Genomic DNA, 57,671 nt, shown 5'->3' on the forward strand with positions numbered 1-57,671 from the left:
GATCTTGACGGCAGCCGTAGCGAGTGGCTCGTAACTGCTCGACTTCAAAGCATCAATCCGGATCTTTTTCGCGACCGTGTAGCAATAGTTCCGTACGACGGCGAATGCCCAGTCATATTCAGGCTCCTCCATGTAGTAGCCAGGTCCATTGACACGTTCGACGAGAATCGAATTTTTCCGTTCATGCGCTAGTCGGACATGAGCTAATGCATCAGCATTTCCTTCGCCGAGTTCTTCGAGGAGTTGGTAATACATCGCCGCGTGTCCCATTGAATCTTGCGCAATCGAAGACGAAGCGACGTCCTCTTCGATATGCGGTGCGAGTCCGAGCCATTCCGAACCACGATACGCGTAAAGGAAATCATCATCCGCGAGTTGATAGAGTAAGGAGGCGAGTGCCGTCCGTTCGTGTTCCGTCATTTGGAATCGCCTCCTTGCCAAGACATGATCTCTTTTTCATCGAGCATCTGTTGCTCGTAATGACGCCATTTTTTCTTCAAGTAGCCGTACCCTTTCGTCGTCCGGTAGTCCTTATTATCAAGGCGTTGTAACATCTGCTTCTCATCGGGTGATAAACCACGGATATCTTCGCGTTTGACGACCCAGATGTCGACGACCGGTTCCCGGCGCATGAAGTTTTCTTGCGCCATCAACAGTGCCATCTCCTTATTCGGAGCGAGCAAGCTGAATTGATGGGTGAACGCCGCGTTCGGCGTCCGTTTGCTAAAGACTTCGAATTCGTGATAGAACGTCTCGTTCATCGTACCTTCCCCTCTCATGCCTTCGTTTCAGCGAGTGCATCCCGTACCCAAGCATTATTCTCATAAGATGTCCGGCGCAAGTCCAGTCGCTCTTTCGAACGTGGTCCTCCCCCTTGGATGATCGTCTTGAATTTCGTCCAGTCTGGCTGTGCATATTCCCACTGCCCTGTCTCTTCATCAAAACGTAACGTCGGATCCGGAATGACGAGTCCGAGTGAACGAATCCGTGGTACGTACTTCGTAAAGAAGTTTTGTCGGAGCTCTTCATTCGTTTTCGTCCGAATCTTATAGGCGATCGTCACGTCCTGTTTTGATGTCCCGGTCGTCTCTTTCGAGGCTGGTCCAAAGAACATCAACAAGGATTCCCACCACTCATCCAGTGATTCCTGAATCATCGCCCGCTGTTCCGGTGTCCCTTCCGCGAGTGCCATGATGATCGACTCTCCGTGTTGCGCATGGAAGACCTCTTCCGCACAGATCCGTTGTAAAGCCCGTGCGTAAGGTCCATATGAAGCACCGAGCATGTTCGTCTGCGTGATGATCGCCGCCCCATCGACGAGCCAACCGATCATCCCGGCATCGGCCCATGACCGCGTCGGCATGTGGAAGACGTTGTGGAACTTCAATCGTCCTGTGAACAAATCATCCATCAAATCCCCACGTGTCTTGCCATACGGTTTCATCAAATCCTCGACGACACGAAGCAACAGTTGTCCATGCCCCATCTCATCCTGGACCTTCGCCATGATGCCGAGCTTCCGGCGAAGTGATGGTGCTTTTGGAACCCATTCTTTTTCCGGAAGTGCACCCATGATTTCACTGATACCGTGCATCGAAATCAATTTAATCAGCGTGTCCCGGTAAAAAGCAGGCATCCAGTCATCGGCTTCGATCTTTTCACCTCGCTCGATCCGCTCCTTGAAGCGTGCTAATTTTTCCTCTTCCGTCAGTTGGACGAGTTCGAACAGTTGTGTTGCATCATACATGCTAGTTCCTCCTTTGAATCAGACGAGTGATGTCGAGCGTCGATCAACGATCCGAACGGCTTTCCCTTCCGATCGTGGTAACCCTTGGTGCGGGTGACAGACGAGATCAATGGAAATGAGGCATTCCGACTTGATGGCGTCACATATCGAACGCCTTTGTCGCTCCGAGATATTTTCGAATTCGATATGTAGCTCAACGGCATCGAGTCCCGCTTTACGCACGAGATGGATTTGATAATGTGGCGTCACGTCCGGTTGTTGGAGCAAGACTCGCTCGATTTCTGACGGAAAGACGTTGACCCCTCGGATGATCAGCATGTCGTCTGTCCGCCCTTTGACACGTGACATCCGTGTCGTCGTCCGACCACAAGCACACGCTTCATGCGTGATCGATGCTAAGTCACCTGTCCGGTAACGAATGATTGGAAGCGCTTTCTTTTTCAAGCTTGTAAAAACGAGTTCCCCGACCATGCCATCTGGTACCGGTTCCCCCGTAACGGGATCGACGACTTCCGTAATGAATAAGTCATCCATGATATGCAGACCTGCCTGCTCCTGACATTCCATCGCGACACCTGGTCCCATGATTTCACTGAGTCCATAAATATCGAATGCCTGTAGATCAAAGGTCTGTTCGAGTGTCTGACGCATCTCTTCCGACCAGGGTTCAGCTCCGAAGATGCCGTAACGCATGCTTGTCTTTCGTGGATCGATGCCCCGTTCGATCATGCGTTCTGCTAATCGCAAAATATACGAAGGTGTCCCACAGATGCCATCCGGTCGGAAATCCTCGATCAATGTGATTTGGCGATCCGTATTGCCGCCGGAAATCGGCAAGATTGTCATACCTAGTTTTTCAGCACCTGCATGAAGACCGAGTCCACCTGTGAACAGTCCGTAGCCGTATGCATTGTGCAACAAGTCGGCTGATGATCCACCGGCTAAGACTAAGCTACGTGCCACGGCACCTGCCCAGTCGTCTAAATCTTCTTGCGTATACCCGACGACGGTCGGTTTACTACTCGTACCAGACGAGGCGTGAATTCGAGTGACCTGTTCTCGTTCGACGGCAAATAGCCCGAACGGATAATGATCGCGTAAATCTTGCTTGCGTGTGAAGGGAAATTTTCGTAGATCTTCGATCGTTTGAAAATCATGTGCCGTCATCTGCAATGTCTGCAGACGTTCTTGATAGAACGGGACGCGCGTGACGTGTTCCATCGTTTGACGTAATTGCTCCATCTGCAGCTGCTCCCGCGTTTGCGCATTCATCGTTTCGTGATGTTGATCGTACATACCTGCACCTCCTCATCATGTATACAATAATTAAACGGTCGTTTATTTTTAGTTATATGTTTAACGTACGATACGTTCACAATGTTGTCAATCTTGTTTTGTTAAATGCTCCCAAACGATTCTCGCTTTATCACTTCAACGCACCTTAACAGTAAATCAATCGGCTTATAAAGCTATTTTCTCATAATCGAGAGTCTTTTTTGGAAAATATTTCTGAAATGATTTGCTCATTTTGTAACGTGTTGATAAAATATCGTGTGACAAGTGTTATACTATTTTTGGTAAGACCACTTGATTGAATGAGGATTTGTTGTAGTGAAGGGGGATCACGATGAAGCCAGGTTTAGCTGTCGGGGATACAGCAGAGATTCAAGCGGTCGTCTCGCAAGATATGTTTGCACAATTTGAAGGTCAATTGGTTCATCCCGCATACTCGACTGTTTCGATGGTCTACCATATGGAATGGGCAGCACGTCAACTTATCCTGCCTTACTTAGAGGCAGACGAAGAAGGTGTCGGGGGTGCGGTTTCGTTGAAGCATCTTGGCATGGCAGCTGAAGGCGCACGATTGATCGTGACCGCTACAGTAACACGCGTCACAGCACGTCGCGTTGACGCTGACATCGAAGTTCGAGACGGACAAGCGGTCATTGGAACAGGAGAAGTAACACAATTCATTTTAGAAAAAAGCCGGATTCAAGAAAAATTGCAAGTGAATGCTCCAACAAAATGAAAGCGCTTACTTATATTTGATAGAGGAGGACTCTACTATGAACATGTTAAACCCATCTACGAATCCAACGCTCTCGATCATGGAAAAAATCGCGGGTCACGAGCAAGTCGTCTTTTGCAACGATCCTGTCTCAGGGTTACAAGCAATCATCGCCATCCACGATACGACGCTCGGTCCCGCTCTCGGTGGTTGCCGCATGGCGCCTTACGCTTCTGTCGATGAAGCACTTGACGATGTCCTCCGCCTGTCACGTGGCATGACGTATAAATGCGCTGCCGCTGATGTTGATTTTGGTGGTGGTAAAGCCGTCATCATCGGTAATCCGGCAACAGATAAATCACCAGAGCTTTTTCGTGCCTTCGGTCGCTTCGTCGATTCGCTCGGCGGACGTTTTTACACCGGAACCGACATGGGTACGACGATGGATGACTTCGTTCATGCTAGTCGGGAGACGTCACGCATCGTCGGCATTCCGGAAGCCTTTGGCGGAAGTGGCGATTCATCGATCCCGACGGCTGAAGGTGTCGTCTATGGACTCCGGGCGACGATCGAGACGTTATTTGGTTCAAACGACTTAAGTCGCGCGACTTACGCGATCCAAGGACTTGGCAAAGTCGGCTTCAAGGTTGCCGAACAACTGTTACTCGCCGGTGCGACGATTTATGTTTCAGACGTCAATGAAGCCGCGCTCGCAGCAATCGTAACTCAAGCCGAAATGGCACCCGGGACAGTTCGCGTCGTCTCACCTCACGAAATCCATCTAACAGACGCTGATATTTTCGTTCCATGTGCATATGGCGGTGTTATTCACGCCCAAAATATCGCCCTCTTACCGTGCAAAGCCATCTGCGGTTCGGCGAACAATCAGCTTGCAGATGAACAGCTCGCGCACGTCTTGATGGATCGCGGCATCTTGTATGCACCAGACTATATCGTCAACGGTGGTGGATTGATCCAAGTCGCTGACGAACTGTACGGAGCAAATCACGAACGGGTTCTCCTGAAGACGCGTCACATCTATGACGCCGTGCTCGAAGTCTTCAAGGAGTCGCAAGCAGAGAACATCACGACGGTCGAAGCCGCGAACCGGATGTGTGAAAAACGGATGCAGATCCGGGCAAAACACAACAACATCTTCACGAATACGACAAAGCCAAAATGGGATATCCGTAACCACTGAAGGAGGGACTGACATGGAGCAACATTTTCCGATTCAACGCATCATCGATGAAGAAGGTCGTATCATCGACGCCTCAAAAGAACACGATCTGACGAAAGAGCTCGCCCTCACCCTATATGAACAGATGCATCGGATCCGGACGTTCGACCGGAAGGCGATCAACTTACAACGCCAAGGGCGCCTCGGCACTTATGCACCGTTCGAAGGACAAGAGGCGGCGCAAGTCGGTAGTGCACTGGCGTTGTCAGAGCAGGACTGGTTATTCCCAACGTACCGAGATCACGGTGCGACGTTGACGTTCGGTGCCGACATGGTGCGGACGCTTCTCTACTGGAACGGTCGTGTCGAAGGTTGCGTGCCGTCTGAGAAACACATCTTCCCTCCTGCCGTACCGATTGCGACGCAAATTCCGCATGCCGTCGGCGCCGCGTGGGCAGAAAAACGAAAAGGTACGACGAACGTCGCGGTCGCCTACTTTGGTGACGGGGCGACGTCTGAAGGCGACTTCCACGAAGGAATGAACTTCGCGAGTGTCTTCCAAGCACCAGTCATTCTGTTCAACCAAAACAATCAATTCGCAATCTCTGTTCCAATCGAAAAACAGATGCATTCCGAAACGATCGCACAAAAAGCGATCGCCTACGGGATGCCAAGCGTCCGGATCGATGGGAACGATGCCTTTGCCGTCTATTTCACGATGCAAGCAGCCGTTGCGCGTGCCCGTTCTGGCGGTGGACCAACATTGATTGAAGCCGTCACATGGCGATTTGGTGCGCATACGACAGCAGACGATCCAACGAAATACCGTGATCAAGCTCGCTCGCGTGACCGGGTCGATCCGCTCGATCGACTTGAACAATTCTTACAACATCAAGGCTACTTTGACGAAACCTGGATGCAACAGCTACAGGAACGGCACCAGGCAGAAGTCGAAGCGGCAGTAACTGCGATGGAGCAATTCAAGGCACCAGACGTCAATGATCTGTTCGACCATACGTACGCGACCTTACCGGTTGATGTCCAGCAACAAAAAGAAGCGTATCTGCTAGCAAGGGGGAAATGAGATGGCAACACCAATCAATCGTCAAACAGAGATGACACTCGTTCAAGCTGTCACGGATGCCCTGCGGACAAAATTGTCGGAGGATGAGACAACCCTCGTCCTTGGAGAAGACGTCGGAAAAAACGGTGGTGTCTTCCGAGCGACGGACGGCTTACAGGAAGAATTCGGGGAAGACCGAATCGTCGATACACCGCTCAGTGAAGCCGGCATCGTCGGTACGTCGATCGGTCTTGCCATCAATGGCTTTAAACCGATCGTCGAGATTCAATTTCTCGGCTTCATCTACCCTGCCTATGAACAAATCATGACGCACGTCTCCCGGATCCGGATGCGAACGATGGGACGGTACAGTGTGCCGATGGTCATCCGTGCCCCTTATGGTGCCGGCATCCGGGCCCCGGAAATCCATTCCGACAGCACAGAAGCGCTCTTTACATCGATGCCTGGTCTCAAGGTCGTCTGCCCGGCAACACCATACGATGCAAAAGGGTTATTGATTGCTGCGATTGAAGATCCAGATCCCGTGTTGTTCCTTGAGTCGATGCGCAGTTATCGCTCATTCAAAGAAGTCGTACCGAGCGAATCGTATACCGTTGAGATTGGAAAAGCACGCTGCGTCAGCGAAGGAACAGACGTGACGTTAATTGCCTGGGGGGCAATGGTTCAAGTAGCTCAAAAGGCAGCAACGGCTGCACAGGAACGCGGCATCTCTTGCGAAGTACTCGACTTACGGACGCTCTATCCGCTCGACCGGGAAACGATCGCTGCTTCCGTTCAAAAGACAGGTCGTGCCGTCATCGTGCATGAAGCCGCAGCAATGGGTGGTCTCGGTAATGATCTCGTGACTTTGATTAATGATACGGCGTTTCTTTATTTACGGGCACCGATTGCCCGCGTGACCGGTTTTGATGTTCCCGTTCCGCTGTTCGCCCTCGAAGACCATTACATTCCGACGCCAGAACGTGTCCTTGCGACGATTCAGCGTACGGTCGAGTTTTAAGGAGCTGAATGCCATGATCGAAGTTAAATTACACGATGTTGGTGAAGGAATGACAGAAGGTGAAATCGCCCATTACCTCGTTCAAGTCGGAGACCATGTCACGACGGATCAACCAGTCGTCGAGGTTGCGACCGATAAGATGGTCGCTGAACTACCGGCTCCCGTTTCCGGGATCGTCAAGGAAATCATCATTCCGGTCGGTCAGACGGTGCAAGTCGGTACGACGTTATTGCACATCGAAGCAAGTAACGTTTCCGACATGCCGGTCGCGGTAACACCTAAAGCGTCGTCCGCTCCTGAACCAGCATCGGTTGCTGTCACCGCCCCACCTGTTCAAGTTTCTCCAGCAAAACGTGTCCTTGCGACACCGTATACGCGAAAAATCGCCCGTGATCACGGGATTGATATCGAAGCTGTCACGGCTTCCGATCCATCGGGTCGTGTCTCCGAGGACGATGTGCTCCGCTTCGTCCAGGCTGCTACTTCTCCGCAAGAGACAGCTGCGCCGATTATTGAAGAGGTCACGTACCAAGAAACAACAGCGGAAACGATTCCGTTCCGCGGCATTCGCAAGCAAATCGCGAAAAAGATGACCCAGTCGCTGTACACGATTCCCCATGTCACTCACTTCGAGGAAGTCGACATGACGCGTTTACTCGCACTACGTGCCGAATGGAAAGCAGCTGGACGAAACATCAACGTCAACGCCTTCTTCATTAAAGCCTTGATTGTTGCCTTAAAAGAGTATCCTGTCTTTCATGCCAAACTCGATGAAGCAAATGCATGTATTCGATTAGAGCAGGATTTCCACTTTGGCATGGCAACCGAAACACCGGACGGGTTGATGGTTCCGGTCATCCGTCATGCCGATCAGCTCTCACTGACGGAACTGCATGAACAATTGGTCGCGTTGCAACAACGTGCTCAAAACGGTGCCTTGCGCGCAGCGGACTTAAAACCAAGCACTTTTACGATGAGTAATGTCGGTCCGCTCGGCAGTACGGGAGCAACACCAATCATCAACTATCCGGAGACAGCACTGATTGCCTTCCATAAGACGAAAAAACGAGCCTGTGTCGATGAGAATGATCAAATCGTCGTTCGCTCGATGATGAATTTGTCGATGTCGTTCGATCATCGTGTCGCAGACGGGGCAACGGCTGTTGCCTTTACGAACCGATTCGTGTCACTGATTGAACATCCGACTACCCTACTTCTGGAGTTGATCTAACATGGTTGTTGGCGAACTTACACAAGAACGGGATCTTCTGATCATCGGTGGAGGTCCCGCAGGTTATACGGCAGCGATCCGTGCTGCACAAGGCGGTCGAAACGTTACATTGATTGAACAAGCTGAACTCGGTGGACTTTGTCTGAACCGAGGCTGTATCCCGTCCAAGGTCTATGCGCATGCGGCAGAAGAGATGTTACGCTTGCCGCATCTTGAAGACCTTGGATTCACCGCCCCTGCTGTCCATGATTTCAGTAAACTGAGTGCTTACCGGAATCGTGTCGTGCAACAATTACGTCAAGGCGTGGTCGCCCTCTGTCAGGCGAACCAGATTGAGCATATCACTGGTGCAGCCTCCTTCCTGTCAGAGGACCGGATCGGCGTCGAGTCGGGACATCAGTTCGATACGTACCGGTTCCAGGACGTCATCATTGCGACCGGCAGTCACAGCATCCAGCACGAGGAATCGTGCCGCTTGAATGCCGAACAGCTTTATCAACTCGAGCAACTACCAGAGAGCTTATTGATCATTGGATCTGACACGCTAGCACTCGAAGCGGCCGCCTGTTTCCATGCACTTGGGACAGAGGTGACGTTGTTCGCGGATCAATTGCCACTCGAACCAAGCCTTGAAAAGGAACTGAAGCGGACATTCAAAAAACAAAAAATCCGTCTCGTGTCGGATGTCGTGACACGTATCGAGGCTTCATCGGACGCGACCGTCACCGTCATGAAAAACGGAGAAGAAGTCGCCTATCAGGGTGCCTATCTGTTCCAGTCCCTTTCCCGGATCCCGAACAGTTTGACACTCGGTCTCGAACGGATTGGTGTGACGCTTGCAGAAGACGGGACGATTCCAGTTGACGCAACTGGACGAACGAATCAACCTCACATTTACGCAATCGGTGATGTCACACCGGGTCCACAGCTCGCCATCCGTGCGATTCATGAAGCGAAGCGAACGGCAGCCCACTTGTCTGGTCAAGACGTCGATCCGACGACACCGTATTATCCGACGGTTCTACGAACCTTCCCACCGATTGCTTCGATCGGGATGACGGAACAAGAAGCGGTCGAAGCCGGACATGCTGTTCAGAGCGGACAGTTCCCGCTGAATGCAAACGGAGCGACGACGATCGAAGGTGGTAGTGGATTCGTCAAGGTCATCGCTGACGAGCAAACATCACTGATCCTTGGTATTCACATGATTGGGGACGATGCCCATCGTCTCGTCGGACAATTCACCCAAGCACTGGAACTGACAGCAAAACGGGAAGATCTCCTCTTCCCTGTCATGGCACATCCGAGTCGAAGCGAAGCCTTGACGGAATCGATGGAAGCCTTATTTGGTCAATCGATCCATCTTCCACCACGTCAACAGGTCGGATCGCGCGCGTAATCCAAAAAAGGTGCCTCTGCGTCAGAAGCACCTCTTTTGGATTCATCACTTCATTTCGCGTAGAAAGGAAAACATGTCATGGAACTGTACTTCACTCGTTTGCACTGGAATACGCATACGTTTCCGGTCGCTGCTACAGCAGATGGTCTCTGTTATGTTGGCGCTTGGGATGAACCGGAGGATTTATTCGACGACTGGTCGCGGAAACACTTCCCCCGAGCCGATCGGATTGCTTCTGATACCGCGCTTGCCCCGTATACGGAACAGCTACTGGCTTATCTGAATCAACAGTCGACGACACTGTCCTTTCCAATCGCACCAGTCGGTACCCCGTTCCAACTTGAAGTCTGGCATGCTCTACGCGCGGTACCGTACGGTCAAACCGCCACCTACTCCGATATCGCGGAACGTCTCTTTCGACCGAACGCGACTCGCGCGATTGGCACGGCAATCGGGAAAAATCGATTACTGCTCGCGATTCCGTGTCACCGGATCATTGGCAAAAAAGGCGATCTGCTCGGCTATCATGGCGGTCTGAATATGAAGCGGACACTACTCGCGCTCGAGCAACGTCTCTGATTCTCGTCCCTCTTCGCTGAACGATAGAGCGAACAGAATCCCGAACGGATCGCGGACTTGCTCATACCAGCCTCCAAAGTCTGCTACCGCAAGGGGGGTGACGATTTGACCGTCTGTCGTTAATCGCAGATACACTTGTTCAAGCTCCTCAAGCGACGTAAAAGTTCAACAACAGATGGAGCGAAGAAGAGGTATTCGGTGCGTCACCCTCGTCCCAGAGCATCAATTCAAACGCCCCATTGGATAAATGTGCGTGATAGACGGTATCTTCTGCTTCATCAAGTAAGAGACGACGACGTGTCATCGTAAATACGTTTTCGTAGTACACGATCGCCTGCTTGGCTTGTCCCGAAAAAACGAGACAAGGAGTAGCGGCATACTGCATGAAAAGTCCTCCTTTCATTATGCTTTAGTATTACCTTTCGCACTTTTCTTCCGATTTCCTTCTATACACAAAAAGCCCCACTTTCCTGTCTAACCGGACACGGAAAGTGGGGCTTCTTCTTCAAATCCATTAAGACACTACACCAAAGCGATAAGCTGTTTTCCAGTGATAGGTCTCACCGGGTGACAACAAGATTGATGGAAAATCAGATTCATGGACTGCATTCGGATGCACTTGTGCTTCAAGGCATAAACCAAGTGATGGTCGAGCCGGAACACCGTGAACCGTATAATCGGTCAGTAGTTGCGTTCCCGTATAGAGCACGACCGCCGGCTGATTCGTTGTCACGTCGACGAAACGACCGGACACCGGATCTTCAAGTCGAAGTGTGTCATCCCGCAATACAAAGGGATGATCATAGCCGTTTCCAACAGCAATCGTCTCGGGATGCTCCGGCGTAATCCCGTCACGAATCGACTGACCGTTACGGAAATCAAACGGGGTTCCGGAGACATCCCGCTGTTCCCCTGTCGGTAAGCCGTCTGGCTGGACCGGTAAGTAGCAGTCGCTTGGTAACGTCAAAACGTGATCTAACACATCCCGCTTCGCATTTCCCGATAAGTTGAAGTACGTATGATTCGTTAGATTGAGTGGTGTCGTCTGATCCGTCACGGCCGTCATCTCAAGCGTCAATGTTGTTCCCTCTAATCGATAATATACGTCGAGTGTGACCGTTCCCGGATACCCTTCTTCTCCATCCGGACTGTTCAAACGCAAATGAAACAACGTATCCGTCGCTTCGATGACATCGAACCATGCTTGATCGAATCCGTGAATCCCACCATGCAGATGATTCGCACCGTCGTTTGCGACGAGCGGATAGACCTCTTCCGCTACTTCGAAGCGTGCCTGTTCGATTCGACCAGCGACGCGTCCGACGATTGCCCCGAAGTAAGGCGAGTGCTGTTGATACTCTTCTACCGTCTCAAGACCTAAGACGACGCTTTCCAAATGACCTTCCCGATCGGTCGTCCGGATATCTTGGATGATGCCGCCGTAGTTCCAGAGTGTCACTTCGATGCCTTCCTGACGTAACGTATGTCGGATCAACTCTTTCTCAAGTAGTCGTGTCATCGTTGTTCCTCCACCGGTTGGCGCGTCACGAGTTGAACAAATCGCCCGAACGCCGCCTGACCTTCTTCCGTCTGTTTAAAGACGCCACAGTCCTCGAGACCACGTACGAATTTCGCAGCGACCGCTTGCTCGACGTACATCGTGACATCTTGACGGTCATACGCTTGTTTTAGTTCCTCTGCCCAGTCAGCATGCGCGACAGCTACTTCGTCGACTTCACCTGTGATGAACTGTTCGACCTGTTGCAACTCTTGGAGCAAACGTGCAGGCAAGACCGCCAGTCCCATCACTTCGATCAAACCGATATTTTCCCGTTTGATGTGATGAATATCGGCATGCGTATGGAAAATACCGTCCGGATGTTCTGCTGACGTCCGGTTGTTCCGTAAGACGAGATCGAGCTCGAATTGTCCATCACGTCGACGGGCGATCGGCGTCACCGTATTGTGTCGCGTCTCACCGGTATGTGAACGGATCTCTTGACTCTCATCCGTATACGTCAACCACGTCTCATAGACGGTCGTCGCAGCATCGAGTAGTGCCGACGCATCTTCACTCTTCAGACGCAACACACTCAGTGGCCAGTGTAAGGTTTCGCCAGTGACTGTCGGGTGATCCGGGAACGTAAAGGATGTTAAAGCGTTTGCCCGGTCCATCGCAAACGTATAACGACCGCCCTGATAATGATCATGCGTCAGAATCGATCCGCCGACGATCGGCAGGTCCGCATTCGAACCAGCAAAGTAATGTGGGAATTGCTCGACGAAGGCGAGCAGACGTGCAAAGGCATCCCGATTGATGACCATATCACGATGTTCCTGCGACAAAATGATGCTATGTTCGTTGTAATAGACGTACGGTGAGTATTGTAATGCCCACGGTTCTTCCATCAGCGTCAGCGGAACGATTCGATGATTCGCACGGGCTGGATGATTCGCACGACCCGCGTAGCCGACGTTTTCGACGCACAACAGACAGGTTGGATAGTTCGACGTCGTCGGTACCTCCGTCCGGGCTGCCGCGATTTCACGCGGATCTTTTTCCGGCTTCGATAAGTTGATCGTGACATCGATCGTTCCGTAAGCCGTCTCCGCTTGATAACGTTTATTTTTAGCAATCCGTTTCGTTTGAATGTAGTTACTTGCTTGGCTCAGTTGGTAAAAATAATCCGTCGCCGCTATCGGTGATTCATCGTATAGACGACGGAATGCCGCCGTCACGTCAGACGGACGCGCGACGAAGATATCCATCACATCTGCTACGAACTGTTCTTTGTCTTCGAGACGCGCTGGCAACTGCCCACTTGCAATCAACACTTCAATCATCTCATCCAAGATATCTGGAATCGGGCGAGATGATACGTCGGTCATTTCTTCAAAGTCAGCTTGACCCACTCGTGCTAGAATCCGGTTTCGAGCGTAGATCGCATCTTCCGGTTCAATCAAGCGCTCCTGGATTGCTTGCGCTACTAACTGTTGGATGAGTTCATTCATCGCCGTCACTCTCCTCATTCTATCTCTCTTTAACGAACGCTCGTCCGGTACCCTTCTGGATGATGTGCATGCCAGTTCCAAGCATCACGAATGATTGTTTCGATGTCGGTGCGTTGTGGCGTCCAGCCGAGGACGTCTTTTGCTTTGGCAGATCCGGCGATCAAGATACTCGGATCCCCTGCACGACGTTCAATGATGCGTTCCGGAATCGGATGTCCCGTTACGCGACGAGCTGCTTCGATGATTTCTCGCACGGAAAACCCTTGGCTTGAACCGAGGTTAAAGACTGTGCTGTCGTTGCCGTCCGCTAAATAATCGAGTGCGCGTACATGAGCATCGATCAAGTCTTCAACATGGATGTAATCACGAATGCACGTGCCATCCGGCGTTGGATAATCATCGCCATAGATCGAAATTTCTGCCCGTTGTCGGTTGGCGACTTCAAGGACGAGCGGAATCAAATGTGTTTCTGGTGTATGGTCTTCTCCGATCTCACCTGTTGCTCGTGCACCGGCGACATTGAAGTAACGTAACGCGACGTAACGTAAACCATACGCTTGTTCAGACCATCGCATCATCTTCTCCATCATCAACTTCGTCTCGCCATATGCATTCGTCGGACGCGTTTCCGCTGTCTCGAGAATCGGCATCTGTTCCTGTTCACCGTATGTCGCTGCCGTCGAAGAGAAGACGATCTGTTTGATGTCGTGCGCGATCATCGCTTCAAGCAACACTTGTGTCCCGTAAACGTTGTTATCAAAGTAACGTAATGGCTCCGTCATCGACTCGCCGACGAGTGAAAAAGCAGCGAAATGAACGACTTGTTCAATCGTCTCTTCCGTAAAGACGCGATCGAGAAAAGCACGATCGCGTATGTCTCCTTCATATAGACGCGCTTGCGGATGAACCGCTTCACGGTGTCCGGATTGCAGATGGTCGATGACGACGACATCCTTTCCGGCATCAATCAATTGATAGACGGCATGGGAGCCGATATAACCAGCTCCACCTACGACTAACGTTGCCATTTAGATGACCTCCCGTTCGATTTCACGTGCTCCGTCACCGACCGTCGCCGTATAGAACGTCGCCGGGTATCCGATCCGTGCTTCATAATGTTCGCCGACAGCTTGTTTGAAGGCGTCGACTGCCTCGTCTTCAACGATCGCAATCGCACAGCCACCAAAACCAGCACCTGTCATCCGTGCGCCGAGCACGCCCGGTTGTTCCCAAGCCGCTTCGACGAGTGTATCGAGTTCAACCCCTGTCACTTCATAATCTTCCCGTAACGAGACGTGTGACGCGTTCATCAACTGACCGAACGTCGTCAGTTCTCCCGCTTCAAGTGCTGCTAGTGCCTGAAGCGTTCGTTCATTCTCTGAAATCGCATGGCGTGCGCGACGCATCAAACGTTCGTCTTCCCATGCGACTTTTGCAAATTCTGAAGTCGTCCATTGTCCGAGTGCTTCCCGTGGCGTGAATTGATTGAGATAAGCGAGTGCTGCCTCACATTCCGCCCGGCGTTCATTGTATTTCGAATCCGCCAGTTCACGGCGTTTGTTCGTATTCATGATGATGATCGTATACCCCGTCAAATCGAGTGGGGCATACGTATAATCGAGCGTCTCACAATCGAGCAACAATCCCGCTCCCGCTTTTCCCATGCCGATCGCAAACTGATCCATGATACCACTGTTGACGCCAATATAACGGTTTTCGACTTGTTGACCGAACCGGACGAGATCAAGACGTGGAATCTCTAATCCGTATAATCGGTCGAGCAAGACACCGATGACGAGTTCAAGCGAAGCCGATGATGAAAGACCAGCTCCATTCGGGATGTCACCTTGAATCAGGATGTCACATCCTGAGTCGATTCGATACCCTGCTTCCTGTAAGACTGTAATCATACCCTTCGCATAGTTCGCCCAACCGTGCTTCGCATCATACGCAAGTTCGTCGAGCGCGACTTCGATGATGCCGTCTTGCTCAAAATTCAGTGAGTAAAAGCGGAAACGTTGATCGTCTCGTTTTCGTGCGATCGCATGCGTGCCGAACGTCAACGCACATGGAAAGACGTGACCGCCATTGTAATCCGTATGTTCGCCGATTAAGTTGATCCGTCCTGGTGCAAAGAAGCGATGCGTCGACGGTGAGCCAAACCGCTGTTCAAATTGTTCTTCTAACGTCTGGTCTGTCATACGATCGTCTCCTTTGATTCGAGTAGTGAGAGCGCACGGTGGACTGGCTGAATCCGCAAGCAGCGGGCTTCATAGTCCGTCGTGTAAGAGAATGTTAAGCCTTGTTGCATCAAATAAGCGCCGCTTAACGTCCGGTCCTCGACTTGATAACGCATTGCTGGGTCGAGTCCTTTTAGCTTGAAGTGATACTGATGTGTTCCGTATTGTCGAAGTGGTGCGATCGCAAGTAGGACCGTTTCTTCTTCTGATGTATACTGCATGACGCTTGGCGTCTGTTGTGTAAAAGCAGATAAGCGATACTGGATACCGCGTTGAATCGTCGGACGAATCGCTTGATATGTCTCGATCCAACCTTTTGCTTCCGCAAGTTCATCCGTTGACCATTCGCTCAAGTTACCACCAATGCCGAGTGTGCCTTGCATCGAGGAGACGAAGCGTGTTGCAAGCGGTACGTTGCGTCCATTTAACCAGTTCGGTCCGTCCGTCACCCAGCAACTCATCATCTTCGCATTGTAGGCATACGAGAAGTCATGCTGAATTTGTAAGCGATCGAGTGGATCGGTGTTATCACTCGTCCAGACTTGTTCTGTCCGTGAGAGGATTCCAAGGTCGATCCGTCCGCCACCACCGGCACAGGCTTCGAAGTCGACCGTCGGATGCAAGCGACGTAATTCGTCAAAGATCCGGTACAATGCATCGACGTGACGTTTCCATAGTTCTTGCTGTCGATCCGTCTGGTCTTTTGGAACGCCTGGTTCCGAGAAGGCACGGTTCATGTCCCATTTGATGTAGTCGATCGCGTGACGTGTCAGCAAGTCGTCCATCATCTCGAGAATGAATTGCTCGACTTCTGGTAATCCGAGGTTTAAGACGTATTGATTCCGAGACGTCGTCCGGACTGCATCGCGCGCATGATAAATCCAGTCTGGATGCGCCCGGTATAGATCAGAATCCGGATTGACCATCTCCGGTTCGACCCAAAGACCGAATTGTAACCCTTGTTGTTTCACATACGAGATCAAAGGCTCTAGACCGTTCGGAAATTTTTCCCGATTAACGTGCCAGTCCCCGAGTCCCGCTTGATCGGTATGGCGTTCACCGAACCACCCGTCATCGACGACGAACAGCTCACAACCGATTCCTGCTGCCAGATCAACGAGTTCACGTTGACCAGATTCCATGACATCGAAATACGTCGCTTCCCATGAGTTATAAAGAACCGGACGATCGGTCGCACGTGGCATGATGACGTCACGCTGAAAGGCATGCGCATTGGCGCTCATATCCGCGAAACCGTCCGCATAGCCGATGTAGAACGTTGGTGTCGTCAACTGTTGTTGATGTGATAGTTTCCAACTGAAGTCAAACGGATTCATGCCACCTGATAGTTGGACAAAACCGAACGCATCTTGTTCGACGTGAATCGCCCAGTTGCCGGAATAAGCAAAATGTCCGTAGACGACTTCACCGCTGTCTTCTGTCGCATCCTGTTCAAGTGCGAACCAAGGATTCGCTTGGTGACTTGTCACTCCACGTCGACTTTCAATCGTCTGGCGCCCTGGTGTCACTGGTGTGATCTGTTTCTTGAACTCACCTGTCCACATCCCAGCGAAGTGATGCAGTTTTAAATGCGGTTGATGCCATCGTCCCATCGCAAAGGACTGAGCTGCTGTCAAACGAACAGGTAATCGTCCCGTGTTTTCGACGACGATCGAACGACCGATGATGTCATAATCAGCGAACACTTCGTACTGCACTCCGACACGCATCTCCTGCAAGGGATCAAACAGCCAGAGCGTCAATTTCGTTTCGGTCTGCTCGGAGCGTTCAAACTGGAACTGGTGAATCCGCTGTCCGTCCTCTCGTTCCGATTTCAAAGTCGGCTCCGTGTACAACATCTCGCCGAATGGTACGAAATCGTACGTCGCGACGCCATCTGGTGATTCAAATGAACTGTGTGCGACGATCGGACTCGGTAATGCTTCATAATCATCTCGATATGGTAACTTGGCACCGAAATACGTGTGAATCAGCTTACCGTTCGCACCAATCGTGACGACGTGAGCGACCCGTTTCCCTTCGATGACGAAACGACGTCCTGCTACTTCAAAGATTGCCATGGTTCTCTTCCTCCTTACGTCGTCAGAATCAGTGTCTCAAGTGGTGCGAGCTGGACCGTTCCACGATATGTCTCATCTTTTGTCAATGCTTTGTATGTTCCGTCTAACGTGACGTCCCGCGTTTCTTTCGTGTCATGGTTCATCAAGAAGAGGAAATCACGTTTTTCGCCGTGACGACGCACGATTTCGACTTGATCCGGCGCCTCGATCATCTCGATGCCGGCCTCAGTGAACGCTTGACGGTAAATCGTATCAATCATCGCGTCATCAATCGATGAGCCGATGTAGGTAATCATTCCTTTATAGGCATTGCGCGTCACAGCCGCTACACCCTCGTAGAACGTATCTTTATAAACAGCAAGCGTCTCTGCTGTCGTTGGTGTAATGAGGTCACACCAGAGGCGGGCTGTTGAAGATTGTCCTGCCATCTCGCCGATGCCTGCCACCTGATGTTGCTGAACGGATTGGAGTGACTCATATTCGTCGATCTCGATGCCCGCGTACGGCGCGAACTTACCCGGTAACGTCGTCGGTACGACATGATTCCGTGCATCCTTGACGCCTGTTCGGTACGTGAAGATGACGTGACCGCCTTGTTCCATGTACGCAATCAAGGCGTCATCGAACGTTGGATTCGTTAAGAAATAGAGCGGAACGATGATCAGTTTATAACGAGATAGATCATCACCTGGGAAGACGATGTCGGTTGCGACTTGTTGACGAATCGCTCCACCATAGAAGCGGACGAACTCCGTCCGGAAATCAAACGCATCACTGTGTGGCTGGTGTGTCCACGCCCAGACGTTTTCTTGATCGAAATAGACACCGACTTTCGCGTCGTAACGGCTCGCGTTGATCTCATCACCATACGTATTCAGTTCCGTCATGATTTGTTTGACTTCTTCGAATTTCCGTTTCGGTTTGCCATCATGATCGATGATGCCGTGACAGAACTCCTCTGTTCCGAAATGAGCAGCCCGGAAGCGGAAGTAGACGATTGCTTCTGCTCCCCGCGCGACCGCTTGGTATGTCCAGAGGCGAATATGTCCTGGTCGTGGCAAGTAACCGATTTTGCTCCAGCCTTGTGCGCCACTCAACTGTTCCATGACCCAGAACCCTTTTCCTTGCTTCGAAGAGCGGCAAAGATCGTGATCACTCGCCATCTTCTCGAACCGGTTCGGCTCCGGTAGTCCACCCCAGACTGGGTAGTTATCGAACGCCACGTAATCGAGGTCTTGCGCCATTTGTTGCTGATTGACCGCCATGTCACTGTAGACCAGATTGTGCGTGATGAAGACGTTCTCTGGAATGTAGCGACGTAAGACATCGACTTGTAATTTGTTGTAGTACGTATAGCCGTCGGCACAGAAGCGATCGAAGTCGACGAGCAAGGATGGGTTGTGTTCCTGATAGACTTTACGCGGTACCGGAATTTGCTCCCACGCCGTGTACGTCTGACTCCAGAAGACGGTTCCCCATGCTTCGTTCAAGGCATCGAGCGTTCCGTAACGGTTCGCTAGCCAACGCTGAAAAGCAGCGCGGTCGACATCGCCATAAGAACGATCCGATTTCTCATGCCCGTATTCATTATCCGTTTGCCACCCGATGACACGAGGATGTTGACCGTAGCGTTTCGCCATCTCTTCCGTGATCTTGACGGATAGACGCTAGTACGTTTCGCTGTGGACCGTATAATGGCGACGAGCACCAAAGCTGATCGTCACACCGTTCTCATCGACCGGTAAGATTTCTGGATACTTCGTACATATCCAAGCCGGTGGTGTCGCAGTTGGTGTCCCGAGTACGATATCGAATCCTTCCGCACTCAAGCGTTCGATGACGTCATCCCAAAAGCTGAAGTCATAGACGCCTTCTTCCGGCTCCATCATCGACCAAGCGAATTCCGCGAGACGAACGACGTTGACGCCAAGTTCCTTCATCAGTCGGAAGTCTTCCTCCCATAGTGCTCGTGGTGTTTGTTCTGGATAATAATCGACTCCTAAATACATTGTGCTCCCCCTTACGCAAAAACAATTATTTTACTGCACCCGCCGTCATTCCTTTTTGGAAGAAACGTTGGAAGAAGATATAGAAGATCATCGTCGGTAAACTGATCAAAACAAGTGACGCGTAGATTTTTCCTGGATCCCCACCGAGCGCATCTTTGAAGAAACTTGGTGCCATCGTCACTGTCTGATAGGCGGGATCCGTCATGAACGTAAGAACCATCAAGTATTCGTTCCATGAGTTAAGGAACGCATAGATTAAAGCTGTTGCGAGCGCTGGTTTTGCGAGTGGTAGCATGACTTTGAAGAAGACTTCAAGAATCGTCGCTCCATCGATATACGCCGCTTCCATCAGTTCGTTTGGTAGTTCATCAAAGTACCCTTTGATGAGCATCAGACCGAATGGTAAGAAGAATGCGACTTCCGCTCCAATCAGTCCCCAGTGGTTGTTCAGTCCGTCAAACGAACGGAGCGTGAAGAACAATGGAACGATCATCGAAGCGACGGGTAACATCAGACCCGCTAAGACCATGTTGAACAAAAGGCGTTTTCCAGCAAACTCAAGTTTCGAGAAGGCGAACGCCGCGAATGCCAGAATCGTGATCGAGATGATGATCATGAAGAAGGCAACGAAGAAACTGTTGAAGACGAACGTTGGGAAGTTCGGGTTTTGCAGTGTCGCGATATAGTTGTCGAATCCATTGATTCGGAGACTCTCTTTGAACATGACGAAAATCGGGAATAGCCAGACGATTGATGCCAGCACCAATACAAGGTTGATCATCCAGCGGCTTTTTTTAGATTCTACATCCATGGGTCGTTCCTCCTTAGTTATCCATTTTCTTTTGTACGCGCAATTGGAAGTACGTGATGAGTAAGGCAATCGTCAACAGGATGATGGCAACAGCACTCGAGTAACCGACTTCCTGTTGCAACATCGATTTCCGGAATAGATAAGTCGAAATGAACTCCGTCGACGATCCCGGTCCGCCGGCTGTCGTGATCCAGACTAAGTCAAACGTCTTCAGACCACCGATGACACCGAGGATCGAAAGTGTGAACGTCGTTCCTTTCAAGTTCGGGAAGACGATGCTCCACAGTGTCCGGAAGAATCCAGCTCCATCGATTTTTGCTGCTTCGAAGATTTCCTTCTCAATCGTCAACATCGCCATGTAATACATGACCATTGAAGAACCCGTCCACTGGAAGATGTTGATTGCAATGACGGAATAAAGCGCGATATCCGGGTCACCGAGCCAGTTCTGTTCGAGGCTACCGAGACCAATTGCACGGAGGAACTCATTGATGTAACCAAACTGGAAATCATAGATTTGTGAGAATGCCGCACCGAGTACGACAGGGCTCAAGACGACCGGGAAGAAGAAGACCGACTTCATCGCCGTCCGCATTGGTCCCGGTGTATGCAGGAAGTACGCCAAGACAAGACCGATACCGGCTTGGATCGTGACTGTTAAAATCGTGAAGATGAACGTATTCTTCAGCGAGAGATAGAAGTCTGGATCTTGGAACATCTCAGCATAGTTGTCGAGTCCGACGAACGCTTTGTCAAACGAGATTCCGTCCCACGAGAAGAACGAGTTATAGGCGTTATAGAAGATCCCATAATAGATGAAGCTGACAACGAACAAGACGATCGGGGCAACGAACGCCCATCCGACCATGTTCCGCTTCATGTTCTTTTTCTTCTTTGGCGCAGGCGTACGTGTCGCTACCGGCTGGAGCGGTTCTGCTTTTGGTTTAATCGGCAATTCCTGTCGCTCTGTCTGCATATGGATTCCCCACTTTCCTCAAGTCCAAAAATCAGGAAGTGGCACGCAGGCGTACCACTTCACTGTCGAGTCTTATTTCGCTGATTGATCCGCTGCGTCTTGAACGCGTTGTAATGCTTCTTTCGGATCTTGTCCTGTCGCGATGTTTTGAAGTTCCTTACCGAGGATATCGTTTAATTTCGTATCCCGGATACCACGGCTAGCAACCGCTTTTGCTAATGTGTCGTTCAACATCTTGTACGACTCTTTTTCACCTTCCGTTGTGAAGGCAGCATCCGAATCGACTTTGACGTCCTTGATGCCAGGTGCCATCTCGAACTCACCCATGTAGACTTCTTGTCCTTTTCCTTGGCTCATGAAGGCGATGAACTCCGCTGCACCTTCTTGTTGTTTTGACTCTTTGTTGACACCAAGTGCCATGTCGATCGATGCGATGACGGGTTGCTCTGTTCCGCCTGCTAAGTTCGGGAGTGGAACGAATCCGAGCTCATCATCGATTTTCCATTTTTCTTTTTTCTCTTTCGTCGTCATCGAGTGTGCTTCCCATGAACCGATAACCCACATCGCTGCTTTTTTATCGAAGAATTGGTTCATCCCGTCATTGTACGTCGCTAAACCAAGTGCACCTTCTTGGAAGACTTTATCCTTGAAGAGGTCTTGCCAGATTTGCGCTGTTTTGACCATCTCGTCGTCTGTCCACTTCGCTTCACCCGAAAGAACTTTTTGGATGTAGCCTGGTGCCACTTGGTGACTGAGGACGTTGTAGACGTCGATATCGATCCACGCATCTTTTGCTCCGAGCATGAGTGGGATGACTTTATCGCCTGAGTCTTTGATCTTCTTGACTGCACTGACTGTTTCTTTGTAGTTCTTCGGTGGTGTCACGCCGTATTTGTCGAGCATCGTCTTGTTGTACATCAAGTAAGCTTGACCTGTGAACCCGATTGGCACTGCATATTGTTTACCGTCGAGTGTCGTTTGTTCGATTCCAAGCTCGACGAACTTGTCTTTCCAGCCTTTGCCTGCTGCTTTATCCATGTACGAATCAACGGGTACGACACGATCCTTGTACTGCTGGATCATCGGTTCTTTTAGACCGATGATGTCTGGACCCTTACCTGACAACATCGCGACTTGTAATTGTTTTTCGTAGTCTTCACTGTAGCGTTTGAATTGAACGACGTATTTGTCTTGCGATTCGTTGAACGCATCAACGACTGCTTTCCCCGCTTCTGGTTGTGGCGCCCAGCCCCACCATGTGACGATCGTCTTGCCGTCTTTCGTTTTCGTTTGTTGCTCGTCTTCGCCACCACAAGCAGCAAGGAATGCGGATAATGTTAGGACTGATGCTGCAGCAACGAGTTTCGTTTTTTTGAATTTCATGTAAGAGCTCCCCTTTTATGTTTAAGTAGTCAAGCGTATCGTCTAGCGTGTTCCCCTTCAATTTGTGCTTGTTTGCACCATTCTTCGATCACCTTCGTCTGAATCGGCATTCCCTGGAGCTGAATCAATACGCGGGCAATCAATCGAAGACGGTACGCCAGCGTATCGACGTCCGGTCGGACGAAGAGATATAACTCCCCACCGAGGGTCAAACAACCGGCAGAGCGCATGTGTTGCATGAGTGCGCGTAATTCAATGTATCCGCTCTCATTTTTTCGAATGTGTAGCTCGGATGAACGGATTGTCAGGACCCCTTGTACCGATGACATCCGGAATTGAAACACACCGTCACGTCGTGGTCGGACGAGCACGATATCCTGCTCGTCTGTCGGGACATCGCCTGGACCCTGTTCTGTCATCTGTTGCGTCGACCGATGAAAATAAAAACCGCGGATTGCTCCGTAACGCCCGAAAGCTTCACGGTACGAAACCCATGGATCGTGTGGTTCCATTGCGCGATGCCTCCCTTTCCTGCTTCAGCTTGATTAGCCCCTGCTAACCTGCATCCACCTCCACTTAGTTGACCATGAACTTAGTAAATTAAATTTATTATCTAACTTTACATCGACTATAGCACATCACTTTTTAATTTGTAAACGGTTTCATTAAATTATTTTTGAATAACAAAACCGATTCCATCTCTTGCTGGTTCGCAAGACACGGAATCGGCTCATTAAATCGTTTGAAATAAACTGTTCGTTGCAAGGGCCGCAGCACTGAGCGCTCCCTGTTTTTCACCCCACGGGACCATCTTGACATCGGTTTCACGTGAAGCAGCGGTCAACGCCGTGTGCTCGACCCGTTCCTTGATTTGATCAACGATCGTAGGTGCGAGCTCGAACATCGGTCCCCCAAGTAAGATCCGGCGCGGATTCAAAAGATGAATCGTATTCAAGACACCGATTCCGATATATTCCCCCGCCCGTTCATACGCACGAACCGCCTGCTCGTCTCCCTCGTTCAACCGCTTGCGTAAATCAGCAAGCGTCGAGACTTGTGAATCAACGACAGCATAATCCCGTAGCAACGCTTTTTCGCCTGCCAACGCTTCAAGACATCCTCGGTTTCCACACGAGCAAATCGGACCATCGAGATCAAGGCGCATATGCCCGACCTCCCCCGTAATATGATGTTGTCCGTCGACAAGCTGTCCGTCGAGCACATAAGCACCCCCGATGCCTTCCCCAGCATAGAGATAGAAGAATTGTTCAACCCCGACGCCTTCACCGAACAATAACTCAAACGAAGCGAGTGCCCGGACATCATTTTCGATGAAGACAGGATAGTCAAAACGTGCTTCGAGTTGTACCTTCAACTCAACATCATGCAGATGGAATCGTGGAGCAAAAAGAATGACACCTGTCTCCGGATTGACCATCCCGTGGACGGAGATGCCGATTCCGTGAATCGTTCCTCGTCCTTGTGTCTGTGCAATCAAGTTCTCGCATAAGCGACCGATTGCTTCAATCAGTTCTTCATTCGTCTCAAAGCGTCCCACGGCTTCGGACTCATGAATCGTGTTCCCACTTAAATCCGCAACGACACCGATGAATTGGTGACTTGTTGCATCGATACCAATGACATACTGTTCTGTTGCGACGAGTTCGAGCATGATTGGTTTTCGTCCCCCATTTGATACCCCAAGTTCTCGCTCCGTCACGAGTTGTTCTGCAATCAATTCACTGACGATGTTCGATACCGTCGGCTTCGTCAAGTTCGTCCGTTGTGCTAACTCGACCCGCGAAATCGGTTGATGCATCCGGATCAGCCGCAAGACGAGTGCTCGATTATAAGAACGCATCCATTTAGAATTACGCGGTGTTTCTTTCGCCATGTCCCCCTCAACCCCTTTGGTCTGTCTCTTTACTATCTTCGCATATTTTGTAAGGGATTTCACGGTCTCACACAAAAACCGTTCATCTGCTGAACGGTTTTTGTGCACTTTCATGCTTCATCGTATGGTTGTTCCAAGATCAAGACACGTGAACCGTCCGGATTTTCGGTCAGTTCGATTTCGACGATGGCCTGACCGACCAACAAGACGATCGGTTGAGACGGATCATTCTCGCGAAAGAAACCGATTTTTCCGTGGTGTGCATCCATATAGTCCGCATATAAAAATGTGCCGTTGACATGTAACTCATCCTTCATGCGATTAAACGTCAGACGTGGCACACCGTACCAGGCTTCCCCATTCAAATAAAGCAACGGACGCTCGCCGACCGATTCATTCATCGCCCGTCGGACCTCGATTGCTCCCGTCGTATCGTAATACAATCGATCCTGACCACGTGTCGCGATGACGATCGGATGTTTCTGATACAAGACGACTTCTAAAATTTCATCTGCTTGTTCGACGAAATAACCAGTCTCATCCGACTGGGCAAAACTAATCGTATACAGTTGCATCCAGGACACAATATCCGTCACTTGAACCGGTTTATGAAAAAGCGCAGAAACAAGCAGTGTTTCTTGCGGAGTCACAATCAGATTGACGGAGATATCCGCTAAGCGGATCGTCCGGATTTGTGTCGAAGGATACGTATGGTCATAACTCGGAACAAGCATCGCTTCATAGTGATCATCCTTTTCGACCAGTTCAATCGATGGCATGCGTCGATCAAAATCCGCAATTTGAATTCGTTTCATCCGACATCTCCTCTCACCTTCTCGAACAGCCTCACGCAAGTTATTACCCAATATCTGGTTTTTGTGCACTCCCCTGAATTCAAAAAACCGGAACGCATGCGTCCCGGTCATTGTAGATATAGATCATATAGTAGATATAGATCATATAGTAGATATAGAATGCCTCCGACGATGATTATAAATGAGAAGATGCCTGCCTTCCCAAAAAAGACGCGATCGACGGTTTCATCCCGTTCGAATCTTGGCTTCGTCATGTAGTACCGCTCCCTTTAATAAGCTTGTAGTACTACATTTATTTCGACATCCACCATCCTATCCCTTGTTATGATCTGTCATTTCGTTCCATTTGCGAAATAAATCAATGTTTCGGTCTCATCTTCTGTCAACGGTCGTCCTGTCTCTTCGGCATACAAAGTCCGCATATCTTTCAGTCGTCCTCCGGTCGCTTTCGTTACGCGAATGGCTCGACGCAATATCTGAACCTCTTTTTCAAATTCTGACTTCGGCATCGCTTCTCCATGCGACCAGATATAATAGTCGACCTCTAGACGATCGAGCGCCGCTAATAAACGCGTCGTCCGCTTGACCGTATAATTCCACTTCGGTGAAAAGATATCGGCATACATCGCGTCACCTAAGAACACGACGCGTTCTTCCGGAATGTAGACGAGCAGGCTGCCGGGAGAATGATCATTATCGACCTCGATCAGTTGGCACTGCACGCCGCCCAAATCAAGCTCCAGTTGTCCTTCAAAGCTGATTGTCGGTAAAACGACTTCGATATCACGTGTCGCTCCGAACTCGAGCTTGATCGCGTCCGCACAAAACGGAATCTCGATGCCTTGATCCATTCGTTCTTGTAACGCTTCATCCGTCCAAGCGTAAGGTTGCATCTCCTTCATATGCGTGATCGTTTGCTTAGTCGCGATTGATGGCAGACCGAGATGTTTCATGCCAAAAATATGATCCCAGTGCCAGTGGGTCAATGCCAATAAGTCAGGTGATCCAAGATTGTGTGTCTTCATTTCTTCTAAGAATAGTGCTGCATGGGCTGACGAGTTTCCAGCATCGATCATCAATTGATGCTTTTCCCCACGCACGACGGCGAGAATCGGGCGGTCCGTCTCGCTGACCGGTGTCTGATACCAAATCCGTGAAGTCAGTTGTTTGAAGTGTTGCATGCTCTACCTCCTTATCATCTGCTCTTAGTATACGTCATGACAAAACCGGGTTCATCTAGAAGACGAACCCGGTTTGGTTAGTTCTTAATTTTTAGCGTTTGGTCGAAACGGCCACCAGACCCCTTTACCAAACGATACCGTGATCGCTGGAATCAAGAGCGGTAAGACGATCAAACCATACAAGAGTAGACCTGTGATGACGATCGTCGCGATTTGAACGAGACTCAAGACACCAGACGGCATCATCGCTCCGAACGTTCCTGCGAGGATGATCGCTGCCGTGATGATAACAGATCCCATCTTTTTCATCGACAGGAACATCGCTTCCTTCGTATCGAGTCCCTTGATCGTCTCTTCCCGGAAACGGTCGAGGAGGAAAATCGAGTAGTCGATACCTAGGGCAATCAACATGACGAATCCGAAGAACGGAACGGCCCAACTGATACCGTCATATCCAAGTCCATTGACGAAGATCAGCTCTGCGATCGACATCGACGTATAATACGTCAGCAATAACGAACCGATCATGAACAACGGCATGATCAACGAACGGAACATGATTGCTAGAATCACGAAGAGACTGATCAGCATGACCGTCACTGTTCGTTTGAAATCGGCTTTCGACGTATCATTTAAATCACTGTTGACGCTTGAGATACCACCGTATGCAACGGTGCTGTCTTCAAACGGTGTCCCTTTGATTGTCTTCGCTGTCGTCTCTTTGATGGCAGCGACGGTTTGAATCGCTTCCGGTGAATACGGATCATCTTCGAGAATGACTTCGAACTTCAATCCCGTCTGTTGATCGATGGCGTAACGATCAATCGCTGGTTTAAAGGCTTTATCCGACAGCGTATCTTTTGGTACGAACACACCTGTCCCCCGAATCGATGTCGCTTGTCCCATCTCGGTCAGAAGATCTGAGATTTCCTCAAGACCACTTTCAATTTTCGTCAGTCCTTCATTCGCTTGACCGACACCATCCGCAAGTTGCGTCAACCCACTTCCAAGTTGACCCGCTTGCGCACCTTGAGATGCGATACCACTTGCGGCTTGACTAATGCCGGCTTGAACTTGGCTCAATTGACCAGACAAAGCATTCAACGTTCCGACGGTTTGCGGGATGTTTTGGGTCGATTGTAGACCTTGACCGACGAGCGTCAACTGTTGGTTGATTTGCCCAAGCCCGTCTGCTGCTTGTTGCAACTGACTCGCACCTGCTGAAGCCGCATCTCCTGCCGGTAGCTGTCCTGTGATACCGTTGAGATTATCTTCAACGGTCGTCAGACCAGACTGAACATCCGTAAGACCAGCGGTAGCTTTCTTCATGCCATCAGCAACTTGTTTTAATTGACGATCGACGTAGAAATCGTTGATGACTTCGCCTGTCGGACGAGAAATCGAACGAACAGATTTGACCCCATCAATCTTCACCAGTTCACGACTGAGTTGTTCTGCATAAGGAACTGTTTTTTCAGTAATCAAATCATCATCACTCTTCAGGATGACGTTGACCGGGAGCGACTCACCTGCCCCAAATCCATCCGAGATCGCATTGAGTCCTTTGACCGTCTCATACTTCGCACCAATCTCATCGACGGTATTGAACGAGAGGTCGTCATCATACGTAAAGAGTGTCGGAACCGTGACGATCGCAACGATGATCATCGCGAGCAACGGACGACGAATCGACAAGCCACCATAATGTGCCCAGAGCTTGCTATCCTGGTGACTCGCTGCCTTCTTCGATGGCCAAAATAGCTTTTCTTTTAATGTGGCCATGAAGAATGGGACAAGTGTGAACAAGACAAGTAAGAGTACGGCAATCCCAACCGCAACGGCGACCGATGACTTAAAGATCGGGAAGTCCGCAAAACCGATCGCTGAGAAACCGACAAGCACAGCGAGACCACTGATGAGTAATGTACGCCCTGCTGTCTTATACGTATTGACGATTGCTGTCTCAACGTCATGTCCTGCCGTCAACTCTTCCTTGTACCGGCTCAGGAGCAAAATACAATAGTCCGTCCCAATCCCGAACAGGATGGCGACGAGGAATATTTGCGTATAGTTCGATACCGGGAAGCCGAACCAATCGACGAAAAAGGCGACAAGTGATTGGCTGATCAGGTACGTAAACCCAACCGCAACGAGTGGAACGAACGGTGTGACGACTGAACGGAAGACGAGCAGAAGTAGTCCGAAAATCAATCCGACGGTAATCAGTTCCGTCCGCTTCAGTCCCTCTTGCGAGCTCGTATTAACGTCATCGTTGATTAACGCTTCACCCGTTAGATAAATCGTTTGATCCTTTGGTAAAAGATCCGTCCGGATTTGTTGTGCCAGTTTGACGATCTCTTCTTGCGAACCGTCGACCGTGATCGGCACAAGCACCGTTTTTTTGTCTTTTGAGACGAGCTGTCCTTCCGTCTCTTTGTTTTCAAACGGATCGAGCACATCCGTGACGGGACGATCGAGTGCTTCTAAATCCTGGACGATTTTCCCGATCGATGTGCGATCGGCATTGCTGACTTTGTCTTTGAGTGGAATGACAAGCGAGATCGTTTCTTCACTTGCCCCCGCTTTTTCTAAAATGTCAGCTGCCCGTTGTGAATCGGCATCATTTGCAAGCTGAATCGCACCTGCTTCTTCTGCTTGTTTAGCCAAGTTTGGTGACGTAAATAGTAACCCTACTGTGACGATGAGCAATAACGCAAGAATTGCCCAGCGCCATTTGACGATTTGTCGCATATCCGATTCTCCTCTTCCTTTAATTCTGTCTTTAGTCGTTCAACTGCAAAATCTCTTTGATTTTCTTAAAGGTTTCGATGAACTGGATGATTTCTTCTTCCTCGACCTTTCCTTCAATCAAATTCTCAAGATACGTATAGATTTCTTGCTCCGCTTCAGTTGCCACTAACCGACCTGATTCCGTCAGCGAAATATACTTCGTCCGGTGGTCATCTTCTCGACGTTCGACGATGACGAGACCTTTTTCCGTCAACTTTTTCAACCGGTTCGAGATGGCACTTTTGTGAACACCCTGCACTGCCGCGAGACGCCCGGACGAAATCGGTCCATATTTTCCGACGAGCTTCAACACATGAAGTTGCTCCGGTGAATACATTTGCCAAACGGGTGCTTCGACCGACTTCAACACACGTTCGGTTCCGTGGATCATGACTTCTTCAAACAGGAGGACTGCTTCACGTAAATTGTCTTTCATTTTTAGTTTACCCCCTAAACTTATGAAGTTAGTTTAGCCCCTCAACTAGAAGGCTGTCAACTCTAAACTGTCACAACTTACCGATGCAGAACATGACCAGTTTCTGTATGATAAAGGAAGAGAGGAGCTTGCTTATGTTGACTTTGTTTTGGATTGCGTTAGTCATCTGTCTCGTAGGTCTTGTCTTTACGTTACGGATTGCCAAGCAACCAGCAGAAGAAAAGTATGACCACAAAACTTCGGCTAAAAATATGTCTTGGATGTATTTCATTTTTCTTCCGATCATTTTGATTTTATTAGGCATCTTCTATTATTTTTTAACGTGACATGAAACAGCACACATCAGCCGATGTGTGCTGTTTTATATCACTTCAACGTTTTCGGACGGACGATATAGATATCGCATTTTGCATAACGGGAGATGTTTTCAGAGACACTCCCGATCATGATGCGTTCCATCGCATTCATCCCGACCGCCCCGCAGACGATCAACCCAGCACCGACACGTGGTGCGATGACCTTCGGAATCAATGTTTTGGGAGAGCCATTTTCGATGACCAGTTCAATCGTCTCGACGCCTGCTTCTCGTGCCCGCTTCTCGTAACGATCGAGCAGTCCTTGTGCATATTCCGTGACGTTTTGATCAATAAAACGCTTATTGGCACGTACATTAGCAAATGTCTGAATATCGATGACATGGGCGATGACGAGTTTGGCATGATCGAGTTTAGCGAATTTCACTGCCTTTTCAAAGGCAAGATCTGCCGTCTTTGATCCATCGACTGCCACCAAAATCGTATGATACTGGCTCTCCATCAAGAATCATCCTTTCTGCACGACTCTCTTACAGCATCCGGTCATTTTCATTTTCGAGGGCGCGGTTTTCGTGATCAAGTTTCCGTTCTGCCTCGATCCCTTCTGGTTCTGTCTCCAAAATACTTTTTGGTTCCGGCGCAGGACGTGCTGCTCCTGCCTCGTCTGCTAACAGGACATACTCACCTTGCTGGACACGTAAGACATGTTGACGAATATCCGACTCCGGTAATCCGAGTTCCGTGAAGGCGGTTTGAATTTCTTCAGCCGAAGCCGGTTTGCCTGTAAATCGCTCAAATAGCGTCCGTTTTCCAGAGACGAGTTGCGCTGCTGATTGCCCGCGTAACATCGCCATATCGGTTTTGTCTTGCAACACGACATACAAATCTTCTTCTAGATAACCAGCAAAGTGTAGATCCTCAATTTTTCGAATCAAATCCGTCTCATTTTGATAGACACCAATCCATTGTTTTTTTCCCATGACACACGTCTCCCCCTTTTATAGCAACTATATGAGATATACCCCAAATTCATCTAAAACATGACTAGGATGAAGAAGACTTCGGCGATTGCTGTCGAAAAAGACGTTGCCGTTTATAGAAGACGTAATAGCACAAGAGTAAAACACATACGATTCCGACCCCTGTTACGATTTGTTGCAGAAGAAAGAGGCGATCGTTAAAGTACAATCCAATCAAATACCAGACGAGCGCGAGACCGAATACCCAATCGGAATGAATGACGACAAACAATAGTCCTCCGATAATCGCTACGATGAGTGCAATCGTACTCCATTTCTGTTCGGAAAGACCAAATAGCGAAGTGAACTGAAAATCCGATAAGATCCGAAATGGTAAAATTAACAGCATCGTACTCATCCAGGCAAGTAATACTGAAAATGGGGAGCGCATCCAAGGCGAGCGCCGAGGATGATACTGAATTTTCATATAGACTAAACAAAGACTGATGAATGAAATCGTAGTCCAGACGAGTTCCCAAGGTGGTCCGGTCATACTACTGACGCCAAGTGTCAGGAGCGATAACGCGAGCCATCCCCCGATGTCTTCAATCAGTTCTCGATCCGCTGGAAAAGCCCGGACCGGTCGAATACACCAAATTAACAACGTTGTGAACACGACACCTGTAATCGCATCAAAAAAAGGTGCTGGAACAAGAGGTAACGCAGGAATGGTAACCGGATTTGACCAAACGACGCGCGCTAGCAATGCAAAGAGGAATGCTCCTATATTCATGAGGCGTAAAAATGTTAAATACTGCACGTCCCTCTTCACCTCCTCGTTCATTCTGTTATTCAATTCCCCTTGCAAGAGGCAAAAAAACAAAAATGTCGCTTTGTTCTGTTGCCAAATTCCGGTACGATGAAAAGAAAAGGAGGAACGCGAATGGACGCATTTTTATTGCCCTATCAATACAACTTCATTCGGAATCAAGTCGACCTGTTACAACATCAATTCGCTGCCGTTCATGATCCCGATGTTCGTGATGCTGTCCGGTATAGTGCTGCTGAAAAAATATTCGATCTATTGCCCGTACTTACACCAGAACAGGAAGCGCTGTTGACGAACATTCGTGACGCTGAATCCGAACAAGATCTCCTCGCGTATTTAGCACACGTCGAACCATTCGTCCAACCGTTTCCGAGCATTTCTGAATCACGCATCCGTCAGCTCTTCAAAAAAACGAAAAAGTTACATGTTCCGCCACTTCACTCCTTTGAATGGGTTCACACGACGTTTTTAAGCTGGAACGATACCGGGAATCGAAAAAAATACTTCGTCTATCCTTTGGACGGTCAATGGATCGGCGTCGAGGGAACCTATCTGCCATCGATCCAAAAAGGGATTTGTGCGATTTGCCATACGTATAGTGACATCACACTCGTAACTGCAACGACACGTCGTTCAGCTGAACAGCATCAGACGATTGGTCATCATATGTGTATCGACAGCGATGCATGTAATCAAGCTGTGACGAATCCAGAAGTCATTGAAACGTTCTTAGCACGCACGCAAAAGAAATGATCGGCATCAAAAAAACACGTTCGTATGACTGACCCGATAAGGTTCGGTATACGAGCGTGTTTTTGAATGTGACGACGTTCATGTGTTCGTTATCGCTGGATCATGCAAGCAAAATTGATTCTTCCCGCGACGTTTCGCCTCATACATCGCTAGGTCTGCTTGCTCGATCAAGTCCGATCGAGAAGCTGCATGCGCCGGATAGATCGCTCCACCGATGCTCGCTGTTACCGGAAGTGGAATGATACCATGGTGAAACGGCTGTCGGAACAAGGAAACGAGATGTTCCCCACACTGCACCACTTCTGCTTCTTGTTCAACGTCAAATAACAAGACGACGAACTCATCTCCACCTTGTCTTGAAATGACTGTATTGGGCGGCAATTTCTTTTGTAGACGTGTCGTAACATCGACGATGAGTTGATCTCCGACACGATGTCCATACGTATCGTTAATCTCTTTGAAGTGATCGATATCGATAAAGAACAACCCAACCTGCCCGTCAGTCGCTTCCGCTCGGTACAAGGCGTCTTGGAACAGTCGCGCAAACAGATATCGATTCGGTAACCCTGTTAAGGCATCGTGATATGCCATGTGTCGCATCTCCTCCATGGCAGTTGCTAATGCTTCCGTTCGCTCTTCCACCTTCGCTTCGAGATTTTCGCGCAACCGTTGATTGTCAACAACGATCCGGATTTGACGGGAAATCAACAACGGTATGGCAATCATCAGACCAATCGTCAAACCGTTCCAACTAATCGTTTGTCGTGCCATCGTCACGAATAGAATCAATAAGAATAAGTAAGGAGTGATCAAACGTAAGACATCGATCCATCTCCGTGTAACGTCAAGAGGAACGAGAGATTCCTCAGCATCAAAGCGATACGCGGCAAGCCCGACAATCAGGACAGTCGCTAACCATAACGGATCGATCCAACTCGAAGGAAATGGATAATCAAATCGTTCGAGTACCACGTATAATAGATCAGCGAGTAACTGAAAATGAAATGCGAGTAGAATCAATAATAACGAGCCGCCATTGCCACGCTTCATCAAACCAAAGAATAAGACAATCATTCCACCGAGCAACAATAAATCACCGATCGGATAACGAAGCCATAAAAGCGTTTCAATCGTCAACAAGGCATTCGCTTCTAAATAAGGCGTCACTAAGTAGTGCCACGAAAGAGATCCTGCAACGACTAAAATGATGAACTCATCGAACAAAAAGACCCGCAAATTGACTTCTTGTCGTCGATTACGCAGGAAATAACCGAAAGCAATGATATAGATCAAGATTTGAAGACTGAAGATCAAGTCGATCCAATCAAACGGTTCCGTTCGTGTACGTCCTTGCAGGAAGTATAGGAGCTGTCCACATTCGCCGATACCAAGCATCGCATTAGCGAATAATAATAGAAGAAATAAGCGGTAAGTAAAAGGGCGTCTTGCCTGGCGTCGCTGTGCCCGCCAAATCAAATAGAGGGAGATCGTTACACCACCGATCGTGAACAGGCTGTTAACGACTTGTCCAATTGCCGTATCCGTGCCCATATACGTCACCCAGCCGATATGAAACAGTAACCAGCCTATAACGATTCCCAGCCATTTCTCATACATGACAATTCCCCCTTTCCTTTTTTAACCATAGTTCGTTTGTCCTATAGGTATATCGGTTCAGGATTGCTGTTTATTCACTCTTTTTTTATTTTATTGAAATCTTTTTTGACAAGATTACTCGTTTCAAACATAAGAAAAAACCGTGCTCGCACCTAGCGGATTGAACACGGTTTAGTTGAAATGTATCCTAGTTCTTTAACTAGAACGCCGATTCTCTTCTGTCGGCTCGATCGATTCGGTCAGACTGAGGGGTAAGACGATGATGAAACGACTTCCTTTCCCGACTTCAGATTCGACATGAATGACACCTTCATGCTCTTTGACGATTTCCTTACAAATCGACAATCCAAGTCCAGTTCCACCGATTCGACGTGTATCGGAATTATCGACACGATAGAATTTATCAAATAAGTGGGCAAAGGCATGATGCGGAATCCCAATTCCTTCATCCTTCACTTCAATGATAGCTTGATCGTCTTTCGTATCAATCCAGACATCAACACGCCCACCATCCGGAGAGTACTTGATCGCATTGTTGATCAAGTTACTCATCAATTGTTTGATTCGGTCCTCATCTCCTAAAATGAATGGACGATCCGGGCTGAGCAATTGCAAATGAAGATCGTGCCGTTCACTTGAAGCGTCATACAAGGACATCACTTGTTCAGTCAGGCTAAATAAATCGAGATGTGCCATTTGGTATAACTGTCCACCTGACTGCATTCGCTGAACATCTAAGAAATCCGTGACAAGGTTTGATAAGCGTTCTGTCTCGTTATGGATCGTCGCTAGATACTTCTGCTGTTTCGAGTCATCGATTTTTCGATTTAGCATCAACTCTGTAAAACCGTAAATCGATGAGAGCGGTGTTCGTAATTCATGCGATACGGTTGAGACGAGTTCTGTTTTGAGACGATCGGCTTCTGTTTCCCGGGTAATATCCCGTAAAACGAGAATGATTCCCTTCCATCCTCTGACGACGTCAATGCGTTCTGCGTAGACTTCTAAATGAGCTGTGTTATTTCGAATATCAAATCGGACCTTGTCCGGTGAAATCTCACCGGAACGAATCAACTCTAGATACGTATTAAACGCCTCGACATCATCCACCAACTGGCGCATCACATCGATGACATACTCACTCGACGGTAACGTCCGATCTACCGTGAATTCCGATTGAAGTTCTGGAATCAATTCAAACAAAGGTCGGTTGACGTATAACTCTCCGTTTCCATCTTCAAGATAAATGATTGCTTCCCGAATGGAATCCAACACTTGCTCTGTCTTTTCTTTTTCTTGACGCATCTCTTCATACGAGCGCGTTCGCAGGAGCGATAACGTCATCTGTTGCGCAAACTCGCGAATATCCGTCAACTGTTGCCCTTTATAGGCAGATTTATAACGAACCAGATAGATGGCTGCAATCAATTCATGCGTTTCCGGATCTTCAATCGGAATCGTCACTTCATGCGTGCTGAATGAATACGGATGGTCTTTTTGACGTGTCACTCGTTTTTCTGATTGGACAAATTCCATCTCCCGAACCGATCGATTGATGACGGACATCTCATCTTTTAGAAGAACTTTTAAATAGTCCATCGTCATCCCATTCGTCGTCGCACCCATGAACTGTCCTTCTTCATAGAGCAATAGAGCACCGTACTCCGAAGAGGTGATATCGATCATCTTCTGGACGATTGCCGGATACGATTCGACGGTTTCGCGAACAGCAAGCGCCTCTGTCAGTTCGCTACGTAATCGGAGCTTTTCTTCATTCTTTTTCGTCGTTTGATACGCTTCTTCGAGTTCTTCTTGTTGCGCTTGCAGTTCTTCTTGTTGCGCGAGCAACTCTTCACTTTGCGCCTGCAACTCTTCGTTTTTGCCTTGCATCGCATCCGTATGGGCATTTGTCGTCACGACCATTCGATTAAAGGCTGCGCGCAACAATCCGATTTCGTCTGGTCGCTGCTCGGCAGCTTTATCAATCTTAATCGGTTCTTTCCGAGCGAGCTTCTGATTATCATCGATTAAGCGTAGTAATTGTCGTGTCATCCGGCGAAGGAACGGGTGCACGAATAAGAGGATGAAGGCGATGAGCACAACAATACTGGAGATCCAAATCCATTGTGATTTTGCGACCTCACTCCGAAGTTCACCGACAGCCGTTTCTTGTTGTTGGCTGAGATTCGTCCGGTATTCCTCAAGTGCTGCAGATGCTTTTTCAATATCTGGCGTAATATCAATCGAACCATCGGCAGTTGGCTTTAATCGCCCTTGATCAACAAGACGCTCGGCAATCGGCAAAGAAAACAGACTATCCCCCTGTAAGAAGTCCTCATTGATCCGATTCGCCTTTTTTTCATTGACGTAAGACTGGGTCAACGGGAACAAGGCATCATAGTATAACTCATATAAATTCGTCATTTGCGCTGCGAATTCTTCTTCTTCATCTGTTTTTGCGTTTCGCATGAACCAATCCGTCTCACTTTTGATATCTGTTCGGAGCGCCTGAATCTCATCAAACCGTTCTTGGTTACCAAAAATGACGAATCCTCGCAATCCAAACTGGACGGTTTGCCAATTGTCCCACAAATCATTGGCCCGGCGATTTTGTTCACTGATCGTCTCGAGATTCTGTTTTGATGTTTCGATTCGTCCTTCCATGTAGTCATAGACAAAGAACGAAGTAATCGATACTACGATCAGTACCGCATAAAAAACAGTCAGCAACTGCCGACCGATTCGTCGCCGAATCCAATTCATCATGAATGTATCCTCCTCATCATTCGTTGAATGATGCTTTTTCATTTGTTTCTATAGATTTAATATAATAGAAACGCTTTCGAAGCAACAGCTAGGATATCCAAAAAAAGACCTTTTCTCGGAATGTACCCGAAAAAAGGTCTTTCTACCCTCTTACTTTTTCGCTTTCTTCACTGTCACAGAAGTCACAGGGCTAACTTGACCACGTGTATTCTTAACGTAGACGAAAAGCTTTGCTTTTGCTTTTTGCTTCGGAATTTTGACGGAATAGTTGCCTTTTGCAGAAACCGTTCCTTTTCCGATGACTTTTTTCTTCGCATCTTTTACATAAACACTCAATTTCTTTTCAGCTGTCCCAGTTACTTTCGTTTGTCCGGCATAGACGGATTTCACTTTCGGTGCCGCTGGGGCTGGTAGGACTTTTACGATCGTCGGTTTACTTGTACGTTTAGCAATATCCGTTACTGTGACGATCAAGCTTGAACCACCGACTTGTTTTGGTAATTTCGCATTGAAGTGACCTTTTGCATCAACTTTTGCTGTGGCGATTTTCTTTTGTTTCGCATCTTTGACGGTAATCGTACCACCCGCGAGAGCTGTACCCGTCATTTTTGTCGCACCAGCAAGAACCGGTTTGACCTTCGGTGCTTTTGGTGCTTTTCCAGGAAGGACTTCTGTCCGTTCCGACGTGACGTCTAGTCCATTCGCATAGCGAACCGTCAAGACCGTCTTTTGGTTTTGACGCGGAATCTTGACGCTGTATTTTCCTGCTTGAGCCGTTGTCGTAGCTAGCTTTTTATTCGTCGTCGTTTCTTTACCATTCTTATCTTTCGTTACGAGTGCTGCCCACACTTCAACTTTCGTTCCTGTCTTGACTGTTCCAGAGACAAACAATTGGTTATCATAGACGTCATTGACATTCCCGTTCAAATTCAACTGAGAGATCGCGCGGGGAATACTGACTTTTCCGTATCCAGAGACTGGGCTGACGTAAGCTGGGAATTCAGGTTCCATCTTCTCCCCATCTTCATCTTCTTCAAAGTCGAACCAGTCGTTTGGATTTTCAAACGCAAGTGGCTCTGCACTCTTACGCAAGATCTGTTCGATTTGTGTTGGTGTCAGTTTCGGGTTCAGTGACTTCAAGATACCTGCTACTGCTGCAACATGTGGTGAAGCCATACTTGTTCCATCCATATACACCGTGTTACCGTCTGGAATCAAACTAGCGACTTTTGATCCTGGTGCCACGACGTCAAGTCCAACACCATAGTTCGAATAATCAGCAACCATTCCGAGTGGATTCGTCGCCCCAACAGAAATCGCGTATTCCGAGTTCGCTGGGTAACCGACCATCATGTCATAGTCGTTTCCTGAAGCGGCAACAACTGTTACACCTTTTTTAGCTGCATATTCCATCATATACGCCATCGTCCGGCTCTCACCGCCACCAAGACTCATATTGATGACTTTGGCGCCATGATCGACTGCATATTTAATCCCGAGTGCAATCGCGTCTGTTTCGCCTTCGCCGTTTGCATTCAAGACTTTAACCGGTAAAATTTGTGCCGATTGATGAATTCCTTGAATCCCGTAATCGTTGTTCATCGTTGCTGCGATGACGCCCGCTACGTGTGTTCCGTGACCGTTATCATCGATCGCATCTCCGTCACCGTTGACGGAAACATAGTTCTTTTCATTTGCGATATCAACTTTTCCTTGTAAGTCCTTCAAGCGATAATCGACACCTGTATCGATGACTGCAATCTTCACAGGCGCTAACTTCTTCGAACCGAAACGTTGTTGGAACGCTTCAAACCCGATCCCAACGTTATCAAATTGCTCAAAGACGGTCTTTTTGTTGACAGCCCATTGATAATCGAAGTTGATGTCCTTCGTTGCGCGGTACGTCTGAATTTTCTCAACGTACTCGACAGCTGACGAACGGTTGAGCGATTGTTTTAATGCGGTTGCCGATTGACCTTTGACAGTTGGGTCTTCCGTCACGATGACGAAGTCTCCCGCATTACCAAGGGATAAACGTTCTACATCCGTTGCCTGAACACCCGCAATCTTCATCGAACGGTTCATTTTACCTGGCTTTAATTTAACGATATAACGTGTTGCTTCTTTTGATTGAATGTTCATTCCCAGTGACTGGAATGCTTCGCTCAATTTGCTTCCACTTAATTTAGAGACATCCATTTTGTTGGCATATCCATCAATCTCTTCCGCAATCACAGCAGGTGATGCTTCACGTGATAATTTATAGAGACGATCGACAGCTTGTTGATCGGCTTTCGTCAACGTGTACGATGTTCCACGAACGAGAGCCTCCATTGCAGGCTTCAATGTTTTTAAATCTTCGTATGCTTGTTGACGCTTTTCTTTATTGAATAAAAGCGTTTTGACGACGTAAGGTGACGCTTTGTAGTAAAGCGATGTCAAAGCACGTCCTGCATCCGATTGGCTCAATACTTGCTTTTGGATCGAGTGCATGAGTGCGAGCATCGGCTTTTCTTCTTTTGTTTGTTTGAGTGCTTCTTCTGCCATACAGCTGATGTCATTGATTGGCTCATACTCGACAGGTAATTTGACATTGTTATACGTCAACTTGACATGAGCGGCTTTCGTCGTCTTACCTTCTTCGATGTTCGGGTAATATTCGACTTTGACATAATACGGTCCATCCCATGCATATGGAACGGCTAATTTTGTAAGGTTTTTTTCATCTGGCTCCGCCTCTGTCCGGTAACGATCAAACGTATCGTCTTCCGCAGCCATCGCTTCACTCGGATACGCCGTTACTTGAACAGGTTGATCCGTATCAATCGATAGTTCGAAGTGTGACGCGGTCTTTTCTACACCCGCTTCATGGTTGACGCGGTACCAATATGTATTTTTTTCTTCCGTTCCCGTTTCAAGCGTCGTCTCTTGTCCTACTTTCAAGAGCGTTGCTTTAGCAAGGGCTGTGTCCGCCTTTGCTGTCGTAGGTCCTACTCCAAGCGTCAAAATCAGACAGCTCAGCATGACCCAAATCACCAGTTTCTTCACACATGTTCCTCCTTCAAGATGGATGTACTTTATCTTGATTATAAACAGGATATGGATAAAATGGATATTTATTTTATGGATGTATCTTACAATTTTGAAAGGAAAGGCATCCGATGCATATGAGCACCGGATGCCTTTTAATGATTATTTAAAATCTGCTACATATTCACCGTATCCTTCTTGTTTCAACTCCTCTTTCGGAATAAAACGTAAAGCGGCTGAGTTCATACAATACCGAAGCCCTGTTGGCTCTGGACCATCCGAGAAGACATGTCCGAGATGGGCATTTCCATGTCGACTTCGGACTTCCATCCGTTTCATGCCGATTGCAAAATCACTTTTCTCAATGATATTACCTGGCTCAAGTGGTTTCGTGAAACTCGGCCATCCTGTCTTCGAATCATATTTATCGTTTGATGAAAACAATGGTTCTCCAGAAATCAGATCGACATAGATACCGTCTGCTTTCAAATCGTGATACGGATTATCAAACGCCGGTTCCGTTCCGTCTTCTTGAGTCACTTTGTACTGGATGGCGGTTAATTTCTTTTTGATTTCTGCATCTGATAATTTTGGATACGTTGGAAGATCGAGCTTTGGCTGATCGTTCCAGTAGCGATTGATGAAGTCGTCGCGTCCAGAAGCTGCCCGGTAAAACTTATACTTTTTCTCACTCTTCAAATAGTAATCCTGATGATATGCTTCCGCTTCATAAAAAGGACCAGCCGCAATCAACGGTGTGACGATTTTATCATCGAAGACTTGTTGTTTCTCTAAATCTTGTTTCGATTGTGCTGCGATTTCTTTTTGTTTCTCATTCGTATAGAAAATCGCCGTTGTATAAGACTCACCACGGTCGACGAATTGACCATCTGCATCCGTCGGATCAATCTGGCGCCAGTAGACATCTAGTAATTGTTTATACGAGATGACGTTCGGATCAAATGTGATCAATACCGCTTCCCGATGACCTGTCGTCTCCGCTGACACTTGGTTATACGTCGGATTTTCAACATCACCGCCTGTATAACCAGAAATGACGGACTTGACTCCTTTTAACTCTTCGAACGGGGGCTCCATACACCAGAAGCATCCGCCAGCTAAAATCGCTGTCTCTTCTGGTTGATAACTCAATTCCTTACTGCCACTTGATTTTGCCTGCTGTTGCTGGAACACGAAGTATCCCCCGACCATGATGACGATGAGACCGATGACTGATACAATCGTCCACATTCGTTTCTTCATCTCCCTTCGCCTCCTTTATTTAGCTTACGTCGCGTGACGTCTATTGGATGTTCTTTTATTTAACTGTACCGCGCTAATGCCCTCTTGTCGTAGCATGTGCTCAAAAGAAGCACATTGGATCTTCCGGATTAAAGAAGTCCAATCAGGGAATAGACTATATATCAAATAACACCAGGAGGGGTATTTATGTTTGATTACACTGTAACGTCACATCACGATTTAGATCACGTCATGACTCAACTGAAGCAAGCTCTCTCCGAGGCATCGTTCGGTGTCTTATGGGAGTTTGATTTAGCAAACAAATTCGAAGAAAAAGAACTCTTTTTTAATGAAAGCTATCACATTTTAGAGGTATGCCAACCTAAAGAGGCGCACCGCGTCGTTTCCCATGACTTACGGGCCGGTTACTTTCTTCCATGTAAAATCGTCGTCTATACCGAAAAAGGACAAACGAAAGTCGGAATGCCAAAACCAACTGCCTTGATGGACTTAGCAGACGAGGCAGCACTTCAAACTGTCGCAAAAGAAGTCGAACATACGTTACGACACGTAATCGATCAAGCTACACAATAACAAAACGCTCTACCTGTACATTGTTTCGTAAAGGAAACATCATACAAGTAGAGCGTTCTTTCGTTCACAGGATGTCGATCCAAATCTTCACGGCTGTCGCTAAAATCAGGACAGCAAGAATGACTTGGAGAATCTTCGTGTTCATCTTCTTCCCGGCGATTGCGCCAAGTGGTGCTGCAATTAAACTAGCAACGACCATGATTGCCGCAGGACCCCAGTCGACTTGTCCGGTCGTGATTTTACCAACCGTTGCGCCGATCGACGAAATGAACGTGATCGCTAATGACGAAGCAATCGTCATCCGTGTCGGGATTTTCAAGAGCACGAGCATAATCGGGACGAGTAAAAAGGCACCTGCCGCACCGACGATTCCGGCTCCGACACCTACGATGAATGCCGATACCGCCGCAATAGTTTTGTTGAACTGGACCTGATCAAGTGGAATGTCGTCGATTCCCTTTTTCGGAACGAACATCATGATCGCTGCCGTTAACGCAAGAACACCATAGACGATGTTGATTGTGTCTTCAGCCAGGATATTTGAACCATACGCACCGATGAAGCTACCGATTAAAATCGATCCCCCCATGTAGACGATCAATGATTTATTCAAATAACCGCCTTTTCGGTAAGCCCAGACGCCACCAATCGTCGCAAAAAAGACTTGAATCGCACTGATTCCAGCAACCTCATGGGCAGAAAATGCTGCAAAGCCGAGTAGCGGCGGGATATACAATAACATCGGGTATTTAATGATTGAACCGCCAATTCCTAACATTCCTGAAATATAGGACCCAACAAATCCGATTAAGAAAATCGTCACGATAAAACCGAATTCCATCGTTCATCACTCCTTAAAAAAGAGAGCCGTAAATCAGCTCTCTTTTCAAAATTAACCTTTTTGAATCCAGAATTTTAGGACGCTTGCTTCTTCTTCATGTTTGACGAGTTCATGACCACCTGATGTCGCCCACGCCTGAAGATCGTTTTTTGCCCCTTTATCCGTTGCATGGACTTCAAGGATTTGACCTGATTCGAGTCCAGCGATGGCTTTTTTTGTTTTTACGATTGGCATCGGACAAGCAAGTCCTTTTGCGTCGAGTACGAGTTCTGATTTCATGTTGTATTCCTCCTGAATGATTTGATATTCGTTATGCGTCGGTTTAGCGTACCGCACAGCGGTTCGGTCCGACTTCCATTTCCCGTTGTGTTTCAAGATCGGGTGTCTGTTTCCCCATGTTTGTTTCACGGATATCTTGATACGCGTTCGGTTGTGGCGGCAGGTTCTCTGTGACCATTTTCCGGAATGTTGCTTCATCGTCGATGTTGAGACCATGATTGTTCGCAAGCAAGATGCTTAATTTTTCCGCTACACTACCATCCGTGTTCAATTCTTCAATGATCATGAAATGTGCCGGTAAGACGATGAGTTCTGGTGAAAGATCACGATACGTGTTGTAGAGCGAATCGCGTAAGTCGCCGACCCAGTCTTCCGCGAGACCGGCTAAATCCGGACGACCAATCGAGTCGATGAACAAGATATCACCCGTCAATAAATAACGCTGATCGACGATGAATGAAGTCGATCCAATCGTATGTCCTGGGGAATAAAGAGCGCGTACTTCAATCGCTGTATCCCCCACTTGAACCGTACTACCGTCTTCAAGTGGTGCATAATCGAATGTGACATCCGTCGCATCTTTTGGCGGCAACCAGTATGTCGCGCCTGTTTTTTCGGCGATGTCGCGTCCTCCAGAAATATGATCCGCATGAAGATGTGTATCAAACACATGCTTAATCGTGACGTTGCGTGATGCGGCATAATCCAAATACACATCTGTCATTCGTGTCGCGTCGATGAGTACGGCCTCTCCTTCTGAGATGACCATATACGAGAGACAACCTTTACCGATTCGAACGAACTGAACGACTTCGCCTTGATCAGTTCCTGTTTCGTTCAGCGTTCCGAGTGAAATCGGTTCTAGATGTTCACTCCATGCTTTCATACCGCCTGACAGATACGATACGTCTCGTCCTGCTTCTTCTAGCATATCGGCGACGAAAATCGATGAACCTTCTTTTGCGCAAACGACGAGAACATCCTGATCCGTCGGAAGCTGATTGAGAATCTCCTCGACACCATCCAACAATTCAAAATACGGAATGTTGAGGTACTTGAAGTTCTCTCCTTCGATTTTCCAATCTTGAAACGCATCCTCATTCCGGACATCTAAGATGAACAGAGACTCACGTCCAATGATTTTTTTTGTAACTTGTGCGGCTGTCATTGCTTGTGCCATATCTACTCGTTCCTCCTCTACTTTACGCTGTTGTATTATTTCGCTGAAACGAGTGTCGTCGTCTCAGACGCCCATTCCTGCATACCCGGTACGACATTGTGGACCGTATACCCCTTGTCACTGAGCTGTCGGCATGCCATGTCACTTCGGCTACCTGTCCGGCAGATGACATAAATCGTCTGATTTGAATCCAGTTCTGCATGGCGTGTCTCCAGTTCGCCTAACGGAATATTGATGGCTCCCGGTACATGGGCGAAGGCATATTCTGCTTGTTCACGAACATCAAGCACCGTGATCGAATCGTCTTGGCGTGCTGCTTCGACTGTTGCGTTGTCGACGGTTTGAGCGAATGCTGCTGGTTCCGTGACATCACCTGTTGATTTCCGAACGTAATGACGGAGCACTTCGCCTTCTTCAATCGTGCCTAAATAATGATTGCCGGTGCTGTTTGCCCAGGCACGGAGATCTGCAGTTGATCCTTTATCCGTCGCCAGGACTTCGATGACTTGTCCTGGTTCTAACGTCTTGATCGTTTTTTTCGTCCGAACGATCGGCATCGGACAAGCGAGACCTTTGGCGTCCAATACGATATCTGATTTAATCCTAGTCATACAATTCGCTCCTTTACGGTGTGGGGTATTATTTCGTTTCGCCTTCGTACGACATCATGCCACCATCCATGTTCGTCACGTCATATCCTTGTCCTTCGAGATATGTCGTTGCGCGACCACTGCGCGCACCAGAACGGCATACCATGACATACTCTTTTTTCTTGTCGAGTTCGTTCATCTTGAATTCAATCAATCCGAGTGGAATATGGATCGCTCCCGGAATCATTCCTTCTTTGACTTCATCGACTTCCCGGACATCAATGACGTTCAGTTGTTCACCACGTTCGATTTTTTCCTGTACTTCTGTTGCTGTCATGCGTTTCATGTTCAATTCCTCCTCTTGATTCGATTTAGCGCCAGGCATTCATTCCGCCACGGACTTCCGTGACATTTGAATAACCGGCTTTTTTTAGTACTTTGACGGCTTGTTTGCTTCGCATCCCGCTTTGACAGATGACGAGCACTTCTTTGTCTTTCGGGATTTGATTCAGTTGACTGTTTAGCGTTTGTAACGGAATGTTCTTAAATCCTTTGATGTGATTGCCTTTGAATTCTGCCGGTGTCCGAACATCAAGATAAAATCGTTTGCGGTCGTTTAGTAACGGCTTCAGTTCCGTGGTCGACACTTGCTTGACGCCTTTTGTTGGGGCGAACATCTTATAAGCGAGATAGCCGACGACGAGCAACAAGATAATCGATAGTACATCCATGCGTCATTCCTCCTTCAAATCATTAGATGAATAGATTGACGTTTCCGTTCTCCGCATCGGCGAGGTAGGCGGCAACACCTGCATACTCAATCCCGTCGTGTAATTCTTCCTGTTTCAAACCGAGTAAATCCATCGTCATCGTACAGGCGACGAGTTTGACATCCTGCTCTTTCGCTAATTCGATTAAGTCCGGAAGCGGCATCGCATTGTGCTTCTTCATGACGTTTTTAATCATTTTTTGACCTGCACCACCGAAGTTCATTTTCGAGAGTGGCATCTTATCAGCACCGCGTGGCATGAACTTACCGAACATCTTCTCAAGGAATGTTTTATCCGGCTGGATCGGTTCATCTTTACGCATCGCATTCAAACCCCAGAAGGTATGAAAAATCGTGACTTCGTGATCGTATGCGGCTGCACCGTTGGCAATGATATAAGCTGCCATGACTTTGTCGTACTCTCCACTAAATAAAACGATGGTTGTTTTTTTTGTATCTGACATGAACGTAAATCCTCCATTTTTTACCCTAAGGGGTATATTAATTCGTAAAAAATTTTATCTGCTTTTCATTAAGAGTTGAACAGCCTCTGCAACGGCTTGTTCATGATTTTCCGTCGCATCATCCTGACGGACACAGTCGATCAAGTTTTCACTGACGACGAGACCGATGACGCGATCGATTGCACTACGTGTAGCGCTCAGTTGTGTGACGACATCCTTACAGGACGCCTCTTCTTTCATCATTCGAACGATTCCGTGGATTTGTCCTTCAATCCGATTCATCCGATGAATGATGCGATCTTCATAACCGTTTTCCATATGAAGTCCATCTCCTTTTTTAAATGTGACATACGTCATACCTCGTTGGTACATTTCACACAATAATACCTATAGGGGTATAAGTCAACGAAAAAGATTTCCGATTTTGTTGCCATTGTAGAACGTCCGGAAATCTTTTTACATTTAACCTTTCCAATTCGCCTGTAAAAAAGTGATCCAATGTTCTGCAAGGCGAGTCGGTATCTTCTCTGGTAACAGATAACGAAACGTTCGTTTAGAGATCCCTTTCGCATGAAGCGTAAAGGACTCGGATGGGAAAGACGTGACGAGTCGTTCCGACAAGGCTGCAATGCCACTCCCATTAAAAACAAGTTGACGCACTAAATAGTTGGCATCGACTGTAATCGTTCGTGCGGGAACGATCGACGAAGCATCTAGCCAACGATCGAGCGCATAGCGGGATGCAGATCCTTCTTCGCGAACGATCCACGTTGCATCGTTTAACGAAAGGTGGGACGCACCAATGATGTACAGTTGATCTTTCGCAAAGACGATTTGTTTGATCCCATCAAGTGTCAGTTCTCCTTCGATCATCCCGAGATCAATCTCACGATGTCTTAAGGCTGCTGCCACTTGATCGTGATTCATTAATTGGATATCTAGCGATACCTCGGGATGAGCGCTTGAAAACAGATGAATCATGTCATCGAGCAACATTTCGTGAATCGTATGCGTTGCTCCGATCCGTAAGGTTCCGCGGAAGACACCTTCCGATTCATCCAGCTGGGACTGCATCTGTTCGAGTTGGAAAAGAATTTCTTTTGCATGGCGATAGACAATCCAGCCCATTTCCGATACCTCGACCCCTATTGCGAATGAATCACGTATTAACAATGAATGTCCGATCTCTTCTTCTAGTCGTTTGACGTGAACACTGACCGTCGGTTGCGACAGAAATAATTGTTCTGCCGTTTTCGTAAAGTGACGTGTTTCAACGAGTGTGACGAACGTTCTGAGTTCAGTTAATTTCAACAATACCCCTCCTTATTACATTTCATAATCATTTATATATAATTAATTCATTTTTATAATCTTGTATTCCTCTTTCATACTCAAGGTATCACGTATTAGAAAGAAGGACTGTTTCATGATGTATATCTCATTTATTTTGTTAGGAGCAACCATCGGCATACTCTCCGGCTTTTTCGGAATCGGTGGCGGCATCATCCTGACCCCACTTTTGTTGATTCTTGGCTATGAAGCAAGCACCGCGATTGTCCTCAGTCTGTTGCTGACACTCGGATCGACTGTGACCGGCACGCTCTCGCATCTTCGATTAAAAACATTCCGTTTTCGTGATGCCGGGATCATTGGTCTGTCTGGCATCATCGGTTCTGCGTTGATCACACCAGTCGTCTTTTGGCTCGAGCGTCATGCTGGTGCTGATGTCGTCTTATCAAGTCTCTACATTGTCTTACTGATTGGTTTTTCGATTCAATTCCTTCGTCCCCGTTCAAAGGAACGTCCGTCTTTTCCGGTCCATCATGCTTCCGTCGTGAAGCTCGCTGTCATCGGACTTGCTGCCGGAATTCTCTCTTCATTGATGGGTGTCAGCGGTGGATTCTTGTTGACGCCGCTCTTGCTCGCCTGGGTTCGCTTTCCGCTCAAACAAGCAATCGGAACGAGCATCGCCTCTGCGACATTGATTGTTCTTGGAGGCGTGACGAGTTATGTTGCTTCCGGAACCAGTGCTCCGTTATCACTCGGGATTGCTTTAATCGTCGGTGCGTTCATCGGCTCACCACTCGGTGCTTCACTCTTGCATCGCTTCAATGAACCGTTCGTTCAAAAGACGTTAGGAATCTTTTATAGTGTCGTCGCCTTAAGCGTCATCGTCAAAGTATTCGGTCTTCCTTATCTGTCACTCGTCTTACTCGCTTTATTCACACTCAGCCTGTTGAGCGTCTTCGGTTACCGGATTCTTAAAACGGCCTAAATGAAAAAGCAGCTGACACATCGTCAGCTGCTTTTGTGCGTGCTCAATGATTAACGCACGCTTTCTTCTTTGATTTTTTGTGGTTTCATGATTTTTGCCTCTTTTTTCTGACGCATGCGTTCCGCATTCATCAACCCCCCCAACATCAGGACGACAGCAGATAAATAGAACCATGTCATCAAGACGATGATTCCGGCAAGCTGACCGTAAAGACGATCGTAACTCCCGAACTCAGCATAGTAAGAGAAGAATTCCGAAACGACTTGCCAAGCGATCGTCGCAAAAATGGCTCCAGGGAGTACTTGACGAACCGTTAGTCGGACACTCGGTAAAATCCGATACAATAAGATGAAAAAGACAAGTAAGAACAACGTCCCGAGTCCCCAGCGGAATAAGAACCAGATCCACGAATAGTTCGTCACGAAATCAGCGACGATTGCAAAGTGGTTGATGAAACGCCGTGTTAACTTTTCTGAAATCGGAACAATCAATGAAATCGGTAAGATGATCATCATCCCGATCGTAAAGGCGAAGTCTTGCAAGAGTCCGCGCCAGAATGGCGCTTTTCGTGTCACTTCGAGCGCATCGTTCAGCGAGCGGACAAGTGACTGGACCGACATCGAAGCAAGCCAAAAGGCAGCAAGGAAACTGATCGAGGCAAGTTTGAAGCCACCTTGATCAAAGATTCCAACGACGTTCCGCTGAATCAAGTCGTACGTTTCTGCCGGAGCAAACGGTCGAATTAAATCCAGCACGTTATCGGACGTAAACGGTAAGAACGAGACGATCCCAACTACGAATAATAAGAACGGGAATAAGGACAACATCAGATAATAGGCGAGTTGAGCCGATTTATCAAAAAAGGCTTCACCAAAAAAACGGGCAAATACAGGTTTGATTAAAGACATACAAATTTCCTCACTTTCAACTAATTCTCTACACTATCCCCCATTTCATACCTCCTTTAAACTTTTCGAAGTCTTTTGAACTTATAACAACCTTATACATCATTCAAGTTTGTCGCTTCGGTTCTGCGCGGGGTACACTAGGAACAGAGATTGTATCGTGCTTGTTTTTTAGAAAGGATTTCGATTCGTGTACTCACTCATTCAAACCGAAGCAGAACGCTTCTTTACTTCTTATATAGAGCAATACCCCGAAATGGCCGGACGTCAGCAAGAAGTCATCCGTTCGATTGAAACGACAGGAACGTACGAACAGACGGCTTCCGAGCTAGCGTTCGGTGCCAAGCTCGCTTGGCGGAACAGTAACCGATGTGTCGGACGTCTCTTTTGGGAACAACTCCATGTCTTTGACGCGCGGGATGCGTTGACCGTTGAAGCGGTCCGCGACGCGTTATTTGAGCATATCCGGTTCGCGACGAACGAGGGACGAATTCGCTCAACGATCACGATTTTCCATCCGACACGTGTCCGGCTGCATAATCACCAACTGATCCGCTACGCTGGTTATGAGACCGCAACAGGAATCATCGGCGATCCGGCTTCCATCCAACTGACGCGCCAATGTGAAGCACTTGGCTGGTCCGGAGCACGTACCCCCTTTGATATCCTGCCCCTCTTGATTGAACTCGATGGACAAGTCAGTCTGCATCCGATTCCAGATGAGCTCGTGCTCGAAGTCAGCATCACACATCCTGACTATGATCTGTTCGGTGGTCGCGAAGTCCGCTGGTATGCTGTGCCGATGATTGCCGACATGCAGCTCGAGATCGGTGGCATCGTCTATCCGTGTGCCCCGTTCAACGGATGGTACATGGGAACAGAAATCGGTGCTCGTAACCTCGCTGATACGGATCGTTACGATCTGTTACCGCTCGTCGCGACACATCTCGGTCTGAATACCTCACGTGAACGATCGCTTTGGAAAGACCGAGCGCTCGTCGAACTGAACGTTGCCGTACTCGAATCGTTCGAACGTGCCGGTGTTACGATCGTCGATCACCATACGGCTGCCAAACAGTTCGCTCGTTTTGAAAAAAATGAAGCCGCGTGTGGTCGTGATGTCACCGGGGAATGGTCCTGGCTCGTGCCACCGATGAGTGGGGCAACGACGCATATGTTCCATAAGGATTACGACTCGGAAATCAAACGACCGAACTTCTTTCCAAAATCAACACAGACGGCACCTGTAACCCGCTGTCCGTTTCACCAAGGAGTATTGAAATGAATTATGTCGAACAGTTACGTCAAAAAATCGGTCATGACCCAGTCATTCTCGTCGGTTCCGTCGTCCTCGTCGTACAAAATGAACACATTTTGCTCGAACAACGCAACGAAACACAAGCCCGCTTTGGTTTACCCGGAGGATTGATGGAATGGGCGGAATCACCGGAAGAGACCGCGCGTCGGGAACTCGCGGAAGAGACGGGATTAGAAGTGGAACGATTAACGTTACTTGATGTCTACTCTGGTCCGCAATACGTGACGACCTTAGCGAACGGAGACGTGTTTCAAAGCGTCACTCTCGCCTATATCGGTGAACATCCGATCGGAACGTTAAAGCAAAGTGATGAAAGCATCAAGCTCCAGTTCGTACCGCTTGATGACTTACCTGATCATTTGGTCGGCTCTCACGCTCGAATGATTGAAGACTACAAAAACCGCCGCTAAATGAATAGCAGCGGTTTTTGTTTATAGCGACTGACGCATGATGTATTGTTTCAAATCCCGCTGAGTCCACCCTTCAGAACGTAATGCCTCCCAAACCTGCACATCTGTTGATTGATAATGGTAGGTCGTTCCCGGTAAACGACGGACGACTTCTGTCGCATGTCGTGCTTTTTGTTCTGCTGGACCTACGACTGACAAGAGAGATGATCCGGCTACTGCCACTACACTTGCTTCTAATTGGTAATAATCCGTTTGTAATTGCTGCATGACATGAGGATCTTGCTGCCAGATGTATTCCCCTTGTCCATGGTATTGTTTTAAAAACTCCACTTCTTCGATCGTCGGCAGAGCGGCTTCTTGACGTTCATCCGTTAAATGAAAATATCCGATTTCTCCAACAATCTTATAGTGAAGCGATTCATACAAGCGAATTGCCGGATCGTTCCCTTGAATGACTTCAAGCATCAGACCATCCATTCCGATTTCTTTAGCATGGCTCAGTTGTGCTTGATACAAGGCTTTCGCGATCCCAAGACGACGATATTGTGGTGAAATCCCCAGTCCCCCACACCGCATGATGCGTTGACCCTCGATCTCCTTCCAACCGTTCAGCCAGAGACCGACCGGTATTTCTCCATGATAGGCAACGAATGAATGCTCCAATTGGTTCCCGTCTCGTTCGATGATGCGCTCTTGGAATTCTGCTTCCGATAAGTGCAGTGGAATCAAATAATCTTGGAATCCATCCTGCATCGCTTTGTACGCCGTTTTTACGCCAGGTTCGCGTTGAATATGAATCATCGAAAAACCTCCTTTTCCACTGAGCTGTTTCGCTTTCGTTCGCCTCATTTCCTGCATACAAAAACACCCTTGTCGCCAAGGGTGTTAGTCGATTCATTGATGGAGTTTCGAACGCTTGCGTCCATATCCGAAGTACAACAGTAATCCAATGGCTGTCCAGACAAAGAAGGCAATCCACGTGAATGGTTGTAAGTTGAACATGAGCATGATACAAGCAAGGACTGACAAAATCGGTAAGACTGGGACGAACGGAACCTTAAAGGCGCGCTTCAAATCGGGACGCGTCCGGCGTAGGACGATGACCGCGATCGAGATGAGCGAGAAGGCTGCCAGTGTTCCGATGTTGATCAATTCAGCAAGTGTACCAAGCGGCACGAATCCAGCGATTAAACCAGCAGTCGTTCCGAGAATCCAAGTCGCTTTAACGGGTGTGTGTGACTTTTCATTGACGTCTGAGAAGACTTTCGGTAATAATCCGTCACGGCTCATCGCGAACAAGAGACGGACAAGACCAAATGTCATGACGAGGATGACCGTCGTCATACCAACGATGGCTCCTAAATCGACGAATCCAGCGACCCAGTCTTGGCCTGCCACTTTTAAGGCAAGGGATACTGGGCTATCAACACCTTCAAACTGTTTGAATGGAACGATTCCGACCATGATGGCAGAGACGACGACGTACAAAACGGTAACGATCGCAAGCGATCCTAAAATCCCAACCGGTAAGTTACGTCCCGGGTTTTTGACTTCTTCTGCTGCCGATGTAACGGCATCGAATCCAAGATAAGCGAAGAAGGCAATCGCTGATGCTTGCAGGACACCGCTCATACCGAACGGCGCAAACGGCTTGTAGTTGCCTGGTTCGATATACCAGATCCCGACGACGATGAACAAGACGACGACGGCAACTTTGACGAGTACCATGATGTTGTTGACGCGTTTTGTCTCTTTAATCCCAAGCGAAAGCAAGAGCGTGATGACCATCAGAATCAAGAACGCTGGTAAGTTAAAGAACGTTTCGCTTCCTGGTACAGCACCTGGAGCAGCTGTTAAAGCTGTCGGTAAATGGAGACCAAAGCCTGCTAACAGTGACTGGAAGTACCCTGACCAGCCGGTTGCAACGGCACTTGAAGCAAGTCCGTATTCTAAAATGAGACACCAGCCGATGATCCAAGCTACGACTTCCCCGATCGTTGCGTATGTATACGTATATACACTACCTGAGACGGGAATCATCGACGAAAATTCAGCATAACAAAGGGCTGCGAGCGCACAGACGATAGCGGAAATAATGAATGAGATCGGTAAAGCAGGTCCTGCGTAAAGAGCGCCCGTTCCTGTCAGAACGAAAATTCCGGTCCCGATGATGGCACCGATTCCGAGTAAAATAAGGTCAAACCCTGATAAATGACGTGCCAGTTTGGAATGTTGTTTCATGTCCATCATTACACTGACATCTTTCTTGCGAAGCAAACTCATGTTTCATCCTCCGAACTTTTCTCTTTTTTCTGAATATTCAAATCATTGAGGTAATTGACTTTCTAATCATAACAAACGATGTCAGGTTCGATAAGTCTTTTTTTCTGTATTTTTTCACAAAGTGGTCAAACCACTTTTGTGAAAATGCGACAACGCTTTGATGCGTCAACGCAAAAACACCCTTTCCTCAAAATGAGAGGAAAGGATGTACTCGTATTACGGACGATCGTTTGGATGATCGAGGTTAGGACCTTTATGATCATCTGGATCGATCGGATAATCATCTTGCTGTGCTAAATCGTTTTCTGGCAATGCACCTTTTGGTGTACCATGTGTCGTCTCATCTGTTGAAGAAGAGCGCGCTGAACGTGGTGCACGATCTGGTGTGACATCATCTGCTGCTTGTGAAGCTGCACCTTTTGCTGCATCTTTTAAGCTCGGTGATGAAGAAGTCGATGCTGACTTACTTGGAAGGTTCGATGTGTCGACTTCCGTATTCTCTGCTTTCTTTTGCAGACGATCGAGGTAACGCGATGCATTGTCACGTCCACCAAGACCAAAGGCAAGACCGAAAGCAAGCGCAAGTGCTCCAAGGATCAAGATGAAGGCTGAGTTGACGATCGTATCAGCAACACCCAATTGATCAAGTGCCATGAAGACAGCAAGTGCAAGAATCGCATACTTCGCAACGCTTGAGAGGACTTTTAGTTCAGAGTTGCCGAACAAGCTGTCCATCGTACGTTTGACGAGGTTGCTGACGATGATCCCGATTGCGAGAATGATGATCGCTGTCAAGACGCTCGGTAAGAACGCAAGGACGGCACGACCGAGGTCGACCATGAAGTCAAGACCAATCAAGTTGAATGCTTCGACGACGAAGAGAACGACGATGACGATCTCAACGAGTGCACCTACGATTGAAGCTGGTGATGTAGAAGCTTGGTTCGCATCCCATGAACCGATCTTCAAGTGACGTGTCAGGTTGTTGAATCCAAGACGTGATAAGAGATCCGTAACGAATTTCTTGATGAAACGTCCGACATAAAGACCGACAAGAATTAGAACGACACCAACGATGATGTTCGGAATCATACCAAGGACATCGTTCAACATGTTGATCGCTGGTCCTGTGATTCCTTTAATGTTCAATTGATCAAGTGCTGAAATCGTGATTGGAATCAGAATCAAGATGAAGACGACTGTTCCGAGAATCGACGAAAGTGATTTCGCATCTTTTTGATCCGTTGATCCAAGGTTGAAGCGAGCTGCAAATTTATCCGTTCCAACAGCATGAAGGAAATTCGTCACGATATCGCGGACGATTTTCGCTACGAGGAAGCCGACGAAGAAGATGGCTGCCGCAGCAATCAAGCGTGGAATGAATCCAAGGAATGACGATAACAATTGGCTGAACGGTTGTGAGACACTCTCAATGTTCAACGCACCGAGTACACCCGGTAGGAACAGAAGCAAGACGAGGTAGAAGACGATCTCCCCTGCGATTTTTGGATAAGCTGAAAGATCTGTCTGACCTTGAAGCATCTTGTTCGAACGTACTTTGTCGTTCGCCATCAGCTTCGTACCTGCTTTGACGATGATCATGCGGAGAACGACCGCAATGACGTACGCCAAGAGGAGGATGAGGGCTGCTTTCAAGATATTCGGGATTGCCGCGAGTAATGTACTCATCGTATCCGCAAGTGGTCCAGCAATGATGTTCAGATCAAGGATGTTGAAGACCAAGATAAGAACGAAGACCATGAGCACCCAAAAGACGACGGTTCCGATGATTTTTTCAGGTGTCCACTTTTTCTTCTTTGGTGGCGTACCCTCTTTTTGAGGTGACAACTTGTTGACGACCCCAGACTTCTCTAACGCTTTTTGAACTCCGTTCGCGATCAGCTTGGCAATGAGCCATCCAATTAAAAAGACGATGATCGCTCCAAGCAAGTTGCCGAGTGATCCGAGAATGCCGTTCAAGTTCAACGACGTTCCGTTCCAAATGTTATTCATCCTGCCACACTCCTTCACCTAAATAAAATTATATATTTCTGACACTTCTTTAATTTCCCCAGCTAAAGGATTTATTAAACCCGTGTCCGTACCAGAATGTGGCGTTTTTTGTTTTCAATACAAAAAATGGGATGTTTGCTATATGTGAGGATACACTGCTACAACAATCATTTCGGAAAAAAGCAGTATCGTCTAAATGACGACACTGCCTTATATCAAACGACTTCTTTTTCAGAGAACTGACTGTTGTATAGATCTGCATAAAACCCGTCTGCCTCGAGTAATTCTTCATGTGTGCCCTGTTCGATGACACTTCCTTGATTCATGACGAGAATCAGATCGGCATCCTTGATCGTCGACAGACGATGGGCAATGACGAAGCTCGTCCGCCCTTCCATCAAGCGACGCATCGCTTGCTGGATGAAGACTTCCGTCCGTGTATCTACACTAGAGGTCGCTTCATCGAGAATCATGATCGGCGGATCGGCAAGAACGGCCCGCGCGATTGTCAACAACTGTTTCTGACCTTGCGAGATGTTCGAGGCTTCCTCGTTCAAGACCGTATCATACCCGTCCGGCAACGTCCGGATGAAGTGATCAGCGTGCGCTGTTTTGGCTGCGGCGATGATTTCCTCCTCGGTCGCTCCACTCTTACCGTAAGCAAGATTATCTCGGATCGTACCGTTGAAAAGCCACGTATCTTGTAAGACCATCCCGAACGTCGTCCGTAAGTCTTCGCGTGACATCTCGCGGGTATCGATGCCGTCAATCCGGATCGTCCCCCCGTTCAACTCATAAAAGCGCATCAATAGATTGATCATCGTCGTCTTACCAGCACCGGTTGGTCCAACGATCGCGACCGTTTGTCCCGGTGCGACATCGATGTTCATATCCTTGATCAAGAGATCGGTTCCGTAACCAAAATCAACGTGTTCGAACGCGACCGCTCCTTCAGCCTGTGCGAGACGATGTGTCGTCACTTCCTTGATTTCTTCTTCTTCGTCTAGTAATTCAAAGACACGTTCTGCTGCTGCGACCGTCGATTGAACGATGTTCGCGATGTTCGCCGTCTGTGTGATCGGTTGCGTGAACTGGCGTGTATAGGTGATGAACGCTTGGATATCCCCGATCGAGATCGCCCGTTGCGTAACGAGAATCCCGCCGACGATACTGATCAGGACGTAACTGATATTTCCGATGAACATCATCATCGGCATGATGATCCCGGAGATGAACTGTGCTTTACGTCCTGCTTCATACAACTCTTCGTTGACGGCATCGAACTGTTCGACTGCTTTACGTTCATGCCCGAACGCCTTGACGACCGAGTGTCCGGTATACATCTCTTCGACGTGACCGTTCAATTGGCCAAGTGTCCGTTGTTGGTCAGCAAAGTATTTTTGGGATCGTTTCAAAATCGGACGGATCGCAAAAATCGAAACCGGTAATGAGACGAGCGAAATCAGCGTTAACAGCGGACTAATCGTCAACATCATGATCAGAATCCCGACGATTGTCACGATTGAGGTGATGAACGATGTCACACTTTGTTGTAACGTACTCCCAATCGTATCGATATCGTTCGTCACACGGCTGAGTGTCTCCCCGTTCGGACGACCATCGTAATATTTCAATGGCAGGCGTTCGAGTTTATGATTGACGTCTTCGCGTAAATCGTAGACTGTTTTTTGAGCGATACCTGACATCAAATACTGTTGCAAGTAATTGAACAGACTACTGATGATATACAGTCCAGCAAGCCAGAGCAGGATCTGTCCGATTTTCGTGAAATCGATCGCTGCTCCCGGCACACCTTGGAACTTCGCATACGCCCCTTCAAACAATTCCGTGATTGCCGTCCCCATGATTTTCGGACCGGCAATCATGAAGACCGTACTGAGGATGGCTGCAAGGAAAACACCAACGAGCGCCGTCCGACGCGGACGCAGATACCGAAGCAGACGACGGAACGTTGCTTTGAAATCCTTTGGTTTTTCTCCGAGCATCATCATATTTCCGCCACCGGGACCACCAGGCGGAGGACCGCCGGCAGGTCGTTTTTTCTCACTCATGCGATTTCCTCCTCTGATAGTTGTGACTTAACGATTTCCTGGTAAACGGCATTGTCAGCAAACAATTCATCGTGCGTTCCGATTCCGGCGACTTTCCCTTCATCAAGGACGATGATTTGATCGGCGTCAATAACGGTGCTGACACGCTGAGCGACGATCAAGACCGTTGCTTCACGTGTTTCTTCCCGTAAGGCTTTTCGAAGTGCCGCATCAGTTTTAAAGTCGAGCGCTGAAAAACTGTCATCAAAGACATACAAGTCCGGTCGACGAACAAGTGCCCGAGCAATCGACAACCGTTGTTTTTGCCCACCA

At 48.2% G+C, this 57,671-nt stretch carries 57 protein-coding genes and 1 pseudogene (2 of these 58 cut by a window edge); 13 read left to right on the top strand and 45 right to left on the bottom strand.

Annotation, left to right across the window (positions count from 1 at the left end):
* The 4 genes in view from paaC to KNQ14_RS13935 are tightly spaced (at most 18 nt apart) and all read right to left on the bottom strand, a layout consistent with a single transcriptional unit that may run on beyond the window.
* Positions 1-420, bottom strand: partial view of a 1,2-phenylacetyl-CoA epoxidase subunit PaaC gene (gene paaC / locus KNQ14_RS13920; protein WP_214861393.1) — the 5' portion only. 366 nt of this gene lie to the left of the window's left edge; 420 of the gene's 786 nt are visible here — the first part of the coding sequence; the start codon lies at positions 418-420; the stop codon falls past the left edge of the window.
* A complete protein-coding gene (paaB, locus tag KNQ14_RS13925) occupies positions 417-761 on the bottom strand; it encodes a 1,2-phenylacetyl-CoA epoxidase subunit PaaB (protein ID WP_023466991.1) in 345 nt (114 codons plus the stop codon). The genes paaC and paaB overlap by 4 nt, the downstream gene beginning before the upstream one ends.
* Positions 762-775: 14 nt before the next feature.
* The gene (gene paaA, locus KNQ14_RS13930) at positions 776-1,747 is read right to left on the bottom strand and encodes a 1,2-phenylacetyl-CoA epoxidase subunit PaaA (protein ID WP_214861394.1); all 972 of its coding nucleotides are present in this window, start codon (positions 1,745-1,747) and stop codon (positions 776-778) included.
* A gap of 18 nt (positions 1,748-1,765) precedes the next feature.
* Positions 1,766-3,043, bottom strand: coding sequence for a phenylacetate--CoA ligase family protein (locus tag KNQ14_RS13935; RefSeq protein ID WP_214861395.1), 1,278 nt, complete (start codon positions 3,041-3,043; stop codon positions 1,766-1,768).
* A gap of 331 nt (positions 3,044-3,374) precedes the next feature.
* On the opposite strand from KNQ14_RS13935, the gene KNQ14_RS13940 reads away from it, so the two are divergent.
* The 7 genes from KNQ14_RS13940 to KNQ14_RS13970 all read left to right on the top strand — a co-directional run bounded on the left by KNQ14_RS13940 (position 3,375) and on the right by KNQ14_RS13970 (position 10,228).
* Positions 3,375-3,776 (top strand): thioesterase family protein, encoded by a 402-nt coding sequence (locus tag KNQ14_RS13940; RefSeq protein WP_214748539.1) that lies wholly within the window; start codon positions 3,375-3,377, stop codon positions 3,774-3,776.
* A gap of 37 nt (positions 3,777-3,813) precedes the next feature.
* Entirely contained in the window at positions 3,814-4,956 is a 1,143-nt protein-coding gene (locus KNQ14_RS13945) for a Glu/Leu/Phe/Val family dehydrogenase (RefSeq protein ID WP_214748537.1), read from the top strand.
* 13 nt (positions 4,957-4,969) lie between these two features.
* Positions 4,970-6,019 carry a pyruvate dehydrogenase (acetyl-transferring) E1 component subunit alpha gene (gene pdhA / locus KNQ14_RS13950; protein WP_214861397.1) on the top strand — a complete coding sequence of 350 codons (1,050 nt, stop codon included), beginning with the start codon at positions 4,970-4,972 and terminating at the stop codon, positions 6,017-6,019.
* 1 nt (position 6,020) lies between these two features.
* Positions 6,021-7,019 carry an alpha-ketoacid dehydrogenase subunit beta gene (locus KNQ14_RS13955; RefSeq protein ID WP_058265564.1) on the top strand — a complete coding sequence of 333 codons (999 nt, stop codon included), beginning with the start codon at positions 6,021-6,023 and terminating at the stop codon, positions 7,017-7,019.
* 13 nt (positions 7,020-7,032) lie between these two features.
* A complete protein-coding gene (locus KNQ14_RS13960; RefSeq protein ID WP_214861399.1) occupies positions 7,033-8,250 on the top strand; it encodes a dihydrolipoamide acetyltransferase family protein in 1,218 nt (405 codons plus the stop codon).
* 1 nt (position 8,251) lies between these two features.
* Positions 8,252-9,649 carry a dihydrolipoyl dehydrogenase family protein gene (locus KNQ14_RS13965; RefSeq protein ID WP_214861400.1) on the top strand — a complete coding sequence of 466 codons (1,398 nt, stop codon included), beginning with the start codon at positions 8,252-8,254 and terminating at the stop codon, positions 9,647-9,649.
* Positions 9,650-9,727: 78 nt separating this feature from the next.
* Positions 9,728-10,228: a methylated-DNA--[protein]-cysteine S-methyltransferase gene (locus KNQ14_RS13970; RefSeq protein WP_075642683.1), complete on the top strand. Its 501-nt coding sequence runs from the start codon at positions 9,728-9,730 to the stop codon at positions 10,226-10,228.
* Here the strand turns inward: KNQ14_RS13970 and KNQ14_RS13975 are convergent.
* The 19 genes and pseudogenes from KNQ14_RS13975 to KNQ14_RS14060 form a co-directional block, all read right to left on the bottom strand.
* Complete coding sequence (locus tag KNQ14_RS13975; protein ID WP_214861401.1) at positions 10,202-10,363, bottom strand: hypothetical protein; 162 nt, start codon at positions 10,361-10,363, stop codon at positions 10,202-10,204. The genes KNQ14_RS13970 and KNQ14_RS13975 overlap by 27 nt on opposite strands.
* A 13-nt stretch (positions 10,364-10,376) precedes the next feature.
* Complete coding sequence (locus KNQ14_RS13980; RefSeq protein ID WP_214748521.1) at positions 10,377-10,613, bottom strand: VOC family protein; 237 nt, start codon at positions 10,611-10,613, stop codon at positions 10,377-10,379.
* Between the two features lie 129 nt (positions 10,614-10,742).
* Positions 10,743-11,747, bottom strand: a complete 1,005-nt coding sequence (locus KNQ14_RS13985; RefSeq protein WP_214861402.1) for an aldose epimerase family protein — start codon at positions 11,745-11,747, stop codon at positions 10,743-10,745.
* On the bottom strand, positions 11,744-13,240 hold the full coding sequence (locus tag KNQ14_RS13990; protein ID WP_214861403.1) for a UDP-glucose--hexose-1-phosphate uridylyltransferase: 1,497 nt from the start codon (positions 13,238-13,240) through the stop codon (positions 11,744-11,746). Before KNQ14_RS13990 ends, KNQ14_RS13985 begins: the two co-directional genes overlap by 4 nt.
* A 29-nt stretch (positions 13,241-13,269) precedes the next feature.
* Positions 13,270-14,268: a UDP-glucose 4-epimerase GalE gene (gene galE, locus KNQ14_RS13995; protein ID WP_214861404.1), complete on the bottom strand. Its 999-nt coding sequence runs from the start codon at positions 14,266-14,268 to the stop codon at positions 13,270-13,272.
* Positions 14,269-15,441 (bottom strand): galactokinase, encoded by a 1,173-nt coding sequence (locus KNQ14_RS14000; protein WP_214861406.1) that lies wholly within the window; start codon positions 15,439-15,441, stop codon positions 14,269-14,271.
* Positions 15,438-17,561, bottom strand: a complete 2,124-nt coding sequence (locus KNQ14_RS14005) for an alpha-galactosidase (protein ID WP_214861407.1) — start codon at positions 17,559-17,561, stop codon at positions 15,438-15,440. The genes KNQ14_RS14000 and KNQ14_RS14005 overlap by 4 nt, the downstream gene beginning before the upstream one ends.
* A gap of 14 nt (positions 17,562-17,575) precedes the next feature.
* Positions 17,576-18,448 (bottom strand): beta-galactosidase, encoded by an 873-nt coding sequence (locus KNQ14_RS16820; protein ID WP_251138413.1) that lies wholly within the window; start codon positions 18,446-18,448, stop codon positions 17,576-17,578.
* A pseudogene (locus tag KNQ14_RS16825) lies at positions 18,443-19,570 on the bottom strand (beta-galactosidase); the annotation flags it as partial. The gene KNQ14_RS16820 and the pseudogene KNQ14_RS16825, both read right to left, overlap by 6 nt.
* 25 nt (positions 19,571-19,595) lie before the next feature.
* Positions 19,596-20,381: a carbohydrate ABC transporter permease gene (locus tag KNQ14_RS14015; protein ID WP_023466970.1), complete on the bottom strand. Its 786-nt coding sequence runs from the start codon at positions 20,379-20,381 to the stop codon at positions 19,596-19,598.
* A gap of 13 nt (positions 20,382-20,394) precedes the next feature.
* On the bottom strand, positions 20,395-21,357 hold the full coding sequence (locus KNQ14_RS14020; RefSeq protein ID WP_214725005.1) for a carbohydrate ABC transporter permease: 963 nt from the start codon (positions 21,355-21,357) through the stop codon (positions 20,395-20,397).
* A 72-nt stretch (positions 21,358-21,429) separates the two neighbouring features.
* Entirely contained in the window at positions 21,430-22,740 is a 1,311-nt protein-coding gene (locus KNQ14_RS14025; protein WP_035399053.1) for an ABC transporter substrate-binding protein, read from the bottom strand.
* A 29-nt stretch (positions 22,741-22,769) separates the two neighbouring features.
* Positions 22,770-23,252, bottom strand: coding sequence for a hypothetical protein (locus KNQ14_RS14030; protein ID WP_055970124.1), 483 nt, complete (start codon positions 23,250-23,252; stop codon positions 22,770-22,772).
* A 221-nt stretch (positions 23,253-23,473) separates the two neighbouring features.
* The gene (locus KNQ14_RS14035) at positions 23,474-24,634 is read right to left on the bottom strand and encodes an ROK family transcriptional regulator (protein WP_214861408.1); all 1,161 of its coding nucleotides are present in this window, start codon (positions 24,632-24,634) and stop codon (positions 23,474-23,476) included.
* Positions 24,635-24,744: 110 nt separating this feature from the next.
* Positions 24,745-25,449 (bottom strand): hypothetical protein, encoded by a 705-nt coding sequence (locus KNQ14_RS14040; protein ID WP_023466965.1) that lies wholly within the window; start codon positions 25,447-25,449, stop codon positions 24,745-24,747.
* 107 nt (positions 25,450-25,556) lie between these two features.
* Complete coding sequence (locus KNQ14_RS14045) at positions 25,557-25,703, bottom strand: hypothetical protein (RefSeq protein WP_214861409.1); 147 nt, start codon at positions 25,701-25,703, stop codon at positions 25,557-25,559.
* Between the two features lie 78 nt (positions 25,704-25,781).
* Positions 25,782-26,630 carry an MBL fold metallo-hydrolase gene (locus KNQ14_RS14050; protein ID WP_214861410.1) on the bottom strand — a complete coding sequence of 283 codons (849 nt, stop codon included), beginning with the start codon at positions 26,628-26,630 and terminating at the stop codon, positions 25,782-25,784.
* 84 nt (positions 26,631-26,714) lie between these two features.
* A complete protein-coding gene (locus KNQ14_RS14055; RefSeq protein WP_214861411.1) occupies positions 26,715-29,381 on the bottom strand; it encodes an MMPL family transporter in 2,667 nt (888 codons plus the stop codon).
* Between the two features lie 31 nt (positions 29,382-29,412).
* Positions 29,413-29,856, bottom strand: a complete 444-nt coding sequence (locus KNQ14_RS14060; RefSeq protein ID WP_029343331.1) for a MarR family transcriptional regulator — start codon at positions 29,854-29,856, stop codon at positions 29,413-29,415.
* Between the two features lie 134 nt (positions 29,857-29,990).
* Between KNQ14_RS14060 and KNQ14_RS14065 the strand changes: the two genes are divergently transcribed.
* Positions 29,991-30,182, top strand: coding sequence for a hypothetical protein (locus tag KNQ14_RS14065; RefSeq protein ID WP_029343330.1), 192 nt, complete (start codon positions 29,991-29,993; stop codon positions 30,180-30,182).
* 40 nt (positions 30,183-30,222) lie between these two features.
* On the opposite strand, the gene KNQ14_RS14070 is transcribed toward KNQ14_RS14065, so the two are convergent.
* The 3 genes from KNQ14_RS14070 to KNQ14_RS14080 all read right to left on the bottom strand — a co-directional run bounded on the left by KNQ14_RS14070 (position 30,223) and on the right by KNQ14_RS14080 (position 31,949).
* Complete coding sequence (locus KNQ14_RS14070; protein ID WP_087681906.1) at positions 30,223-30,672, bottom strand: universal stress protein; 450 nt, start codon at positions 30,670-30,672, stop codon at positions 30,223-30,225.
* Between the two features lie 28 nt (positions 30,673-30,700).
* Positions 30,701-31,150 (bottom strand): general stress protein, encoded by a 450-nt coding sequence (locus tag KNQ14_RS14075; RefSeq protein WP_050678937.1) that lies wholly within the window; start codon positions 31,148-31,150, stop codon positions 30,701-30,703.
* A gap of 64 nt (positions 31,151-31,214) precedes the next feature.
* Positions 31,215-31,949: a hypothetical protein gene (locus tag KNQ14_RS14080; RefSeq protein WP_214861413.1), complete on the bottom strand. Its 735-nt coding sequence runs from the start codon at positions 31,947-31,949 to the stop codon at positions 31,215-31,217.
* Positions 31,950-32,072: 123 nt separating this feature from the next.
* Here KNQ14_RS14080 and KNQ14_RS14085 point away from each other — a divergent pair, with 123 nt between their 5' ends.
* The gene (locus KNQ14_RS14085; protein WP_064300586.1) at positions 32,073-32,711 is read left to right on the top strand and encodes a FusB/FusC family EF-G-binding protein; all 639 of its coding nucleotides are present in this window, start codon (positions 32,073-32,075) and stop codon (positions 32,709-32,711) included.
* Between the two features lie 78 nt (positions 32,712-32,789).
* Here KNQ14_RS14085 and KNQ14_RS14090 read toward each other — a convergent pair whose 3' ends face one another.
* The 4 genes from KNQ14_RS14090 to msrB form a co-directional block, all read right to left on the bottom strand.
* Positions 32,790-34,328 (bottom strand): GGDEF domain-containing protein, encoded by a 1,539-nt coding sequence (locus KNQ14_RS14090; protein WP_214861415.1) that lies wholly within the window; start codon positions 34,326-34,328, stop codon positions 32,790-32,792.
* A 195-nt stretch (positions 34,329-34,523) separates the two neighbouring features.
* On the bottom strand, positions 34,524-37,094 hold the full coding sequence (locus KNQ14_RS14095) for a HAMP domain-containing sensor histidine kinase (RefSeq protein WP_214861417.1): 2,571 nt from the start codon (positions 37,092-37,094) through the stop codon (positions 34,524-34,526).
* 150 nt (positions 37,095-37,244) lie between these two features.
* On the bottom strand, positions 37,245-40,142 hold the full coding sequence (locus tag KNQ14_RS14100) for a S8 family peptidase (RefSeq protein ID WP_214861420.1): 2,898 nt from the start codon (positions 40,140-40,142) through the stop codon (positions 37,245-37,247).
* A 144-nt stretch (positions 40,143-40,286) separates the two neighbouring features.
* Positions 40,287-41,387, bottom strand: a complete 1,101-nt coding sequence (gene msrB / locus KNQ14_RS14105; protein WP_214861422.1) for a peptide-methionine (R)-S-oxide reductase MsrB — start codon at positions 41,385-41,387, stop codon at positions 40,287-40,289.
* Positions 41,388-41,573: 186 nt separating this feature from the next.
* On the opposite strand from msrB, the gene KNQ14_RS14110 reads away from it, so the two are divergent.
* Positions 41,574-41,960, top strand: a complete 387-nt coding sequence (locus KNQ14_RS14110; RefSeq protein WP_214861424.1) for a DUF302 domain-containing protein — start codon at positions 41,574-41,576, stop codon at positions 41,958-41,960.
* A gap of 64 nt (positions 41,961-42,024) precedes the next feature.
* Here KNQ14_RS14110 and KNQ14_RS14115 read toward each other — a convergent pair whose 3' ends face one another.
* The 9 genes from KNQ14_RS14115 to KNQ14_RS14155 form a co-directional block, all read right to left on the bottom strand.
* Positions 42,025-42,801 carry a sulfite exporter TauE/SafE family protein gene (locus KNQ14_RS14115; protein WP_214772119.1) on the bottom strand — a complete coding sequence of 259 codons (777 nt, stop codon included), beginning with the start codon at positions 42,799-42,801 and terminating at the stop codon, positions 42,025-42,027.
* Between the two features lie 51 nt (positions 42,802-42,852).
* Entirely contained in the window at positions 42,853-43,080 is a 228-nt protein-coding gene (locus tag KNQ14_RS14120) for a sulfurtransferase TusA family protein (RefSeq protein ID WP_029343316.1), read from the bottom strand.
* Positions 43,081-43,123: 43 nt separating this feature from the next.
* Positions 43,124-44,260: an MBL fold metallo-hydrolase gene (locus KNQ14_RS14125; RefSeq protein ID WP_214861426.1), complete on the bottom strand. Its 1,137-nt coding sequence runs from the start codon at positions 44,258-44,260 to the stop codon at positions 43,124-43,126.
* Positions 44,261-44,295: 35 nt separating this feature from the next.
* Positions 44,296-44,871 (bottom strand): sulfurtransferase TusA family protein, encoded by a 576-nt coding sequence (locus tag KNQ14_RS14130; protein ID WP_214861428.1) that lies wholly within the window; start codon positions 44,869-44,871, stop codon positions 44,296-44,298.
* A 28-nt stretch (positions 44,872-44,899) separates the two neighbouring features.
* On the bottom strand, positions 44,900-45,196 hold the full coding sequence (locus KNQ14_RS14135; RefSeq protein WP_023466941.1) for a rhodanese-like domain-containing protein: 297 nt from the start codon (positions 45,194-45,196) through the stop codon (positions 44,900-44,902).
* Positions 45,197-45,221: 25 nt separating this feature from the next.
* Positions 45,222-45,581: a rhodanese-like domain-containing protein gene (locus KNQ14_RS14140; RefSeq protein ID WP_047391640.1), complete on the bottom strand. Its 360-nt coding sequence runs from the start codon at positions 45,579-45,581 to the stop codon at positions 45,222-45,224.
* A 22-nt stretch (positions 45,582-45,603) separates the two neighbouring features.
* On the bottom strand, positions 45,604-46,083 hold the full coding sequence (locus KNQ14_RS14145) for a DsrE/DsrF/DrsH-like family protein (RefSeq protein WP_023466937.1): 480 nt from the start codon (positions 46,081-46,083) through the stop codon (positions 45,604-45,606).
* 54 nt (positions 46,084-46,137) lie between these two features.
* The gene (locus KNQ14_RS14150) at positions 46,138-46,401 is read right to left on the bottom strand and encodes a metal-sensitive transcriptional regulator (protein WP_023466936.1); all 264 of its coding nucleotides are present in this window, start codon (positions 46,399-46,401) and stop codon (positions 46,138-46,140) included.
* 144 nt (positions 46,402-46,545) lie between these two features.
* Positions 46,546-47,394, bottom strand: a complete 849-nt coding sequence (locus KNQ14_RS14155) for a LysR family transcriptional regulator (protein WP_214861430.1) — start codon at positions 47,392-47,394, stop codon at positions 46,546-46,548.
* Positions 47,395-47,509: 115 nt separating this feature from the next.
* Here KNQ14_RS14155 and KNQ14_RS14160 point away from each other — a divergent pair, with 115 nt between their 5' ends.
* Positions 47,510-48,358 (top strand): sulfite exporter TauE/SafE family protein, encoded by an 849-nt coding sequence (locus tag KNQ14_RS14160; RefSeq protein ID WP_214861432.1) that lies wholly within the window; start codon positions 47,510-47,512, stop codon positions 48,356-48,358.
* 50 nt (positions 48,359-48,408) lie between these two features.
* Here KNQ14_RS14160 and KNQ14_RS14165 read toward each other — a convergent pair whose 3' ends face one another.
* Entirely contained in the window at positions 48,409-49,266 is an 858-nt protein-coding gene (locus tag KNQ14_RS14165; RefSeq protein WP_023466934.1) for a YihY/virulence factor BrkB family protein, read from the bottom strand.
* A 187-nt stretch (positions 49,267-49,453) separates the two neighbouring features.
* On the opposite strand from KNQ14_RS14165, the gene KNQ14_RS14170 reads away from it, so the two are divergent.
* Together KNQ14_RS14170 and KNQ14_RS14175 are read left to right on the top strand one after the other, a co-directional pair.
* A complete protein-coding gene (locus KNQ14_RS14170) occupies positions 49,454-50,548 on the top strand; it encodes a nitric oxide synthase oxygenase (RefSeq protein ID WP_214861433.1) in 1,095 nt (364 codons plus the stop codon).
* Positions 50,545-50,991, top strand: a complete 447-nt coding sequence (locus tag KNQ14_RS14175) for an NUDIX hydrolase (RefSeq protein ID WP_214748471.1) — start codon at positions 50,545-50,547, stop codon at positions 50,989-50,991. Before KNQ14_RS14170 ends, KNQ14_RS14175 begins: the two co-directional genes overlap by 4 nt.
* A 21-nt stretch (positions 50,992-51,012) precedes the next feature.
* Here KNQ14_RS14175 and KNQ14_RS14180 read toward each other — a convergent pair whose 3' ends face one another.
* The 5 genes from KNQ14_RS14180 to KNQ14_RS14200 all read right to left on the bottom strand — a co-directional run.
* Positions 51,013-51,792 (bottom strand): GNAT family N-acetyltransferase, encoded by a 780-nt coding sequence (locus KNQ14_RS14180; RefSeq protein WP_214861435.1) that lies wholly within the window; start codon positions 51,790-51,792, stop codon positions 51,013-51,015.
* A 93-nt stretch (positions 51,793-51,885) separates the two neighbouring features.
* Positions 51,886-53,274: a branched-chain amino acid transporter BcaP gene (gene bcaP / locus KNQ14_RS14185; protein ID WP_214861437.1), complete on the bottom strand. Its 1,389-nt coding sequence runs from the start codon at positions 53,272-53,274 to the stop codon at positions 51,886-51,888.
* 216 nt (positions 53,275-53,490) lie between these two features.
* Positions 53,491-55,287 (bottom strand): mechanosensitive ion channel, encoded by a 1,797-nt coding sequence (locus tag KNQ14_RS14190; RefSeq protein ID WP_214861438.1) that lies wholly within the window; start codon positions 55,285-55,287, stop codon positions 53,491-53,493.
* 215 nt (positions 55,288-55,502) lie between these two features.
* Positions 55,503-57,359 carry an ABC transporter ATP-binding protein gene (locus KNQ14_RS14195; protein WP_285800985.1) on the bottom strand — a complete coding sequence of 619 codons (1,857 nt, stop codon included), beginning with the start codon at positions 57,357-57,359 and terminating at the stop codon, positions 55,503-55,505.
* Positions 57,356-57,671, bottom strand: the end of a protein-coding gene (locus KNQ14_RS14200) for an ABC transporter ATP-binding protein (RefSeq protein ID WP_214861439.1). 1,409 nt of this gene lie beyond the right edge of the window; the window shows 316 of its 1,725 coding nt (coding positions 1,410-1,725); its start codon lies beyond the right edge, outside the window; its stop codon occupies positions 57,356-57,358. Before KNQ14_RS14200 ends, KNQ14_RS14195 begins: the two co-directional genes overlap by 4 nt.

It is taken from the genome of Exiguobacterium sp. s161 (genome assembly GCF_018619045.1).
In the GTDB taxonomy this organism is placed as follows: Bacteria; Bacillota; Bacilli; order Exiguobacteriales; family Exiguobacteriaceae; genus Exiguobacterium_A; species Exiguobacterium_A indicum.

Excerpts from the sequence above, each read along its gene's own strand:
- paaB (WP_023466991.1), bottom strand. The coding sequence starts at position 761 with ATGAACGAGACGTTCTATCACGAATTCGAAGTCTTTAGCAAACGGACG.
- paaA (WP_214861394.1), bottom strand. The coding sequence starts at position 1,747 with ATGTATGATGCAACACAACTGTTCGAACTCGTCCAACTGACGGAAGAG.
- KNQ14_RS13935 (WP_214861395.1), bottom strand. The coding sequence starts at position 3,043 with ATGTACGATCAACATCACGAAACGATGAATGCGCAAACGCGGGAGCAG.
- KNQ14_RS13940 (WP_214748539.1), top strand. The coding sequence starts at position 3,375 with ATGAAGCCAGGTTTAGCTGTCGGGGATACAGCAGAGATTCAAGCGGTC.
- KNQ14_RS13945 (WP_214748537.1), top strand. The coding sequence starts at position 3,814 with ATGAACATGTTAAACCCATCTACGAATCCAACGCTCTCGATCATGGAA.
- pdhA (WP_214861397.1), top strand. The coding sequence starts at position 4,970 with ATGGAGCAACATTTTCCGATTCAACGCATCATCGATGAAGAAGGTCGT.
- KNQ14_RS13955 (WP_058265564.1), top strand. The coding sequence starts at position 6,021 with ATGGCAACACCAATCAATCGTCAAACAGAGATGACACTCGTTCAAGCT.
- KNQ14_RS13960 (WP_214861399.1), top strand. The coding sequence starts at position 7,033 with ATGATCGAAGTTAAATTACACGATGTTGGTGAAGGAATGACAGAAGGT.
- KNQ14_RS13965 (WP_214861400.1), top strand. The coding sequence starts at position 8,252 with ATGGTTGTTGGCGAACTTACACAAGAACGGGATCTTCTGATCATCGGT.
- KNQ14_RS13970 (WP_075642683.1), top strand. The coding sequence starts at position 9,728 with ATGGAACTGTACTTCACTCGTTTGCACTGGAATACGCATACGTTTCCG.
- KNQ14_RS13980 (WP_214748521.1), bottom strand. The coding sequence starts at position 10,613 with ATGCAGTATGCCGCTACTCCTTGTCTCGTTTTTTCGGGACAAGCCAAG.
- KNQ14_RS13985 (WP_214861402.1), bottom strand. The coding sequence starts at position 11,747 with ATGACACGACTACTTGAGAAAGAGTTGATCCGACATACGTTACGTCAG.
- KNQ14_RS13990 (WP_214861403.1), bottom strand. The coding sequence starts at position 13,240 with ATGAATGAACTCATCCAACAGTTAGTAGCGCAAGCAATCCAGGAGCGC.
- galE (WP_214861404.1), bottom strand. The coding sequence starts at position 14,268 with ATGGCAACGTTAGTCGTAGGTGGAGCTGGTTATATCGGCTCCCATGCC.
- KNQ14_RS14000 (WP_214861406.1), bottom strand. The coding sequence starts at position 15,441 with ATGACAGACCAGACGTTAGAAGAACAATTTGAACAGCGGTTTGGCTCA.
- KNQ14_RS14005 (WP_214861407.1), bottom strand. The coding sequence starts at position 17,561 with ATGGCAATCTTTGAAGTAGCAGGACGTCGTTTCGTCATCGAAGGGAAA.
- KNQ14_RS16820 (WP_251138413.1), bottom strand. The coding sequence starts at position 18,448 with ATGACGGAACTGAATACGTATGGTGATGAGATCAACGCGAGCCGTTAC.
- KNQ14_RS14015 (WP_023466970.1), bottom strand. The coding sequence starts at position 20,381 with ATGGATGTAGAATCTAAAAAAAGCCGCTGGATGATCAACCTTGTATTG.
- KNQ14_RS14020 (WP_214725005.1), bottom strand. The coding sequence starts at position 21,357 with ATGCAGACAGAGCGACAGGAATTGCCGATTAAACCAAAAGCAGAACCG.
- KNQ14_RS14025 (WP_035399053.1), bottom strand. The coding sequence starts at position 22,740 with ATGAAATTCAAAAAAACGAAACTCGTTGCTGCAGCATCAGTCCTAACA.
- KNQ14_RS14030 (WP_055970124.1), bottom strand. The coding sequence starts at position 23,252 with ATGGAACCACACGATCCATGGGTTTCGTACCGTGAAGCTTTCGGGCGT.
- KNQ14_RS14035 (WP_214861408.1), bottom strand. The coding sequence starts at position 24,634 with ATGGCGAAAGAAACACCGCGTAATTCTAAATGGATGCGTTCTTATAAT.
- KNQ14_RS14040 (WP_023466965.1), bottom strand. The coding sequence starts at position 25,449 with ATGAAACGAATTCAAATTGCGGATTTTGATCGACGCATGCCATCGATT.
- KNQ14_RS14045 (WP_214861409.1), bottom strand. The coding sequence starts at position 25,703 with ATGACGAAGCCAAGATTCGAACGGGATGAAACCGTCGATCGCGTCTTT.
- KNQ14_RS14050 (WP_214861410.1), bottom strand. The coding sequence starts at position 26,630 with ATGCAACACTTCAAACAACTGACTTCACGGATTTGGTATCAGACACCG.
- KNQ14_RS14055 (WP_214861411.1), bottom strand. The coding sequence starts at position 29,381 with ATGCGACAAATCGTCAAATGGCGCTGGGCAATTCTTGCGTTATTGCTC.
- KNQ14_RS14060 (WP_029343331.1), bottom strand. The coding sequence starts at position 29,856 with ATGAAAGACAATTTACGTGAAGCAGTCCTCCTGTTTGAAGAAGTCATG.
- KNQ14_RS14065 (WP_029343330.1), top strand. The coding sequence starts at position 29,991 with ATGTTGACTTTGTTTTGGATTGCGTTAGTCATCTGTCTCGTAGGTCTT.
- KNQ14_RS14070 (WP_087681906.1), bottom strand. The coding sequence starts at position 30,672 with ATGGAGAGCCAGTATCATACGATTTTGGTGGCAGTCGATGGATCAAAG.
- KNQ14_RS14075 (WP_050678937.1), bottom strand. The coding sequence starts at position 31,150 with ATGGGAAAAAAACAATGGATTGGTGTCTATCAAAATGAGACGGATTTG.
- KNQ14_RS14085 (WP_064300586.1), top strand. The coding sequence starts at position 32,073 with ATGGACGCATTTTTATTGCCCTATCAATACAACTTCATTCGGAATCAA.
- KNQ14_RS14090 (WP_214861415.1), bottom strand. The coding sequence starts at position 34,328 with ATGTATGAGAAATGGCTGGGAATCGTTATAGGCTGGTTACTGTTTCAT.
- KNQ14_RS14095 (WP_214861417.1), bottom strand. The coding sequence starts at position 37,094 with ATGATGAATTGGATTCGGCGACGAATCGGTCGGCAGTTGCTGACTGTT.
- msrB (WP_214861422.1), bottom strand. The coding sequence starts at position 41,387 with ATGAAGAAACGAATGTGGACGATTGTATCAGTCATCGGTCTCATCGTC.
- KNQ14_RS14110 (WP_214861424.1), top strand. The coding sequence starts at position 41,574 with ATGTTTGATTACACTGTAACGTCACATCACGATTTAGATCACGTCATG.
- KNQ14_RS14115 (WP_214772119.1), bottom strand. The coding sequence starts at position 42,801 with ATGGAATTCGGTTTTATCGTGACGATTTTCTTAATCGGATTTGTTGGG.
- KNQ14_RS14120 (WP_029343316.1), bottom strand. The coding sequence starts at position 43,080 with ATGAAATCAGAACTCGTACTCGACGCAAAAGGACTTGCTTGTCCGATG.
- KNQ14_RS14125 (WP_214861426.1), bottom strand. The coding sequence starts at position 44,260 with ATGGCACAAGCAATGACAGCCGCACAAGTTACAAAAAAAATCATTGGA.
- KNQ14_RS14130 (WP_214861428.1), bottom strand. The coding sequence starts at position 44,871 with ATGACTAGGATTAAATCAGATATCGTATTGGACGCCAAAGGTCTCGCT.
- KNQ14_RS14135 (WP_023466941.1), bottom strand. The coding sequence starts at position 45,196 with ATGAAACGCATGACAGCAACAGAAGTACAGGAAAAAATCGAACGTGGT.
- KNQ14_RS14140 (WP_047391640.1), bottom strand. The coding sequence starts at position 45,581 with ATGGATGTACTATCGATTATCTTGTTGCTCGTCGTCGGCTATCTCGCT.
- KNQ14_RS14145 (WP_023466937.1), bottom strand. The coding sequence starts at position 46,083 with ATGTCAGATACAAAAAAAACAACCATCGTTTTATTTAGTGGAGAGTAC.
- KNQ14_RS14150 (WP_023466936.1), bottom strand. The coding sequence starts at position 46,401 with ATGGAAAACGGTTATGAAGATCGCATCATTCATCGGATGAATCGGATT.
- KNQ14_RS14160 (WP_214861432.1), top strand. The coding sequence starts at position 47,510 with ATGATGTATATCTCATTTATTTTGTTAGGAGCAACCATCGGCATACTC.
- KNQ14_RS14165 (WP_023466934.1), bottom strand. The coding sequence starts at position 49,266 with ATGTCTTTAATCAAACCTGTATTTGCCCGTTTTTTTGGTGAAGCCTTT.
- KNQ14_RS14175 (WP_214748471.1), top strand. The coding sequence starts at position 50,545 with ATGAATTATGTCGAACAGTTACGTCAAAAAATCGGTCATGACCCAGTC.
- KNQ14_RS14180 (WP_214861435.1), bottom strand. The coding sequence starts at position 51,792 with ATGATTCATATTCAACGCGAACCTGGCGTAAAAACGGCGTACAAAGCG.
- bcaP (WP_214861437.1), bottom strand. The coding sequence starts at position 53,274 with ATGAGTTTGCTTCGCAAGAAAGATGTCAGTGTAATGATGGACATGAAA.
- KNQ14_RS14190 (WP_214861438.1), bottom strand. The coding sequence starts at position 55,287 with ATGAATAACATTTGGAACGGAACGTCGTTGAACTTGAACGGCATTCTC.
- KNQ14_RS14195 (WP_285800985.1), bottom strand. The coding sequence starts at position 57,359 with ATGAGTGAGAAAAAACGACCTGCCGGCGGTCCTCCGCCTGGTGGTCCC.